This window comes from Saccharothrix carnea (genome assembly GCF_003014735.1).
Classification (GTDB): domain Bacteria; phylum Actinomycetota; class Actinomycetes; order Mycobacteriales; family Pseudonocardiaceae; genus Actinosynnema; species Actinosynnema carneum.
In genome coordinates, this window is record NZ_PYAX01000016.1 from 57,672 (window position 1) to 115,342 (window position 57,671).

Genomic DNA, 57,671 nt, shown 5'->3' on the forward strand with positions numbered 1-57,671 from the left:
TTGCGCCCGGGTGGCGTGAACCCGGCGGTGCCGGTCGTGCAACGCGAAGCAGACGGCAGCCAGACCGCCATCGACGCCCGGGCGGAGGCCGTCGCCGAGAACGCCCGGGAAGCCGCCGCCGAGCACGAGGGCGAGCAGCCGCCACCGGTCGACCCCGGCGAGAAGGCCCGCCTGCGCTCCCAGCAGCAGGGCGGGTTCGCCCAGCCGGACAAGGTGTCCGCACCGGCCGCGCAGGTCACCACGGCCGCCGCGCAGACCGGCAGCGAGGTGGCCGCGCCGGCGGAACCGGTGGTCGGCGCGAAGTCCGCGGACCAGCCGACCGGCGGTGACCACGGCCCGGCCGGCGAGGCGGCGGCCGCCGTCGCCGCCGGACAGGCGCAGGCCGCGGCGGCACAGGCACAGGCCGCCGCCCTGCCCGTGCCGGCCGAGCCACCGGTCCTGTCCCCGCCGCAGGTCGTGGAGCCGGTGGACGGCACGGGCGCGCCGCTACCGGTCGACCCGGCCGCGGACGTCGCCGTTGGTCTGGTCGCCGCACGCCTGGCGCACCTGCGGCACGGCGCGCAGGCACTGGCCGCCGACGCCACCGCCCATCGGGCACGCGCGCTCGGACTGCGCGGCTCACTGGCCGAAGCACGCGGCCGGATCGCCGAAGCGGCCGGGTCGATCGCGACGGTGCAGGGCCACGTCGCTTACCGACGCTCGGTCACCGACCAGGCAACCGCCGCGCTGGACACGTCGAAGCAGAAGGCCGACAAGGTGGCCGGCGAGGCACCCGGCATCGCCGCGCAGGCCGACACCGGACGGCAGCAGACCGGCCCCATGGCCACCGAGTCGGCAGACCTGGCCAACCGCGCCGCCGGCGCGTCCCCCGACGACGCCGAGGCAGCCGCCAAGTCCCGGCAGCAGTCCGGGCAGATCACCCGGGTCAGCGGGAGCCTCGGCACGATCGACGCCGCGGTCGGCCAGACCGGCGACCGGGCCAGGCAGCTCCAAGCCGACGCCGAACAGGCCAAGACCCGCAACGCGGCCGGCGAAGGCACCATCGCCGGCACCCGGGAACGCCTGGCCGCCACCGACGCCAAGCTCGCCGAACTGACCTCGACCAACACCGCCGCCCGCGGCACGGTCGAGGGCCTGGCCGACCGGCCCGACGAGATCGAGGCGGGTGCGCAGGCGCAGCGGGAGCGGGCGGAGTCCGTGCTGGCGAACTCCGTCGCGCTGGAGGGCCGCCTGCACGCCGCCCAGGACGGTTACCGCAGTGAGCTGACGGGGTTGCCCGGACCACCGCCGCGCCGTGGTGCCCGCCTGCTGGCCGCGTTCGCCGCCGGCCCCGGCGGGACCCCCGGCCGGGTGGCCCAACGCACCGCCGAACCCGGTGGGCGCGAACGGTTCCCGTCGTTCGACGAGGCCGCCGCCGTGATCTCCGGTGACCAGCAGTCCGCGCGGGAACGCGCCGAGGCGGCGGCTGCCGCGCAACACCGCAGGCAGCAGGAGTTGGCGACGATCAACGCGGAGTCGGGCGGCGACTTCGCCCGGCTCGGTACCGGGCAGAAGGCGTCGCTCGCGCTGCGGCTGACGTTCTCCAGGACGTTCGGTTCGCTCGCGGAGACCAACTGGCCGAAGTTCGGCCTGAGCATGCTGCGCGGCTTCGTCGACCCGCGGGTGTCGCTGGCGGGTGTCGTGCAGGGGCTGGGCACGATCCTCAGCGGCGGTGCGAACCTGCTCAGCGCCGAGCAGTGGCGCCGGGACCCGCTGGGCAACCTGTTGAAGTCGTCGGCCGACATCGCCACCGGCGTCACCGTGGTCCTCGGCTCCATCGCGGGCCTCGCCATCGCGGTGATCGCGATCTCGGCGGCGCTGATCCTGCTGTCGTGGGGCACGCTCGCCCCGGTGCTGCTGCCGGTCATCAGCATTTGCAGCACGGTCGCCGCGACGGTCGGCCCGTGGGCCATCACGGCGGCGGAGATCGCACTCGCCCTCAACGCGCTGGTGTTCATCAAGAACCTGGTCGACGCGGCGACCGCGTCCACCGCGACGGAGTTGCAGCAGGAGTCCGCGGCGATGGGCGAGGACGTCACCGCGATGGGCCTGATGGCCATGCAGATCGCGGGTGACCGGCTCGGGAAGGCGGTCGGCCCGCGGATCGGCGGTGCGCTGGAAGGCGTGCAGGGGCGCCTGGCGAACTCCGGCAACGCCGCCGCGGTGATGCTCGGCGAGAACATGGCGGGCATCAGCAAGGCGATGGCCCAGGGACAGGCACGCGCCGACGCCTGGGCAGGACGCGACGTACCAGGAGCGACGGGCACCCCACCCGAAACCACCGGCACCGGCACCGGCCCGGAAGGCCCAACCACCCCCGCCACCCCCGAGCCGGCCGCGCCACCCTCCGCCACCCCGGAGCCGGCCGCCCCTGCCTCCGCCATCCCTGAGCCGGCCGCGCCCAGCACACCGGAACCAGCCGCGCCCGCCGCCGGTCCCGAGCCGGCCCCACCCTCTGCCACGCCGGAGCCGGCCGCACCTACCACCGCGCCGGAGCCAGCCCCGCCACCCGCGGGTGCCACGCCGGAACCTGCGGCGCCTGCTACTGCCGCGCCGGAACCAGCCTCACCCTCCGCCGCGCCGGAGCCTGCCGCGCCCGCCGCCGGTCCGGAGCCTGCCGCCCCCGCCGCCGGTCCGGAGCCTGCCGCCCCCGCCGCCGCGCCGGAACCCCCGGCACCTGCCGCCGCGTCAGAGCCGGCAGCGGCGCCTGCCGCGTCCGAAGCCGTGCCGGCGAACGACAACGCCGTCCCGCCGTCAGGCTCGGATCCGGTCGAGCTGACCGAACTGCCACCCGAACTCCAAGGCGGCACCGCGGCCAACGACAACGGACCCTCCGGACCCCAAGCCCAAGAACAGGTGCTCGCCGCCACCGGCACGGACGGCGTCGTCCAAGTCGGCGAACAACCCCAGCTCACCGTCATCGAGGGCGGTGACCCCAACGCGCCCCGGGCGATGGGAGGCCACAACGAGGGCTCGGGCGGCTCCGGCCCGCCGCGCCGGCCGACGAGCACCACCGGCACCACCGAACCCGGCACGCCGGGCGGCACGCATGACGTCGGAAGCAGCGAACCCGGCCCCACGAGCCGCCCGCACGAGCCGGAGCCTGCCGTCGACACCGAGCCGCACACCACCGGCCACGGCGTGCCCGACCGACCGGTCGGCGACCTGGTCAAGCGGTCCGAGGGCTACCTCCGCAGCCACGGCGTCGACCCGCACGCCCTCAAGAAAGGCCAGGTCGAGGGGCCGGTCAAGTACTACGACATCTTCGAGGACCGCGACGGCAACCTGTGGGCGTTGCGCAAGACCGGCCGCTTCGGCTCCGGCAAGGAGAGCGCCATCTACCTCGGCCGCACCGCCGACCACGGGTTGCCCGCCACCCCGCGCGGTGCGAACGAGCCCGAGGTCGACGAGCCCTCGCCGCAGCACGACGAGCAGCTCCCGGAACCGGAGCCACCCGTCGCGGCGCACCCGCCGCCGTCCGCGGGCGAGCTCGAACAGGTGGCGCTGGACGACCTGCGCGGCCGCCAGGACACCGACTTCATGGAGACCTGGGAGCGGACGGGCGTCGACGGCCCGCACGAGATGTCCGACAACCTCGACGACCAGCTCGGGCCCAACCAGAAGCGCTTCTACGTCCACTTCACCGAGGAGTTCACCGGGTTGGACCGACACGTCTCGGTCAACTGGGACCCTGACACCGGCTTGTACGGCACCATCAAGTTCTCCAGCGAGGACCCGAGCCAGGGTGGCGGCCGACGAGGCGGGAGGCGACGTCGATGACCGAGCCGGCAAGACCGTACCGGTGGCGGGTGCGCCTGGGGGTGCGCAGCGCCGGTCCCACCGCGGACGACATCACCGCCTGGCTGGGTGTTCCGGCCGAGCACACGTCGTCGGTGGCCGCACGTCGGTGGCCGCACCTGTGGGAATGGGACTCCGGGCTGTCACCCGACGCCGAACTGGAGGAGCACCTCGTCGCGCTCCTCCACCGGTTCCACGACCGGGTGAACGCGGTCCGCGAACTCGCCCGGCGACCGGACTGCGAGGTCGCGATCGAGGCCGTGCTGCACTTCGACGCCCGGGACGAGGACGATTCCCTGCCGGCGATGTGGGTGCCGCCGGAGGTCGCGGCGTTCGCGGCGGCCTGCGGGATCGGCCTCGACATCGACGCCTACCTCGACCGCGGGACCTCGCCGCCGGCACCGCGGTCGGCCACCGACCGTTGAGCCGCCGCCGGCGAACCGGTTCGCCGGCGCCACCCACTGCGGGAGTATCCACAGTGGATGGTGCGGCAGTGGACCTGTGTCGACGGGGCGCGGAACCAGCGCCATGTCAGGAGGCGGGCTTCACAGCGGGAAGTCGCCGAGCGTCAGGCGGCGCAGGTTGTGGTAGGCGACGCGGCGACCGAGCGTGGCGCCGACCTCGTCGGAGAACCGGAAGTGGACGCCCGCGTAGACGCGGGAGTCGACGTTCTCCCGCGTGAGCGCCGTCCACGGTGTCCCGCGGCGGTACTCGCGGTGCACCACCTTGCCGTCGCCCCTGGTGTACGTGGCCGAGAACGTCACCGGGCTGCTCGGCCCGACGAAGCGCGAGAACACCTGCTCGGCGACCGCGGCGGTGACGGTGTGGCCGCTGGGGTACTCGGGGTGCGCCGGGGTCGGCAGGTTGGAGGCCCACGTGGGATCGGGGTCGGTCAGGGGATCGCCGTCGGTGTCCGCGGCACGGATGGCCGTGATCGGCCGCCAGTGCAGGTGGAAGTACTTGGCCTCGAACAGGGCGATGCCGGAGTCGACCACGGTGACGCCGAACGCCACCAGCAGCCGCACCTTGTCGGCGCGGGACCGGGTCGGGTCGCCGAGCACCGAGCGGAACACCGGCAGGTACTGCGCCAGGGGGTTCAGCCACGCCAGGTCGCTCTGCTCCTCGGTCCGCTCCGAGACCTGCCCGCCCAGCCGGCGCACCTCGGCCAGGTCCCGCCGGTACTCGTCCGTGCCCAGGGCCGGTGGTCGTGGCGGCCGGAACCGGTCGGCCCGCTGGATCAGGAACGGTCGCCCGCGGCTGTACCCGGCGCCGACCACCCGGGTCACCCCCGGCGTGAACCGGTAGACGCCGGGCGCCTCGGGCGGCGGCGTGAACGGCGCGTTCACCGACGCCGGGTCGAGGCGGTCGTCGGCGCGCGCCCTGACCACCGCCGCCGCAGCTTCCCGACCGGCGACGATCCCGACCTCCTTGGCCGCGCCACCGGGCAGTCCCGCCAGCGAGCCGGCCAGCGCGGTGTCGAGCCTCGCCGCCTGCTCGGGGACCAGCGCCTTCAGCACTCCGTGCACGGCGGTCGCCACGGCGGCGTCCTCGTACACCGCCGACTGCTCCCCGGACCGTTGCGGCACGGCCCGCCACGGTCCCAGTGCCGCACCGGCCGCCAGCCAGCTCATCGCCCAGATCCGTTCGACGTACCCGATCGCGGGCGACGCCGCCGTCGCCAGCATCTCGTCGAACCACCGGCCCACGAGATCCGGAGTGGAACCGGCCGCGGCGGGCCGGGGCAGCGCGGGGAGGAGCGCGACGCCCGTGACGCCGGCCGTGGCGATCAGCAGGCGTCGCCGGGAGATTCCCGCGGAGAGGGGGAACAAGGGTGATCCAGCGGATCCTGTCGTCATCGCCATGCCTTTCCGTGGGGCTGGGGGTCAGGGTCCGTTCGGAGGACGGAGACCTCCATCGGCCCGCACTCGACCCGGCCGTCGCGGCGCCCCGGGAATTCCAGGTCGCCGCCCGGCGGTGGACGGGCGGGGGTCATCGGTGCGGTGTTGATGAACGCGACGCGGGCAACGAAGCCACCTGGTCACCGTAGCGAGGTGGTCGTGTTTGTAAAGCGCCGCACCGGGCGGCGGTGGAAACCGGTGACGGGCCGCGGCCGGTGAACGCGCGGTCGCCGGGAAGCCGCCGTCATAAGTGTCGTGGCCTGCGATCATGTCCTGGCATCACCCCGGTGTTCCGGGGCCACCCAGGCGTCGCCGCCGGAGCGCGACGGGCTGATCGAATTATTGTGACCGAGGGTGCCCGGTGGTCGGCAGAGGGCTCATATTCGCAGGTGAACGGCCCTTCCTTGATCGGTGGAGCCGGTATTCCGGGTCATTTCGACTCCACCGGCGGGGTTCACTCGAACGGATGTGCCTCTGTTGCCGAGATTCCGCTTGAATGGCAGAGAACTCCGCGTCCGCGGTCGGTAGCCGTCTCAACGCCGGAGGGGGGATGCTCCTGCTCGTCCGCTGGAAATAACGAGGTCGAAGCGGTATTGGTGAACGTGGACGGGCGCGGCTCGTCCCGGCGACCCGAGGGATTTTCCCGGCCCGGCACAACCGGACATATCGGTTGATCGGACGTGCGGCGGACCCATTTCGGTCCGCTCCCGCATGCCTGCTCTTCGCGTTGCGCGCGAATCGCGTGGTGATCGCCCCGGCGCCAGGGGGAGTGGTGGCGCGACGAGGCGTGGTCCGCCGGTGAGCGGGGCGGTCCGGGTGAGGGCGACCTCGAACGACTTCGAGGTCGAGGAACACGGTTACCGAGGTCAGGGGGAATGGGGAATGGATGTCGCTGTGCTCGAGTCGCTCGAAGTCCTGCGCTGCGGTCTGGAGACCATGCTGCGCCGGCTCGAGTGGATCGACGGCGTCGAATGCCACCGCAGCGCGGAAGACCTGATCATCGCGTCGAAGGCGCGCGGTGACGAGTGGCACCCCGACATCATCATCGTCAGCTGCTGCACCTACGACGACATCGCCGAGCACGTCCGGGTGGACTTCCCGGCGAGTCGCATCCTCGAAGTGCTCGTCCGGGCCGACTCCGAGCACCTCGCCGTGGCCGCGCGGACGCAGGCTGACGGCTACCTCATGCTGTACGACGTCACGGAGGTGACGCTGGACGGCACGCTGCAGGCCATGACGCGCGGTGAGCTGCCCATGCCCGTACCGGTGGCCAACTACCTGCTCGGGCGCGCCCGGTCGGGTGACGTGCCGCCACCACGGCACCAGCCCTACTACAGCCCCCGCGAGCGCGACGTCATCGCCCTGCTCCTGGACGGGCTCAGCAACCGGCAGATCGCCGACCGGCTCGGCATTTCGTTGCACAGCGCCAAGCGACACGTCTCGGCGGTGCTCAACAAGGTGAACTCACCGAGCCGCGCGCACTTCGTCGCCCAGATGCTGCGTGAGGAGGGAGTACCGGCGCAGGGTCGCTGAGAGCTCACAGCACGGTGCGGGCGCGGAGGTGGGCGCGTTCGCCCTGGGGCCCGATCAGGATGAGCACCTCGACCGGGGCGTCGGGGTCGGCGCTGTCGAACCAGTGCGGCACGCGGGTGTCGAACTCGGCCACCTCGCCCTCGGCCAGCACCAGGTCCTGGTCACCGAGGAGCAGTCGGAGGCGGCCGTTGAGCACGTACATCCACTCGTAGCCCTCGTGTGACTTCTGCTCGGCGGTGACCCGGCGCGCCGGGATGATCACCTTGAACGCCTGCGGCCCGCCCGCCCGGCGGGTCAGCGGGATGAACGTCATGCCCTTGCGCCGCACCGGGCGCAGGTGGATGCGCGGGTCACCGGTCGGTGGCGCGCCGATCAGCTCGTCGATCTGCACGCCGTACGCCTCGGCGAGCGGCAGCAGCAGTTCGAGCGTGGGGCGGCGCCGGCCGGACTCCAGACGCGACAGCGTGGACACCGAGATACCCGTCTGGGTCGCCACGTCGGTGAGGGTCGCCTCGCGTTGCTTGCGGATCGCGCGCAGTCGGCCCCCGACCGCGGCCAGCACCTCGTCCGTGTTTGCCATTCCCGCAAGTTTAGTTCGTCTTCCGCAGACGGCAGCCGATGCTGTGCCCATGACGCAGAAGTTCGATGTCGCGGTGCTCGGCGGTGGTGTCGCCGGGCTGAGCGGTGCGGTGGCACTGGGCCGCGTTCGGCGCTCGGTGGTCGTGGTCGACGCCGGATCGCCGCGCAACGCGGCGGCAGACAGCGTGCACGGGTTCCTGTCCCGCGACGGGATGGGTCCGCTGGAGCTGATCGAGACCGGGCGCGCGGAGGTCAAGCGCTACGGCGGGCAGGTGCTGCCGGCGACGGCCGTCGCGGCGCGCCGCACCGACGCCGGGTTCGAGGTCGACCTGGACGACGGCCCGCCCGTCACGGCGCGGCGGTTGCTGGTGACCACTGGCATCTCCGACGAACTGCCCGACCTGCCCGGTCTGGCGCGGCGCTGGGGCCGGGACGTGGTGCACTGCCCGCACTGCCACGGCTGGGAGTTGCGCGACCAGCCCGTCGCGGTGGTGGCCACCCACACCGAGTGGGCCGTGCGCCAGGCGCTGATGTTCCGGCAGCTGACCCCGGAGCTGACGTTCTTCCAGCACACCGCACCGGCGTTGAGCGAGCAGCACGTGGCCCAGCTGACCGCCTGGGGCATCGAGGTGGTCACCGGGCCGGTGGACGCGCTGGAGATCGCCGACGACCGGATCACCGGCCTCCGGCTGGCGGACGGCACGGTGGCGCCCTGCTCGGTGGTGGTCGTGGCGCCGCGGCTGGTGGCCGACTCGACAGTGCTCACCGGCCTGGGTCTCGAACCGACGCCACACCCCTTGGGCATCGGCGAGTCGGTCAAGGCCGACGCGACGGGGCTGACGGACGTGCCCGGGGTGTGGGTCGCGGGCAACATCGCCGAGCTCAACGCGCAGCTGATGAGCTCCGCCGCGAGCGGTGCGGCGGCGGCCACCGCGATCAACGCCGACCTGATCGCCGAGGACACCCGGCTCACCATCAGGGTGTCGTCGGGGGAGTACTGGGACGAGCGGTACGGGGCGGGCAAGCACGTCTGGAGCGGCAACCCCAACCCGCACCTGGTCACCACCGCCACCGACCTCACGCCCGGCACCGCGCTGGACGTCGGCAGCGGCGAAGGCGCGGACGCGGTCTGGCTCGCCTCGCGCGGCTGGGACGTCACCGGCGTGGACATGTCGCAGGTCGCCCTGGACCGCGCCGCGAGCCACGCCGCCGAGTCCGATGTGGAGGTCACGTGGCAGCAGGCCGACATCACCCAGTGGGAGATCGCACCCGCGCGGTTCGACCTGATCTCCGTGCAGTACCTGCAGATGCCCAAGACCACGCGGGAAGCCCTGCTCCGCCGGCTGGCCGCGGCCGTCCGCCCGGGCGGGACGCTGCTCGTCGTCGGCCACCACCCGGCCGACCTGGAGGTGGCGTCGCTGCGCCGCCCGCGCCTGCCGCACCTGGTGTACACGGCCGAGGACATCGCCACCGTGCTGGACCCCTCGGCGTGGGACATCACCACATCGGCCGAACAGCGCCCGGCCACCGACCCGGACGGACAGCCGATCACGCTCACCGACGCGGTGCTGCGCGCCGTGCGACGCGCCGACTGACCGCGATGACGACGACGCAACGCCCAACGGACAGCGGGAGGACACCGACCATGACGGCGGAACAGGTCGACACGCTCGTCATCGGGGGCGGTCAGGCCGGGCTGGCGACGAGCTACTGGCTGACCAAGGCCGGCGTGGACCACCTCGTGGTCGACCGGCGGGACCGGCACGGCGGCGGCTGGCACGACCGGTGGGACGACTTCTGCCTGGTGCTGCCCAACTTCACGGTCCGGATGCCGGGGATGCCGTACGACGGCGACGACCCGGACGGCTTCATGGCGCGCGACGACGTGGTGAAGTACCTGTCCCGGTACGCCGCAGCCTTCGACGTCCCGGCCCGGTTCGACACCGAGGTGACCGGGCTGGCCGCCGGGGACGGCACCCTCGTCGCGCGCGCCGGGGGCACGACCTTCGAGGCGCGCAACGTGGTGCTGGCGACCGGACCGTTCCCGCGCCCGAAGATCCCGGCCGCGTCCGGGCAGCTCTCCGCGGACGTCACGCAGCTGCACTCCCGGGACTACCGCGGGCCGGGGCAGTTACCCGACGGCGGCGTGCTCGTGGTCGGCGCCGGCCAGTCCGGCGCGCAGATCGCCGAGGAACTGCACCGGGCGGGCCGCGAGGTCCACCTGGCGATCTCGAAGTGCGCCGCCGCTCCCCGCCGCTACCGGGGGCGCGACCTGGGCTGGTGGCTGCTCCGGGTGGTCGAGCACGGCGCGGAGGTCGGCGTCGAGGTGAAGGCGCCACCGCCGGCCGGCCGGTTCGCGGGCAACCCGATCCTGTCCGGCCGGGACGGCGGCCACGGCATCGACCTGCGGCAGCTCGCCCGTGACGGCGTCCGCCTGTACGGCAGGCTGGAGTCGGCGGACGGCACGGCGGTGCGGTTCAGCGACGACCTCCTGGACCGCCTGGTGTTCGCCGAGACCCAGTTCGACAAGCAGTACCGGCGGCTGTTCGACGCCTACATCGCGGCGGCCGGGATCGACGCGCCGCCCGACGACCGCACCCCGCCCGACGACTCGTTCGTCCCGCCCACCGGCACGGGGCTCGACCTCGCCGCCGAGGGGATCGGCTCGGTCGTGTGGGCGACCGGGTACCAGCTCGACTTCGGCTGGGTGGACCTGCCGGTGCTGGACGAGTGGGACTACCCGCGGCACACCCGGGGCGTGACCACCCACCCGGGGCTGTACGTGGTCGGGCTGCCCTGGCTGCACACCATGGCGTCGTCGGTGTTCGCCGGGATCGGCACCGACACCGCGCACGTCGTGGAACACATCGTCGGCCGGAACACCGCTCGGCACCCGGCCTGACCGCGGCGCGCCCTCCTGCCTCGCCGCGGCGGTCACCGCCACTCCACGTTTCGAGCACCATCTTCGACTAGGAGACCCGTGATGCACGACCCCCAGGATTCGGTGCGTGACGCGGACGCGCCGCGCGAGGCGCAGGAGTCGCCCGACCCACGCCGGTGGAAGGCGCTCGCGGCGATCTGCACGGCGCAGTTCATGCTGATGCTGGACCTCACCGTGATCAACGTCGCCCTGCCCGACCTCGGCGCCGACCTCGGCCTGAGCCGGGTGGCGTTCACCTGGGCGGTCAGCGTCTACGTGCTGTTCCTCGGCGGGCTGCTGCTGTTCGGCGGCAGGCTCGCCGACATCTTCGGCGCCCGCACCATGATGATGACCGGCCTGGTGGTGTTCACCCTGGCCTCGTTGTCCAGCGGCCTGGCGCAGGACGAGACCGTGCTGATCGCCGGGCGGCTCTGCCAGGGCATCGGCGCCGCCCTGCTGTCACCGGCCGCGTTGCGCGCCCTCACCGCCATCTTCCAGGGCGCCGAGCGCAACAAGGCGCTGGGCGTGTGGTCCTCCCTCGGCGGCATCGGCTTCGCGGTGGGGCTGCTCGTCGGCGGACTGCTCACCAGCGGACCGGGCTGGCGCTGGGTCTTCTTCATCAACATCCCGATCGGGATCGGCGTGCTGCTCGCGATCCGGGCCCTGGTGCCGGAACGCCGGGTCGCGGGCGCGGACCGGCACGTCGACGTGCTGGGCGCGGTGACCGTCACCGCCGCCACCGGCTCGTTCATCTACGGCATGATCAACGCCGGTGACCACGGCTGGTCGGACCTCGGCACCCTGGGGCCAGTCCTCGCCGCCGTCGTGCTGTACGGGATGTTCGCGGTCGTGGAGCGCAGGGTCCGCAACCCCTTGATCCGGCCGGGCGTGCTGGCCCGCCGCCCGGTCGCGGCCGGTGCGTTCCTCATGCTCGTCGCGGCCGGGGTGACCGGCGGGGACCTGTTCATCACCTCGCAGTACCTGCAACACCTCCGAGGGCAGAGCGCGCTGGACACCGGGCTGTTCTTCCTGATCCCGGCCCTGGCCACGGTCGTCGGTGCCGTCCTGGGCGGCAAGCTGGTCGGCACCGTGGGCGCCAAGGCCATCGCCTTCGCCGGACTGGCCCTGGTCGCGGTCGGCAACGGGCTGCTGATCGGCCTGACCGCGGACGGCAACGTCTACGCGCGGGCGCTTCCGGGCGCCGTGCTGTTCGCGATGGGCGCCGCACCGGTGTTCGTCGCCGCGACCACCACCGCGCTGCGCCACGTCGCCCAGCACGAGTCCGGGGTGGTGTCGGGCATGGTCTACACGTTCAACCCGACCGGGGCCGCGATCTTCGTCGCGGTGGGGTCGACCGTCGCCGCCGCGGGCCTCACCAACTCGCCCTCGGTCGTCGGTTTCACCGACGCCTACACGATGTTCGCCGTGGCCGCCGCCGTGGCCGCGCTGATCGCGCTGGCCCTCGTACCGGCCCGCGACCGCGCCTGACCGCCCGCTCGTCACGCCCTCGGTCGCCGCTGGATGCGCGACAGCCCGCGCTGCAACCGCCAGGTGAAGGCGCGCACGTCGACTCCGGCGGCGATCAGCTCGATCGCGGAGTACCTCGGCAGCTGGTCGAGGCGCAGGATCCAGCCGAGGCCCGCGCACAACCGGGCGTAGCGCTCGGTGACCTCGCCGGAATCCGGCGGTGTCCCGCCGTCCGGCCACGGTGAGAAGACGTAGGCGCCGGGGTGCCGTTCGACGCCGAGGATGGCGGCTTGTGCGGCGCAGTGCGCGAGATGGGCGCGCAGCAACGTGATCGTGTGCGCGTCGAGCTCGACGCGCCGCTGCTGGTCGAGGGTGAGCAAGCCGGTGTCGAGGTCGATGTCGTCCCAGCGCAGGGCGCACAACTCGTCGGCCTCGGCGCCGACGGTCGTGGCGAGCCAGACGAACATGCCCCAACCCGGGTCGTTCGACGCCTCCATGACGATCGTCGCGGCCTGGACCGGCGTTGTGGTCGACATGAGGGCAGCGTAGGCAGCGCTTCTCTTGCTGTGCAGCCGCATGAGTGCGCGGCGACCCGCGCCGTGGTGCGCACTTTGGTGCGGTAGATCGTCCGCACCCGCGGGGCTTGTCCACACCGGTCCGGTTCGCGACCGTTCTCGGCATGCGACAGCCCACGTCGAACCGCCAGGCGGACCGCCCGGCCTCGGACGTCATCGTGCTCACCGGGGCGACGTCCACCCAGGGCATCGCCAAGGGAGAGGGCACCACCTTCTACTGCGGCGACCTGTTCCGCGGCACGATCTACCGGGGTGACGTCGAGCGCGGGACCGTCGAGGTGTTCATCGACGTCCCGGACGGTCGGCTGGCCATGGGCATGTGGGCCGACCTCGACCACGGGTGGCTGTTCGTCGGCGGCGGCCTCGGCTGGGCGTACGTGTACGACCTCGACACCGGCGCGACCGTGGCCACCTACCAGCTCGGCGAGGTGGACGACCTGGCCTCGACCCTGGTCAACAAGGTCTTCGTGACCCGGCGGGGCGCGTACTTCAGCGACTCGTCGAGCCCGGTGCTGCACTTCGTGCCGATCAGCCCGGACGGCGGGCTCGGGCAGGCCGAGACCCTGCCGATCACCGGACCGGCAGCCGAGATCAGCGGCGAGTTCAACCTGAACGGGATCGTCGCGCCGGACGACGGCGAGCCGTTGATCATCTCGCACACGGCCAACGGCAAGCTCTACACCGTCGACCCGACGACCGGTGCCAGCCGGACGGTCGACGGTGTCGACGTGCCCAAGGCGGACGGGCTCGTGCTGGACGGACGGCAGCTGTGGGTGGTGCAGAACTGGGTCAACCAGGTGTCGCGGGTCCGGTTGAGCGACGACCTGACGTCCGGGACGGTCGAAGGTGTCATCACCCACGACGCGTTCCAGTTCCCGACGACCGCCGTCCCGTTCGGCGACCGGCTGGCCATCGTCAACGCCAAGGCAGACACCGGCGTCCCGCCGACCGCCGACGTCTACGAGGTCGTGATCGTCGACCGGTGACCGACGTACGCGAGAGGCGGCCATGAGCGCACAGCCGGGTCGGACCGCCGGCCCCGCCAAGACACACCTCCGGTCGCTGACCGGGATGCGGTTCTTCGCGGCGGCCGGTGTCTTCCTGTTCCACGGCGGCGCCGCCGTGCACGTGTTCGCCTCCGGCACCGCCCACCAGACCTACGGCGCGGCCTTCGGCCAGGCGGGCTGGTCCGCGGTCAGCTTCTTCTTCGTGCTCAGCGGTTTCGTGCTGACCTGGTCGGCCAGGCCGAACGACACCAAGGGCGCTTTCTGGCTGCGCCGGGTCGCGAAGGTCTGGCCCAACCACGTCGTCACGTTCGTCGCCGCCGCGCTGCTGATCACCCTGGTGGCCGGGCGGACGCTGAACGCGGCCGACGCGGTGCCGAACCTGTTCCTGGTGCACTCCTGGATACCCCGACCGAGCGCCGCGATGAGCGTCAACACCGTGTCGTGGTCGCTGGCCTGCGAAGCGCTGTTCTACCTCTGCTTCCCGCTGCTGCTGCCCCTGATCCGGCGAATCCGCCCGGAACGGCTGTGGGCGTGGGCGCTGGGTGTCGTGGGGCTGACGTTCCTCATCGCGCTGGCGGCGTACGCGCTGCCCGCCGAGCCGGCGTGGCCCGTGGCCACCGGGTCGTTGTGGCGCAACTGGTTCGTCTACCTGCTGCCCGTCTCGCGGCTGCCCGAGTTCGTGCTGGGCATCCTGCTCGCGCGCATCGTGCTGACCGGCCGCAAGCTACCGCTCGGGTTCGGCGGCTCGGTCGCGCTGACCGTCGTCGCGTACGCGGTGGCGTCGCTGTTCCCCGGTGCGACGGTCACCATGGTGGCGGTGACCGTGCTGCCGCTCGGCCTGGTCATCGCCGCCGGGGCCGCTGCGGAATCGGAGGGCAGGCCGACGTTGTTGTCCGGGCGGACGATGGTGTGGCTGGGCGAGGTGTCCTTCGCCTTCTACATGTGCCACCTCCTGGTGCTCCGCTACGGCCTGCTCTGGCTCGCGCCGGGCACGCACCCCACCCCGGTCGCGCTCGGCCTGCTCACGCTCGCGTTCGTCGGCACGACCGCGCTCGCGTGGCTGATGTTCGTGCTGGTCGAGCGACCGATCACCAGGCGGGTGAGTTCCCACCTGCGCCGCCGCGCTGCCCGCACCGCGGGCGACGGACCCGCCCGTGCCGGTGCGACCGACCCGTCGCCCGCGGCTCCGTGAACGCGCCACCGGCGGCACCGCACCGATCCTGCGTGGTGCGGCACCGACCGCGCGTGGAGCGGGTGGCTGGAGGGCTCATGCGGCTTGGACCTGCAAGGGCAGGGTGGCCAGAGCCCGGAGGTGGTTGTTGAAGCGCGGGCGCGGTGGGCCGACCAGCTCGAGCGAGCGCACCTGCCGGACCAGCGCGCTGAGCAGGCACTCCGCCTCCAGCCGGGCGATCGCCGCGCCGACGCAGGCGTGGATGCCCGTCCCGAAGGCCAGGTGGGCCGAGGCCCGCCGCCGGATGTCGAAGCGGTCGGGGGCGGCCCAGTGCCGGGGGTCGCGGTTGGCGGCACCCAGGAAGCACAGCACCTTCTCGTCGGCCGGGATCACCGCGTCGGCCAGCCGCACCTCGCGAGTGGTGGTGCGGAAGAACAGGGAGATCGGCGGGTAGTACCGCAGGGCCTCCTCGAACGCCGGACGGACCAGCGCCGGGTCGTCCCGCAACGCCGCCCACTCGCCGTGGCAGGTGGCGAACAGGTACAACGTCCAGGCGATCGCCTCGATGGTGGAGTCCAGGCCCGCCGAGATCACCGCGCGCACCAGCATGCCCGCCTCGTCCTCGGTGGCCTCACCGCGGTCGACGGCGGCGTAGAAGGCCGCGCCCAGCCCGCCGGGCGCCAGCGCACCGCGCTGACACTGCTCGGTGAACCACTCGTGCAGCGGCATGCCCAACGCCATCGCCTCCTGCGAGAGCCGGTTGCGCGGGCCGAACAGGTTGAACGCCATGTCCCCGTACCGGAGCAGCTTCTCGCCGCCGCCCGGGTCGAGCCCGACCGCGCCGGGGAACACCCGCAGCAAGTACGCCCGCGCCAGGTCGGCGACCCCGTCGAACCGCCCGCGCGCCACGACCGCGCCCACCAGCTCGTCGGCCTGCCGCTCGAACTCCGGCCGCAGGCCTTCCAGCGTGCGCGGCGACATCACCCGCGCGGTGATCCGCCGGGGCCGGGTGTGCGCCGGCGGATCGGCCTCCACCAGCAGGCTCGGTGGCCGCCACGGCTCCTCGCGCCGGAAGTTGGCGAGCCCCACCCCCGCGGCGGATCCGAACCGACCGTGGTCGCGCAACACCTCGTGCACTTCGGCGTAACGGCCGACCGCCCACACGCCGTAACGCTCCAGGAAGACCACCGGACCGGCGTCCCGAATGCGTTCGTGGAATGAGTCGGGGTCGCGCTGGAAATCCTCGGAGAACGGATCGACGTCCAGGACCGGAATACCGGTCGGCACGGCATGCCCCATACTCGCAGTGTCGGCTGCCCGCCGGACGCTGTCAACCGCGTGAGCTTTGCCGATGGGGCGAACTTTCGTGCGCACCATCGTCCGCACCTTCAGGGCTTGCCCGCCCCCGGCGGACTCGGAATGTTTGTCCCTGAGTCCGGTGTCGCGACCAGAAAAATGGGAACGACGATTCCGTCGATAGTCGTGGATGCTTTTTCCTCTCTCCCGGTGAGGCGCAACTGATGACAGCCGAGCGAACCGCCCCGGTCGAGCTCGCCCGCGAGGTGCGGGCCGACTTCCCGATCCTCGCGACCGACCTGGACGGCAAGCGGCCCGTGTACCTGGACAACGCGGCGACGACGCACGTGCCGCGCCAGGTGCTCGACGCCGTGCACGCCTACTACAGCAACGACAACAGCAACGTCGGCCGTGGTGTGCACGCGCTCGGCATGCGGGCGACGGAGCGGTACCTGCGGGCACGCGAGCGCATCCGCGCCTTCCTGAACGCCGCCGCCGCGGAGGAGGTCGTGATCACCAAGAGCACGACCGAGGCGGTGAACCTGGTGGCGCAGGGCTTCGGCAGCCAGGTCGTGTCGGCCGGTGACGAAGTCCTGATCAGCGGGCTGGAGCACCACTCCAACCTGCTCCCGTGGCGGCGGCTGTGCGAGCGGACCGGTGCCGTGCTCAAGGTCGCGGCCGTGGACGAGCACGGCGAGCCGTCGCCGGACTCCTTCCGCGAGGCGATCACCGGACGGACGCGGCTGGTCGCGGTCGCCCACGTCTCCAACGTCCAGGGCACGGTGAGCCCCGTGCGCGAGATCGCCGCGGAGGCGCACGGTCGCGGCATCGTCGTGGTCGTGGACGGCGCCCAGGCCGTCGCGCACCGCAGCGTGGACGTGCGAGACCTCGACGCCGACTTCTACTGCTTCTCGGCGCACAAGATGTACGGCCCGCAGGGGATCGGCGTGCTGTACGGCAAGGCCGAGCACCTCGCGCGGCTGGAACCGGTGCTCGTCGGTGGCGGCATGGCGCCCCTCGCCTCGTACGACGGCCCGTCCCTGATCGCGCCGCCGCCGATGCGGTTCGAGGCGGGCTCGCCCAACGTCGCCGGCATGGTGGGCCTCGCGGCGGCGATGGACTACCTCGACGACCTCGGCCGGGACGCGGTCGGCGAGCACGACGCGGCGCTGGCCGCACGGGCGGTCGAAGGGCTCCGCGCCCTCGACGGCGTCACCGTGTACGGGGCACAGGCGCCGCGGGGCGGCATCGTCTCCTTCAACGTGGACGGCGTGCACCCGCACGACGTCGGCAGCCACCTGGACGCGTTCGGCATCGCCACCCGCACCGGCGTGCACTGCGCCTCTCCTTTCGTCGACAGCCTCGGGCTCGTCGGGTCCGTGCGCGCGTCGTTCGGTCTCTACAACACGGTGGCCGAGGTCGAGCTGCTCATCGATTCGGTGCGGACCGCGGAAAAGGGCTTCTGGTCGAACAACCACCCGAACGAACGATTCCTCAAGTCCTGACCCGGTGATTTCCGCGTGGGTCCGGCGGGATCGGAGAGAAAGGACGTGGTGTGGCCGGGATGCCCGTCGACCGGCGGCGGATCGAGGATTGGCTGATCGCCCGGATCGCGAGCCTGCAGGGGATCGATCCCGCGCAGGTCGAGGTGGACGAGTCGTTCATCGCCAACGGCCTCAGCTCGACGTCGAGCGTCGCGCTGATCGGCGATCTCGGGAAAGCACTCGGCGTCCCGCTGCCGGAAACGCTGACTTGGGAATACCCCACCATCGCCGCGTTGGCCGAGCACGTCGCCCGAACAGGCGCGAGTCCGCACGACGACTGACGACCAGACAGGAGCGCGTGTCGCATGGAGCCCATCGCGATCATCGGCGTGGGGTGCCGGTTCCCCGGTGCCGACGGCCCTGACGAGTTCTGGGACCTCCTGGTCAACGGGGTGGACGCGATCAGCGAGGTGCCGCCCGACCGGTGGAACGTCGACGAGCTCTACGACGACGACCCCGCCACCCCCGGGAAGATGATCACCCGGTGGGGCGGTTTCGTGCGCGACGTCGACCGCTTCGACCGCGAGTTCTTCGGCATCTCACCGCGCGAGGCGAGCGCCATCGACCCGCAGCAGCGGCTGCTGCTGGAGGTCGCCTGGGAGGCGCTGGAGGACGCGGGCCAGGTGCCCACGGCGCTCGCCGGCACCGACACCGGCGTGTTCATCGGCATCAGCAGCTACGACTACGCCCTGTTGCAGGCACCCCGCCTGGACGCCATCGACGCGTACTGGGGCACGGGCGTCGCCCTCAGCGTGGCGGCCAACCGGATCTCGTACCTGCTCGACCTGCGCGGCCCGAGCCTCGCCGTCGACACGGCCTGCTCGTCGTCCTTGGTGGCCCTGCACAACGCCTGCCAGAGCCTGTGGAACGGGCAGTCGCACCTCGCCATCGCCGGCGGCGTGAATTTGATCCTGTCGCCCGCCTTCGGGATCAACTTCACCAAGGCGGGCGTCATGGCCCCGGACGGGCGCTGCAAGACCTTCGACGCCTCCGCGGACGGCTACGTCCGCGGTGAGGGCGCCGGAATCGTGGTGCTCAAGCCCTTGGAGCGCGCGCTCGCCGACCACGACCCGATTCGAGCGGTGATCCGTGGCGGCGCGGTCGGGCAGGACGGGCGCACGAACGGGCTGATGGCGCCGAACGGGCGGTCGCAGGAAGACCTGCTGCGCGTCGCGCACCGGCACGCGGGCGTCGCGGCGGCCGACATCGACTACGTCGAGGCGCACGGCACCGGAACGCTCCTCGGCGACATGATGGAGGCCCAGGCGCTGGGGCGCGTGGTCGGGCGCGACCGCCCGGCGGGGCGGCCGTGCGTCATCGGGTCGGTCAAGTCGAACATCGGCCACCTGGAGGCCGCGGCCGGTGTCGCGGGCGTGATCAAGACGGTGCTGATGCTGGAGCACCGCGAGATCCCCGCGAGCCTGCACGTCGAGAACCCCAACCCGCGGATCGGCTTCGAGTCGCTGCGGCTGCGGGTCGCGCGCGCCCACGAGCCGTGGCCGCGGCACGACGGTCCGGTCCGGGCGGGGGTCAGCTCGTTCGGCTTCGGCGGTACCGGCGCGCACCTCGTGCTGGAAGAGGCGCCACCCGACCGTTCCAGCGGCCGTCGCGGTCGGTCGAACGCGGGCAGGGCCGTGCTGCTGCCCCTCTCCGCCCGGAGCCCCGAAGCGCTGCGGCAGGCCGCGGAACGGCACCTGCGCGTGCTCACCGACGAGAACGACCTGGCAGACCTGGCCTACACCGCCGGCAACCGACGCGCGCACCACCACCACCGCTTGGCGCTCGTCGCCGACACCCGTGACGGTGCGGCGGACCGGCTGCGGGCCTTCCTGGCGGGCGAACCCAACCCCGGCGTGGTCTCCGGCGACGGCGGTCGGCGCCGGCAGCGGCGGTTGGCGTTCGTCTGCTCCGGGCAGGGACCGGTCTGGTGGCCGCTCGACCCGGCGCTGCGCGAGGAGCCCATGTTCCTCGCCGTGGTGGAGGAGTGCGACCGCCTGGTGCGGGCCGAGGCCGGTTGGTCGCTGCTGGAGCAGCTCTGGGCCGACGAGCGGACCTCACGCCTCGCCGAGCCCGACTTCTGCCAACCGGCGCTGTTCGCCGTCCAGGTCGCGTTGGCGAACCTGTGGCGGTCGTGGGGCGTCGTGCCGGACGCCGTGGTGGGCCACAGCATGGGCGAGGTGGCGGCGGCGCACCTGTCGGGCGCGCTCACCCTGGAGGACGCCGTGCGCGTCATCTGCCGGCGTGGCCGGGCGATCCGCACCGTCTCGGGGCAGGGCCGGATGGCCGTGGTCGAGCTCTCCGCGGCCGACGTCCAGGACGAGCTGTACGGCATGGGCACCCGCGTCTCGGTGGCCGCGCTCAACGCGCCGACGTCCACGGTGATCTCCGGTGACGTGGACGCCGTCGAGGAGGTCACCGCCCGGCTCCAGGCGAGGGGCGTCTTCTGCCGCATCCTGCAGTCGGTCGACTTCGCCTCGCACAGCCCCCAGATGGAACCCCTCAAGGACGAGCTCGCCGACTCCCTGGCCGGTCTGCGGCCCGCGCCACCGCGACTGCCGATGTACTCGACGGTGACGGGCAAGGTGGTCGACGGCGACGTTCTCGACGGCGCGTACTGGGCCGAGAACACCCGGACCCCGGTGCTCTTCGCCGCGGCGGTGGACGGCCTCCTCGACGACGGCCACGACGTGTTCGTGGAACTGTCGCCCCACCCCGGGCTGCTGCCGGTGATCGCGCAGAACGCCCAGGCCCGGGAGACCACGCTCGTGCCGTCGCTGCGCCGCGACGAACCACCGGCCGACGTCCTGCTCAAGTCGCTCGCCACGCTCTACACCACCGGCTTCGAGCCCGCCTGGACCGCGTTGCAGCCCGAGCCGCGGCGCCCGGTGCGGCTGCCGCGCTACCCGTGGCAGCGCGAGCGCTGCTGGCTGCCCGCACTGGATGCGGCGCCGCGCGTGCCCGGCCGGACCGACGGCCACCCCCTGCTCGGGCACCACCTCCAGCTCGCCGACGCGGCCGGGAGCCACGTCTGGGAGAGCGATGTCGACGTGGCGGGGCAGGTGGTCCTGGACGACCACCGCGTCCAGGGTGTCGCCGCGCTCCCCGGAGCCGCGTGGCTGGAGATGGCGCGGACGGCGGCGGTACAGGTGTTCGGCGGCGGTTCCAGCGTGCTCACGTCGGTCGAGTTCCACCGCATGCTCGCGTTGGACGACGACGACACGGCCACGATCCAGCTACGTCTATCCACTGTGGACGGCGGTGGCGGAACCGTGCGGGCGTACGCACGTCCGGCGGACGGCACCGGTCGCCCACCGGAGTGGACGTTGCACATGACCGGCACCATCGCGCCCGAAGCGCCGACCGCGGCGGACCTGGCGGAGCTGGACCTGGACGCTGTGCGCACGCGCTGCCCGGACCGGGTCGAGCCGGCCGACGTCTACCGCGCCCTGGAAGCGCGGGGACTGGAGTACGGCCCGGCGTTCCAGGCGGTCGACCAGCTGTGGCGCGGTGAGCGGGAGGCGCTCGCCGCCGTGGTCGCGCCGGTCGGGGTGGCGGCCGAGACCGGTTCCTACGGCATCCACCCGGCGTTGCTCGACGCCGCTCTCCAAGTCCTGGTCGCCGCCTTCCGGCGTGATGACGACGACCAGCGGCCCCATGCCCCGCTCGCGGTGGACCGGGTGGTCGCGCGGCCCGCGGGAGTGGGCGAGCGGGACCGCCTGTGGGTCCACGCCCGCGTCCGGTCGACCAGCGACACCGGCCTGGTCGGGGACGTCCGGCTGACCGGCGACGACGGCACGACCGTCGCCGTCCTGGAGGGCGTCCACATCAGACGGCTCGACAGCGACGCGTGGCTGCCCGCGGCGACGGCGCTCGACCGCGCGCTCTACGAAGTCCGCTGGCAACGCCAGGAACGCGGCGCCACCCCTCCGGCGAACCACTCCGGTGGCTGGCTGCTCTTCGCCGACGATCGCGGTGTGGGGACGGCGCTGGCCGAACGCCTCACCGAGGACGGTGGGCGGGCCCTCCTGGTGACCGCCGGTGACGGCTACGACGACTCCGATCCCGAACGGCTGGTGATCCGGCCCGACGTCGGCGACGAGGTGCGCCGGGCGGTCCGCGAGGCGCGGGAGCGGATGGGATCGCTGAAGGGCGTCGTGCACCTCTGGACGCTCTCGGACGCAGGCACGCCGGACCCGGACGATCCCCGGCCGGACGTCCTCCGCGCCGCACAACAGCGCGGTGTCGTCACCGTGCTGCACCTGGTCCACGCGCTCACCGAAGGCGCGCCGACAGACGCGGGCACCAGACTGTGGCTCCTGACCGGCGGCGTGCACGGCGTCAACGGCCCGCCGTCCCCGGTGTCCGTGGCCCACGCACCCCTCTGGGGCCTGGGCCGGGTGGCCGCGCTCGAACACCCCGAGCTGCGGCCCACGCTGGTCGACCTCGACCCCTCCCCGGACCCGGCGACCGCGCGGTGGATCGCCGACGAGCTGCGGGCGGACGACGCGGAGACCCAGGTCGCGGTCCGGGACGGCGTGCGTCACGTGGCGCGGCTGGTCCGCCGGTCCTCTCCGCGCACCGCACCCGCCGAGGTCGTGCGCCCGGACGCGACCTACCTCGTCACCGGCGGCCTCGGCGCGCTGGGGCTGCTCGTGGCCCGCCGGCTGGTCGAGCGAGGTGCGCGCCACCTCGTGCTCGTCGGCCGGGGCAACGCCGACGACGGTGTCGAGCAGGAGTTGCGGGTGCTGCGCGGTGCCGGTGCCACGGTCCGCGTGGCGCGTGCCGACGTGAGCGACGACCGGGCTCTGGCCGGGGTCCTCGCCGACGCGGCGGCGTCCATGCCGCCCGTCCGGGGCGTCGTGCACGCCGCCGGGATCCTCGACGACGCCACCCTCCGCACCCTCGACGCGGCGCGGCTGCTGGCCGTCCTCGAACCGAAGGTCGCCGGCGCGTGGAACCTGCACCACCTGACGGCCGACCTGCCGCTGGACTTCTTCGTGCTGTTCTCCTCGCTGGCCGGGGTGCTCGGGTCGCCGGGGCAGGGCAACTACGCGGCGGCCAACGCGTTCCTCGACGCGCTGGCCTCGGTGCGGGCCGCGCAGGGACGGCCGGCGCTGAGCATCGCCTGGGGACCGTGGGAGGGCACTGGACTGTCGGTGCGGCCCGAGGGCGTCGGCCGGTTCGTGGAACGCGCCGGGGTGCGGGGCATCGCGCCGTCCACCGGCGCCGGTTGGCTGGGGCCGCTGTTCGGCGTCGAGGCCGCGCAGGTCGCCGTGGCGCTGGTCGACTGGCAGCGCTGGGCGGCGGCCGGTGCGGCGTCCCCGCTCACCTCCGAGCTGGTGGCCGCCGCCGGGCCCGCGTCGACCGGAACGGGCTCGCGCACCCTCACCGTGGACGACCTGTTCGCCGCCGACCCGGCCGACCGTCCGGCGCTGCTCGAGTCCTACCTGCGCGGTGCGATCGCGCGTGTGCTCGACCTGAAGCCGGAGCACCTCGACGCCGACCAGCCGCTCACCGACGTCGGGGTGGACTCCCTGGTCGCGGTCGGCATGAAGAACCAGGTCGAAGTGGAACTCGGCCTGTCGCTGCCGCTGGCCGCCGCGCTGGAAGGCGCCGGCGTGCGGCAGCTCGCCGCGCAGATGCTGGCCGGTGCGACCACCGGCACCGCGCCACCGCGGGACGACGGCCCGGACGCCGGGTCCTGGGAAGAGTTCGGGATTCTTTGACGTGCCCTGGAGGCAGAGCAATGGGAACCGTGCAGGAGCTGGTCGCGGACCTCTCACGACGGGGTGTGGTCCTCTGGGACGACGGGGACGAACTCCGCGTTCGCGCACCCAAGGACGCCCTCACCGAGGAACTGCGCACAGCGCTGAAGGAACACAAGGACGAGATCCTCGCGACGCTCCGCGAGCGTGCCGCCGACCGGCCCGCGGCGATCCCGACGATCGACCCGGACCCCGTGCGGCTGCACGAGCCGTTCCCGCTCACGGACATGCAGCAGGCCATCTGGGCCGGTGGACGTGACGCGTTCGAGATCGGCAACCTGTCGGGCAACGGCTACATGGAGGTCGACTCGGTCGGCCTCGACCTGGACCGGTTCACGGCCGCCTGGCGCCACCTGATCCAGCGGCACGCCATGCTGCGCGCCGTCGTGCTCCCGGACGGGCGCAACCGGATCCTGCCCGAGGTGCCGGAGTACGAGGTCGAGGTGCTCGACCTGCGCGGCAGTCCGGACGACGAGGTGACCGCGCGGCTGGACGAGTTCCGCCTGGAGATGCCGCGAGAGGTGTTCCCACCGGACACCTGGCCGCTGTTCCGGATGCGCGCGACCCTGCTGGACGGCGACCGCACCCGCCTGCACCTCGGCTCCAGCCTGCTCATCGCGGACTCGCTGAGCCTGTTGCAGATCTGGCGCGAGCTCTCGGTGCTCAACAGCGGCGGTGAGCTGCCGCCGCTGGAGCTGTCGACCCGGGACTACGTCGTCGCCAAGACGGCGTTGAAGGGATCGGCCGTGCACGAACGGGCGCTGGACTACTGGCGGCGACGGCTGCCGACGCTCCCGCCGCCGCCCGAGCTGCCGATCCAGCTCGCCCGCACCGACGAGCCCATGGTGTCCAGGGCGCTGACCGCCCGGATCCTCGAACCCGAGTCCTGGGCCCGGTTCAAGGCACGGGTGCAGGAGGCGGGCCTGATGCCCGGCGCCGCGCTGCTGACCGCGTTCTGCGACGTCGCCGCGCTCTGGAGCAAGACCGAGGAGTTCAGCATCAACGCGCCGTTCTGGGACCGGTTGCCGGTGCACGAGGAGGTCGGCCGGATCGTCGGCAGCTTCGCCCTGCCCAACCACCTCCGCGTGCAGACCTCGCCCGGCGCGACGTTCCTCGAACGCGCCCAGCGCCTGCAGCGGCAGCTCATCGAGGACCTGGAGCACTGCCGCTACGTCAGCGGCGTGCAGGTGATGCGCGAGCTGGCCAAGGCCTACGGCGGCACGCCCCGCCGCAACACCTACGTCGTGTTCAACAGCGTCGAGATGAGCAGCGTCGACATCTCGGGCCTCGGCGAGCTCGGCTACACCGTCAGCCAGACACCGCAGGTGTACCTGGAAGTGCGCAGCGCGGTGCGCAAGGGCGGGCTCGAGTTCACCTGGGACGTCCTGGAATCGGTGTTCCCGCCCGGCCTCGCTCGGGACATGCTGGACGCCTTCGTGCGGCACGTGCGCCGGCTCGCCGAGGTGCCGGGCAGCTGGGATGAGCGCGGCCGCAAGCACATCGTGCCCTCCGAGCACCGGGTGCGGCAGGCCGAAGCGAACTCCACCGCGGCGCCGGTGCCCGCCGGACTCCTGCACGACGCGTTCGTGGCGCAGGCGGAGGCCCAACCGGACCAGCCGGCGGTGGTGTCCACGGGCCGGACGATCAGTTACCGGGAACTCGACCGGCACACCACCCGCCTCGGCCGCTGGCTGCGCGAACAGGGCGCCCGGCCCAACGCGCTGGTGGGCGTGGTGATGGACAAGGGCTGGGCGCAGGTGCCCGCCGTGCTCGGCGTGCTCAAGTCGGGGGCGGCGTACCTGCCGCTGGACGCGTCGCTGCCGCGCGAGCGGCTGCACCGCATCCTGAAGGCGGCCGAGGTCGACCTGGTGCTCACCCAGGAGGGCGTCGACAAGCGCCTTGAGTGGCCGGAGGGCGTGCGGCGGCTGCGCGTCGACACCCAGCTGCTGGAGGACGTCTCCGAAGAGCCGCTCGACCCGGTGCAGCGCGAGGAAGACCTGGCGTACGTCATCTACACCTCCGGCTCGACGGGCGTGCCGAAGGGCGTGATGATCTCGCACCGGAGCGCGCTCAACACGATCGTCGACATCAACCGGCGGTTCGACATCGGCCCCGACGACGGCGTGTTCGGCCTGTCGTCGTTGAGCTTCGACCTCTCGGTCTACGACGTGTTCGGCACGCTCGCGGCCGGTGCGCGGCTCGTGCTGCCCGACGATTCCGGGCTGCGCGACCCGGCGCACTGGATCGACGTGGTGCGGCAGGGGCGCGTCACGGTGTGGAACTCGGTGCCCGGTTTCCTGGGGCTGCTGGTCCAGTACGCGGAAGGCGTCCGGATGGAGGTTCCCGCCTCGCTCCGGGTGGCGCTGCTCAGCGGCGACTGGATCCCCGTCACGCTGCCCGACCGGCTGCGCCGGCTGGTGCCCGGCGTGCGGGTGATCAGCCTCGGCGGCGCGACCGAGGCGTCGATCTGGTCGATCACGCACGAGATCCACGACGTCGACCCGTCGTGGGCGAGCATCCCCTACGGCAAGCCGCTGGCCAACCAGCAGGTCCACGTGCTCGACCGCGAGCTCGACGTGCGACCGATCTGGGTGCCGGGTGGCCTCTACATCGGCGGCCTCGGCGTGGCCGATGGCTACTGGCGCGACGAGGAGACGACGAACGCCGCGTTCATCACCCATCCGCGGACCGGTGAGCGCCTGTACCGGACCGGTGACATCGGCCGCCGTCTTCCGGACGGCAGCATCGAAATACTGGGCAGGGAGGATTTCCAAGTGAAGATCGGCGGCTACCGGATCGAGCTCGGCGAGATCGAGAGCACCATCCGGGAACACCACGCGGTGCGGGAAGCGGTCGTCCTGGCGGTCGACGAGGAGGGCGGCGGCAAGCGGCTGGTGGCCTACGTGGTCGCGGCGGACGGTGAGGCACCCGGTACGGGTGAGCTGCGGACGTTCATCCGCGACAAGCTGCCCGAGTACATGGTGCCCAAGACCGTGGTCCTGCGCGACACGCTGCCGCTCACGGCCAACGGCAAGATCGACCGCGAGGCACTGGCCAAGGCCGACGTACCCGAGTCGGACGCCGCCCGCGGACCGGTCGCACCGCGCACACCGCTGGAGGTGCGGCTGGCGCAGCACTGGTGCGACGTGCTCGGGCTGGACGAAGTGGGCGTCCACGACAGCTTCTTCGAGCTCAGCGACGACTCGCTGCAGGCGGTCAACCTGGTGTCGAAGATCTCCGACACGGTCGGGAAGCAGCTCGGCGTGCGCTTCCTGTTCGCCCACCCGACCATCGCCGAGCTGTCGGCGTCGCTCGACGGTGGGGGCGCCGACGCCCAAGACGGGACAACCGACGGGAAAGTGAGCGGTGCCATGGGAAACGGTGAGGTCAAATCGGGCAGCGTCCGCACCGAGCGGCGCGATCTGCTGACCCTGTACTCGGCGGGCCAGCTCCCGCGGGTGGACGGTGTCGGCGTGCTGGCCACGCCGGCGGGCCTGTTCGAGCGGGCCGGGATCAACCCCGGTGACGTGGCGCACCGGCTCATGGCGCTGGACCTGCCCCACCTGTGCGGCATCATCGAGACCAACCTGGGCCGCATCGCCACGATCATGGTCCCGCGCCTGGACACCGCGGAGCTGTACCTGAACCGGGACCGGCTGGTCGAGACGATCGTCGGCGGCATCGAGATGGGCGCCCGGCTCGGCGCGAAGAACATCTCCCTGAGCGGACTGCTCGTGACGGCCACGGACTACGCCCGCGGCGTCGCGGCGGCCATCAAGGACCGCACGGACCTCCCTCCGGTCACCAGCGGCCACGAGACGACGGCCGCGGCCGTGCTGCTGAACGTGGAGAACCTGCTGCGCCTGACCGGGCGGACCATGGAGAACGAGGTGCTGGGCATCCTCGGCGTCGGCTCGGTCGGCAAGGCGTCCATGCACCTGCTGCTCAAGCACCTGCCGCACCCGCGCAAGCTCATCCTGTGCGACCCCTACGCCGCGACGAGCGACAGCCCGCGCGGTCCGGCGGCGGGGCTGTCCGGCCGGCTGAAGAAGGCCGCCGACGAGGCGGTCAACGTGCTCGGCTTCCAGGGTGAGATCCAGGTCATCGGCGGCACCTCGAAGCTGCCGGAGGAGTTCTACGAGGCGACGTTGATCAGCGCGGACACCAACGCGCCCGACATCGTCGACGTGGCCGAGCTCCGGCCGGGCACCATGCTGGTCGACGACTCGATCCCGCCGTGCTACGACCGGGACGACGCGATGGCCCGCATCGAGGAGAAGGGCGACCTGCTGTTCGCCCAGGGCGACGTGATCGAGTGCGCCACGCCGATGCAGAAGGTGTTCGGCTGGCCGCCGCTGATGTACGAGCTGGCGGGCGAAGAGGGTGTCGACTGGTTCGCGGCCAACACGCCCGACGCGTTCAGCACCACGCAGATCACCAGCTCCGTGCTGTCCAACGTGCTCGTCGCCCAGGAGGGCGTCTCGCCGGCGACCGGACCGGCCGAGCCGGGGCGGGCCGCCGGGCACATCGAGGTCCTGCGCGAGAACGGCTACGTGGGCGGGCCGCCGCAGTGCGACGGCGTGATGATCCCCGAGGAGGCGATCGCCCGCTTCGTGGCGCAGCACGGCGCGGTCGGCGCGCAGGTCGTCGAGGCGACGTCCTAGCCCTGGCGATGCGGGAGTCACAGGAGCGGACCGGTCAGGCTCGCGAGCCGGGTCGGCAGACCCACCTCGCGAGCCGGCCGGACCACCGGAAGTGGGTGCAGCACCCGCGGCCGAACCCGGAGGCCGGGCTGAGCCTGGTCTGCCTGCCCTACTCGGGCGGGCGGGCATCGGTCTACAAAGGACTCGCGGCGTTGCTGCCCGACGACGTCGAGGTGTGCGCCGTCGAGCTGCCGGGCCACGGCCGCCGGTTCGCCGAGGCGCCGATGACCAGCCTGCGGCCGTTGGTCGAACAGCTCGCCGACGTCGTCGCCGAGCAGGTCCGCCGGCCGTACGTGCTGCTGGGGTACAGCGTCGGCGCGCTGATCGGCTTCGAGACCGCGCGCGAGCTGGCCCGGCGAGGCAGGCCCGGGCCGAGGGCGCTGTTCGTCGCCGCGGCCAGGGCGCCCCACCTGCGGTCGCCCCGTCGTCCGCTGCACGAACTGTCCCGGGCCGAGCTGGTCGGAGGGCTCCACGAGCTGGCCGGTCAGCACAACGCGATGCTCGACAACGAGGAACTGGTCGACGTGATGCTGCCCGTGCTGCGCGCGGACCTCGGCTTGGACGAGACCTACGTCCGTGAGCCGGGACCACCGCTCGACTGCCCGATCGCGGCCTTCGGCGGCAGCGAGGACCGGACTGTGCCGCGGCCCGACCTGGAGGCCTGGCGCGAGCACACCACCGGTGGGTTCTCGGTCACCACGCTGCCCGGTGGCCACTTCTTCCTCGACGCGGCGCCGGAGCTGTTCGCCGAGGCCCTGACCGACGCGATGAAGCGCCTGGAAAGGGGTGTGCCGTGAGCTCGGGCCCGGTGACGGCGCCGGACGACCGGATGGCGTCGCTGCGCGCGGGACTGGAGGAGGACATCAAGCCGCTCGGCGACCGCTACACCGACGACCAGCTGCCGCTGGACCTGCTGCCGGAGATCGTGAAGACGTTGCGCGGGCACGGCTACCCGATGGACGACCCGTCGGACGAGGTGACCCGTGCCCTGGCCAGCGAGGAACTGGCCCGGGTGTTCCCCTCGCTCGAGGGCTGCCTGATGATCTCGTACGCCTGCGCCCGCTACATCACCGCGGCGGGCCCGCCGGACCTGCGGGAACGAGCGGTGCCCGGCCTGCTGGGCGGCGAGAAGATCGGGTGCCTGGCGTCCACCGAACCGGACCACGGGTCGAACAACGCGGCCATGCAGACCCGGGCGGTCCCGGACGGCGACGAGTACGTCATCAACGGGCGCAAGCGCTGGATCTCCAACGCCGACATCTCCGACTACGCGGTCGTGCTGTGCCGGGTCGTGGAGGACGACGGGAGGGAGGAGATCAGGCCGATCATCGTCGAGCGCGAGCGGTCGCCCTACCGGACCAGGGACCTGCCCAAGCTGGGGCTCACCGCGTTCGTGACGTCCGAGATGGTCTTCGAGGACTGCCGCGTGCCCCGGGAGAACTGCCTGGGTCCGGCGGGCTCGCTCAGGAACCTGCAGCTGGTCTTCAAGACGCTGCAGTGGGCGCGCTGCCGGATGGCGGTCGTCTCCCTCGGGATCGCGCGGGCCGCGCTGGAGGCATCGGTGGCCTACGCCCGGCGACGACGCCAGTTCGGCCGGTTGATCGGCGAGTTCCAGCTGATCCAGGACAAGATCTACCACATGGCCGCGGAGATCGACGCGTCCCGGCTGCTCATCCACCGCGCCCTCACCTCGATCGAGGAGAACCGGCGCGCCGACCGCGAGGCGTCCATGGCCAAGGCGTACGCCACCGAGGTGGCGGTGCGGGTGGCCTCGGAGGCGATCCAGATCCACGGCGCCAACGGCCTGTCGCCGGACTACCCGACCGAACGTTACTTCCGGGACGCCCGGGCGCTGACGATCGCCGAGGGCACGACCGAGATCCACAAGCTGGTGGTGGCCCGGTCCGTGCTGGGGCTGACCGCGTTCCAATGAGGGGGATGTGATGCGAGCTCCGTCCGGCAGGATCCGAACCGACCGGCTCCTGGAGGAAGAGGAAGCACTGCGTGACACCGTCCGCGAGTGGGCGGAGGAGAAGCTCCGGCCGCGGGTGAGGGAGATGGACCGGGACGCCCTCATCCCGCGCGACCTGGTCGACGAGCTGTTCGCGCTCGGCCTGATGGGCATCCAGATCCCGGAGCACCACGACGGCGGAGGCGGCTCGATCTTCATGAGCGCGTTGACCATCGCCGAGATCGCCAGGGTCGACCCGTCCGTGGCGGTCTGCGTCGACGTGCAGAACGTCCTGGTCAACACCGCGCTCATCCGCTGGGGCAGCCCGGAGTTGCAGGAGCGGTACCTGCCCCGGCTGGCGCGCGACCTCGTCGGCGCCTACGCGCTGACCGAACCCGAGTCCGGCAGCGACGCGTTCGCCCTGCGGGCGCGGGCACGTCGTGACGGCGACCACTACGTGCTGGACGGGCGGAAGGTGTGGACCACCAACGCGCGCGAAGCCGGCGTCTTCGTCGTGTTCGCCAACGCCGCGCCCGAGCACGGCGTGTACGGCATCACGGCGTTCGTGGTGCCGCGCGACGCACCGGGGCTGGTCGTCGGGTCCAACGAGGACAAGCTCGGCATCCGCGCCAGCTCCACCTGCGAAGTCGAGTTCACCGGCGTGCGCGTCCCGCGCGACCACGTGCTGGGCGAAGAGGGGGATGGTTACGACATCGCCTTCGACACGCTCAACATCGGCCGCATCGGCATCGGCGCGCAGATGGTGGGGCTGGCCCAGGGCGCCTTCGAGGCGGCCGTCGAGTACGCGCAGCAACGCAGGCAGTTCGGCCGGCCCATCGCCACGTTCCAAGGCGTGCAGCTGCCCCTGGCGCAGGTGGCCACGGAGATCGAGGCCGCCCGTCTGCTGGTGCACGACGCGGCACGCCTGGCCGACAGCGGCAGCCGCGGCCCCGAGCTGCTGTCGCGGTGCGCGATGGCGAAGTACTTCGCGTCGCAGGTGGCCGAACGGGCCGCGTCGCAGGCGCTGCAGACGTTCGGCGGCAACGGGTTCAGCACCGCGTACCCGGTCGAGAAGTTCTACCGGGACGCGATGATCGGCCAGATCTACGAGGGCACGTCGAACATCCTGCTGCGCACCATCGCCCAGCAGCTCCTCGTCACCGGGCGCTCCCGGACCGCGGAAGGAAGCCGGAAGTGAGCGTCCTCCCTCGGACCGCTTGGACCGGACAGGCCGGAGGGGTGCCCGAGGCCATCCGTCAGCGCGCCGAGACCACGCCCGACCGGACGGCGATGACGTTCGTCGACTACTCCACCGACCCGCGCGGACTCGCCCGGGAGCTGACCTACCGGGAGCTGGACGTGCGGGTCCGCGCTGTCGGCGCGCGACTGCGGCAGGTCGCCCGTCCCGGCGCGCGGGCCGCGATCCTGTGCCCGACCGGGGTGGACTTCATAGTCGGCTTCGTCGCCTGCCTCTACGCCGGGGTCGTCGCGGTACCGCTGTCCGCGCCGACCTCGTTCCGCCACAACGACCGCATCGCACCCGCGATGGACGACTCCGGTTGCGAGGTCGCCATCACACCGCGGGCGGTTCACGACACGGTGGCCGAGATCCCGCTGGCCACACCGGTGCGGATCGTCTGCCCCGACGACGTCGACCTCGACCCGACCGCGCCGTGGGACCCGGTGCGGCCCGAACCCGACGTCACGGCGTACCTCCAGTACACCTCGGGTTCGACGCGGCGGCCCGCGGGCGTGCGGGTGACGCACCGGAACATGGCCGCGGCGGCGAGCCAGCTCGTCACCCACCTGCGGGTGGACGAGCGGTCCACGATCGTGAGCTGGAGCCCGTTCTTCCACGACATGGGCCTGGTGTTCGCCGTGATCCTGCCGTTGACGCGCGGGTTCCCGGTCGTGCACCTGACGCCACTGGCGTTCGTGCGCGATCCGGGGCGCTGGCTTCGGCTGCTGAGTGATTGCGGGGCGACGCACGTGCTGTGCCCCAACTTCGGGTTCGACCTGTGCGTGGACCAGGTCACCGCCGAGGAACGCGCCGAGCTGGACCTGTCCCGGTTGGTCTACGCGGGCAACGGCGCCGAGCCGGTGCGGGCGCGCACGTTGGCCCGCTTCACCGAGGCCTTCACGTCGTCCGGTTTCCGGCCCGCCGCCCACACCCCGGTCTACGGCCTGGCGGAAGCGACGCTCATCGTGACCGCGGTCCCGCTCGACCAGGAACCACTCGTCCGCTCGTTCGACCGCGCCGGGTTGGCCGCCGGTCGGGTCCGGCGGGTCGACGACTCGCGAGGGGTGACGATGGTGGGCTGCGGACCCGCCATGGACCAGGAAGTCCGGATCGTGGACCCGCAGACCTCGCGCCGGGCGGGACCGGACGAGGTCGGGGAGATCTGGGTGCGCGGCGAGAACGTCTGCGCGGGCTACTGGGCCCAGGACACCGACGAGGTCTTCGACGCGGTGCTCGACGGCGAGGGTGGCTGGCTGCGCACCGGAGACCTCGGTTTCTTCCACGACGACCAGCTGTTCGTCGCGGGCCGGCGCAAGGACCTGATCATCATCGACGGCCGCAACCACCACCCGGTCGACATCGAGCTGACCGTGGAGGAGGAAGTACCGGCGGTGCGACCCGGCCACGTCGTCGCGTTCCCCGTCGACACCGGTCGGGAGGAGCGGGTCGTGATCGCCGCGGAGCTGCGGTCCGACGCGGACCCCGGTGAGGTGCGAACCGCGGTGCGACGTGCCGTCGCGGCCCAGCACGACGTCTTCGTCCACGACGTCGTCGTCCTGCGTCGCGGCACCATGCCCAAGACGTCGAGCGGCAAGCTGCAGCGCAGCACGTGCCGCGACCGGTACGAGCGCGGCACGTTGATCGTCATCGGTGTCAGTTCCGGCCCAACGGAGGGGGAACCGAGGTGAACGAGGAACTCAAGCGGATCATGGTGGACGACCTCAACCTGGACGAGGCGGCCTTGCGCCCGGAGACCAGCCTGGAGAACGCGGGCCTCGACTCGCTCACCATCGTGGAGCTGTCGGTGAACCTGTCCGAGCAGCTCGGGCTGCAGATCAGCGAGGAGGAACTCCAGCGTGCCGCCACGGTCGGCGAGATCGAGCAGCTGGTCGAGCAGCGCCGGCGGGAGGCGTGACTGGTGATCGAAAGAGCCGTGTCCCACCTCCGGGTGACTTGTCAACTTCAGGTTGACAAGCGCTCATTTGTCAACCTACGGTTGCCTCATGGATGAGCCAATCGCACTCGACACCCTGGTCGACCACGTGACCGGGCTTCACCCGGATGGCGACGCCCTCATGCACCTCTCCGACGCGGTGGCCGTGTCGGAACGGGTGGGGGACGTCGCGGACCAGTTGGTCGGCCACTTCGTGGACGCGGCGCGCCAGGCGGGCATGACCTGGGCCGAGATCGGCAAGACGATGGGCGTGACCCGGCAGGCCGTGCAGAAGCGCTTCGTGCCCACCGCCTCCGCCCTCGCCCCACTGGACGAGACGATCTTCGACCGGTTCACCCCCCGCGCCCGCGCGGTCGTCACCGCGAGCCAGGAGGAAGCACGCGCCGCCGGGCACGACTACCTCGGGACCGAGCACCTCGTCCTCGGCCTGCTGAGCCAGCCACAGGGCCTCGCGGCGAAGTACCTGTCCGAGAAGACCACACCGGACCGACTGCGCACCGCAATGGGCAAAGTCCTCGGCCCGCGCGTCGACAACGTCCCCGACCGGATCCCCTACACGCCACGGGGCAAGCGGGCGGTCGAGTTGAGTCTGCAGGAGGCCCAGCGACTCGGCCACGACCACGTGGGAACGGAGCACCTCCTGCTCGGCGTACTGGCCGAGCAGCACGGCGTGGGTGCCCAAGTCCTCCGCGACCTCGCCATCGAGCGCCGCGCGGTGGAGGAGTGGCTGGCCACCCGGTGACCCGGGGCGCGAACGCGGCCGGCGATCTCCGGCCGCGCCGCCCGGTCAGAGGTCGAACCACGCCTCGACGTCGCGCCTGTTGATCAGCACGAGGATCAAGGCCGCCAGGCCCACGCCGATCAGCGCGTAGACCGGGTCGGAGGTGAACACGGCCACCACACCGGCCACCAGGTTCACGGCCTGGAAGACGATGATCGTGGTGCGCACCCGGCGTGTGCGCCAGGAAATGCCCAGCGCGCAGACGGTCAGCACCGCCACCATGAGAAACGCCACCAACGCGCCGACAAGCCCGGGCAGCACGTCGGCGACCTCGTCCCGGCCGCGCCCGGCACCTTCCACGACCTCGGCCGTCAGCGCGATCGTCGCGACGAAATTGGAGACGGCCTGGAACCACAGGAGGCCGCGGACGACCTTGAGGCCGAGCGGCATGGACTCCTGGCGGTATTCGATTTCGTCGGTCATGGCCATCCCTTCTGCCTTCGCGGAGGGCGTCAAGCAGAACACGCTGTGATACAGCGCCAATACAGCTCGGAATTGCGGCGTTCCACCTCTGCGCACGGAACGCCCGGTGAGTTGATCCGGAAGTGGATGTCCGCGGTCGGATCATCCTCCGCTGACCTGATGCTGGCAGGAACCTGATCGTGTCACCCCCGACCGGCGGCAGCGGCCGATCGTGGTCAACCGGCTCGGGTGGAATATCGAGTCGAAATTACCCGATCAAGTGGAATATCCGGCTTTATGTGCGCACTTCTCACCGAACTCCGGACCCTCCGGTGATTACCCCTGATGGGGTATCCCGGGCCCGGGGTCGCAGCGGCTAGATTGGCCCGGCGGGTGTGCGGTTCGCGAGTTCCGGTGACGAGCGCGATCACGATTGCGGAGCGTGCCACACCTGTGTGATTGGGGGACTGGTGTCGGTTATTTCTCGTCTTCGTGTCGCGGTCGTCCTGGTAGTGGGTGTCCTGATCGGTTCCTGCGGCACGGCCACGCCCGCGGACCCCTCGCCCTCGCCGACCGCCGGGGCGGCGGCCGAGTTCCCGGTCACCATCGGCGACCTGACCTTGGCCGAACGTCCCACGCGGATCGTCGTGCTGGCGCCCACGGCCACGGAGATGCTGTTCGCGATGGGCGCGGGCGGTCAGGTCGTGGCGGTGGACGACAACTCCACCTACCCGGCCGAGGCACCCAGGTCGGACCTGTCGGGGTTCCAGCCCAACGCCGAGGCCATCGCCTCCCACGAACCCGACCTGGTCGTGATCTCCAACGACATCAACCAGGTCAAGGACCAGCTCGGCACGCTGAAGATCCCCGTCTACCTCGCCGGCCCGGCGCAGACGCTGGACGACACCTACACCCAGCTCGAAGACCTCGGCCGGCTCACCGGGCACGGCACCGAAGCCGCCGACGTCGTGCGGCGGATGAAGGACGACATCGGCAAGATCCTGGCGGGCACGCCGAAGCGCGCGGACAAGCCGACGTACTACTACGAGCTGGACCAATCGCTGTACTCGGTCACCGGTGACACGTTCGTAGGCTCGCTGTTCGACCAGGTCGGACTGGTCAACGTGGCCGACACCGTGGACCCGCAGCAGCTCAACGCCGGCTACCCGCAGCTGTCCGTGGAGTTCCTGATCGAAGCCGATCCGGACCTGATCTTCCTCGCCGACACCAAGTGCTGCGGCCAGAGCGCGGAGACCGTCAGGGCACGTCCGGGCTGGGGCGCGATCACGGCCGTGCGGGAGAACCGGATCGTGGCGCTGGACGACGACATCGCCTCGCGGTGGGGACCGCGCGTGGTCGAGCTGGTCCGGGTGATCGCGGACGCGGTGGGCAAAACCGGGTGAAGGACCGCGCACCGTGGTGAAACCCGCCGACCGCGACGCCCCTGCGCGGCAGGTACCGGTCCGCGTCCCGCTGCGGCCCGCGCGGTTGCGGCCGGTGTGGTTGGTGGTGGGCCTGCTCGCGGTGGTCGGCTCGCTGGTCGTCGGGGTGAGCGTCGGACCGGTCACCCTGCCGCTGACGGGCGTGGCGCGGGAACTGGTGAGCCTGCTCCCGTGGGTCGACCTGGACAGCGGGTTGTCCGAACGGCAACAGGCGCTGCTGCTGGAGCTGAGGCTGCCCCGGGTCGTGCTCGGGCTGCTGGTCGGCGGGCTGCTCGCGCTGGCCGGTGCCTGCTACCAGGGTGTGTTCCGCAACCCCCTGGCCGACCCGCACCTGCTGGGCGTGGCGGCGGGCGCAGGCCTGGGCGTCACGGCGGTGATCACGTTGCGCCGCAGCGGCGGTGGGGCCGCCACCGGCGCGTTGCCGTTCGCCACCCCGCTGGCCGCGTTCGTCGGCGCGATCACCGCCGTCGCCATGACCTACGCCCTCGCGTCACGGGGCGGCGACCGGGCGCCGTCCACCCTGATCCTGTCGGGTGTCGCGGTGTCGGCGTTCCTCGCGGCCGGCCAGACGTTCCTGATGCAACGCGACGCCGACGCCATCCGCGAGGTCTACTCGTGGCTGTTGGGCAGGCTCGGCACCGCGGGGTGGCGCGACGTCCTGCTGGTGCTGCCCTACGCGGTCGTGACCGCCGCGGTGGTGCTGCTGCACCGGCGGGACCTGGACGTGCTGTCGGTGGGTGACGCCGAGGCCTCCGCGCTCGGCCTCGACCCGCAGCGCACCCGCTACCTGCTGACCGCCGCGGCGTCGCTGGGCACGGCGGCGGCCGTCTCGGTGTCGGGGCTGATCGGTTTCGTCGGCATCATCGTGCCGCACACGGTCCGCCTGCTCGCGGGCGTCGGCTACCGCACCATCCTCCCGGTCTCCGCGCTGGTCGGCGGCGCGTTCCTGGTGCTGGCCGACCTGGTGGCCCGCACCGCCGCCGCGCCAGCCGAGGTGCCCATCGGGGTGGTCACCGCGTTCCTCGGCGCGCCGTTCTTCGTCCTCGTGCTGCGCACCAGCGCGGTGGCCCGCTCGTGACCGCCGCCGACCCGGTGATCGAGACCCGGGACCTGCGGGTGGAACTGGGCGGCAACCGCATCCTGGACGGGGTCGACCTGGTCGTGCACGCGGGGGAGTGGGTGACGGTCATCGGGCCGAACGGCGCCGGCAAGTCGACCTTCCTCGGCGCGGTCACCGGCCTGGTCCCGGCGACCGGTGACGCGTACCTGCTGGGCCGGGACGTGCGCCGGATGCGCCACCGCGAACGGGCCCGCCTCGTCGCCTCCGTCGCCCAGTCGCCGGTCGTGCCGCCGGGCGTCACGGTGCTCGACTACGTCCTGCTCGGGCGCACCGCGCACATCCCCCGGTTCGGCCGGGAGTCGGCCGCCGACCTCGACGTGGTGCACGACGTGCTGGTCCGGCTGGAGCTGCACGCCTTCACCGGCCGCGTGCTGACCACGTTGTCGGGCGGCGAGCTGCAGCGGGTCTTCCTGGCCCGCGCCCTGGCCCAGCAGGCACGGCTGCTGCTGCTCGACGAGCCGACCAGCGCCCTGGACATCGGCCACCAGCAGGAAGTCCTGGACCTGGTGGACGCGTTGCGCCGCGACCACGAGCTGACCGTGCTGACCACGATGCACGACCTGTCGATCACCGGCGCCTACGCCGACCGGGTCGTCCTGCTCGCCGGTGGCCGCGTGGTGGCCGACGGCACACCGCGCGAGGTGATCACCGAAGCCGCGCTCGCCACCCACTACCAGGCCCGGGTCCGGGTGATCGACACCGGGGACGGGCCGCTGGTGGTGCCCATCCGCGCCCGTTGACCCGCCGGACCGCACATCGGGGACACCGAGGAGGACTTCGTGGAACAACAGCCCTACACCGACTCCACGGAACTGCTCGCGGACCGCGCGCGGCTGGCCGGCCGCCTGGCCGACGACGGCTACCTCTACCTGCGCGACGTGCTGCCGGAGGCCGAGGTCGCGCGGGTGCGCCACCAGGTCCTGGCCCTCGCCGCCGAAGCCGGCTGGCTGCGCGAAGCGACGACAACGGGCACCTCGCAGCCGACCGGGGTGGACCTGCCCGCCGTCGACGTCGAGGCGGTGGCCCGGTGCCCCGGCCCTACCCGCCAGGCCGTCCAGAAGGCGATGTGGTGCCTGCGCGACCTGCACGCGCTGCTGCACTCCACCTCCCTGCTCACCGTGCTGGAAGCCCTCCTCGGTGAACCGGTCCTCGTCCACCCCCGCAAGGTGCTGCGGTTCGTCGCGCCCGAACGCTCGTCGGTCGTCAGCGGGTGGCACCAGGACTACCCGGGCGTGCAGGGCTCCCCGCGCACCCTCACCGCCTGGACACCGCTCGCCCCGGTCACCCCGGACACCGGCGGCCTGGCGATCGTGCCCCGGTCCCACCGCGACGGCGTGCTGCCCCTGCGGCTGTGCGCCGGGACGATCGTCGGCTGGGAGACCGACGTACCCGTCGATGTGGTCCACAGTGGACCGATGAATCCCGGCGACGTCCTGGTGTTCACCGCGCACACCGTGCACGGCGGCAGCCCCAACACCGGCGGCCTGCGGCTGTCCGCCGACTGCCGCTACCAGCCGCTGAGCGAACCGGTCTGCCGCGACTGCGTCGAACTCGACGACGGCGACTGGGACGACGTCTACCGCACCTGGCCGGGGCAGGGCCGCGACGACCCGCTGGCCCACTACTGGCGGGAACTGCCGCTCGACATCGTCGCCTACGACCCGCGCGCCGACGTGGCGCGGGAACGCGAAGCGATCGCCGCCGGCCGCCGCCACGACCCCGCCGCGGCACGCGCGTTGCAGGTCACCGCCGAGCACAGCGCGGACCCGGCGGTCGCGGCCGAGGCCGCCGCCCTGCTGCGCGCATTGGCCTGAAGACCACGACAACGATTTCAGGAGGACACCGTGGCGTTGAGCCCGCAGGCAGAACTCGTCTGGCAAGGTCGCATCCACCTGGGCGACGAGCCCGGCATCCACGGCAACGCCGCCTACAGCGGCCTGGGCGTGGAGTTACCCCTCACGCTGGACAAGACCGACCCCTCGGCGGCGGACACGACGACGCTGGTCGTGCGCACCCGCGACGTGCAGACCTTCCAGGGCTACCCGGGCCACCTGATCACGGTGACCGCCTACGTGCCCGACCCCGGCGACCCGAACCACAGCGTGCCCACCGTGCTGGCCGCCGAACGCCTCACCAGCGCCGACGACAACGTCAAAGAGGTCGAGGTCGACCTGTCCGGGCTCGCCTTCCCGGCGTTCCTCGGGGTGCGCGTCGCGGTGGACACCGAGGTGCCGCCGGGCCTGTACGACGACTTCCTGCTCGTGCGGCTGAGCAACTCCGCGGCGGACTTCGCGTTCGTCGCCACCTTCGGGTTCCGGGCATGACCGCGTCCAGCCCACCCCAGGAGCACTACACGTCGGACATCGTCGGCGCGCAGGTCGGCGTCCCCGGCGCCGGTCTGCACGCCTACTTCACCAAGGACCTGCTGCACCCGCCGATGGTCGCGGACACCGAGATGTGGGCCGACGGCGAGCAGTGGTGGCGCGGCTCGCGGGACCACACGCTGGACGTGGGCAGCCTGGCCAGGCTCGTCCCCGGTGAGCACGTCCTCGACATCGGGGGCGGCGTGGGCGGCCCGGCCCGGCTGCTGGCCGAGCACTACGGAGTGCGGGTCACCTCGGTCACGAACTCCGTCGCGCACGCCACCACCCACCGGCGGATCACCGAACGCCACCCGCAGTTCCGCGAGACCGTCCGCGTGCACGTCGCCGACTGCCAGCGCGAACTGCCGCCCGGGCCGTACGACGTGGCGATCAGCATCAACATGATCTACCAGGTGGCCGACCACCAGGCCGCGTTCACCCGCGTGTTCGAGGCGCTGCGGCCGGACGGCCGGTTCGTGGTGGACGACTGGATGCTCACGCCGCTGGCCGACGACCGCGACGTCGAACGGCTGTCGGCCCACTTCCGGTACCCGCACTTCACGCACACGGACCGGATCGAGCACGAACTGCTCGCGGCGGGGTTCCCGCCCGCCGAGGCGATCCTGGACCTCGGGCACATCGGCCGCGGTCCCATGGCCGAGCACTTCGAGCACCAGATGCGCAGCTACTTCGCGCCCAGGGTGCTCGCCGACTGGCCCGGTGACCCGCACGTCCTGCCCGGACGGCCCGCCTACGGGAAGTTGATGCTCGACCAGTTCATCGCGGCGGTGAACCTCACCCTCGAGCTGTACCGGGACCACCGCATGACCTACCGGCGGCTGCTGGTGCGCAAACCCCGCTGACCCGTCCCCGCGAGAGGATCCGGCATGGACGCGAAGACCGACACCGAACCGGTCGAGGACCTGGCCCGGGACGGTTTCTGCCTGGTGCCCGGGGTGCTCGGCCGAGCCGAGCTGGACGGGCTGGCGGAGCTGGCCCGGCGCAAGCTCGACGCCGAGCGGCCCGAGCACTTCGAGCGGTTCTCCCACCACGGCAGCCTCATCCCGGTGCGCTACGACGACCCGGAACTCGTCGCGGTCCTGCTGTCACCGGGCGTGCGGGAGGCGTTCCGCGGCCTGGGCATGACCGACCCGAAGTGGATCAACGGCTACGTGATCGCGAAACCGCCGCGGTCACCGGGCCTGTGGTGGCACCAGGACTGGTGGGCCTGGGGCACGCCCCGCACGTACACCGCCGAGCCGACCCAGCTGTTCTGCATGCTCTACCTGCAACCCACCACGCCCGAGAACGGTTGCCTGCGGGCGATCCCGGGCAGCCACCTCGCGCGCCACCCGCTGCACGACCTCCCGGAGCCGCACACCCTGGAGATCGAGGGCCAACCCGCCGACTCGCCGTCGCACCAGCGGTGGCCGGGCGAGGTCGACGTGCTCGCCCAGCCCGGCGACCTGGTGATCGGTGACGTCCGGGTCATCCACGCCACCCACCCGAACACCACCGACGCGTGGCGCACCGCGGTGGACCTGCTGCTGGTGCCGCACTTCTCCTCGCTGCCGGCGGAGTTCCGCGCGCACTACACCAACCAGTTCTGCCAACCGCCGGTCGGCTGGTGGGAGGACCCCGACCACCCGCTGGTCGGCACCCCGTTCGGCGAACTGCTGCCGACGTACGACGGCCCGGACCGGGACCGCATGATGGCCTACTCCCGCAAGCCGACGTGGCCGAACCCGTGACCGGCGAGGCGATCACCACGACCGGTCTCGGCCGGGTCTTCGGTGATCGCCACGCGGTGCGCGACCTCGACCTGCGGGTGCCGACCGGTCAGGTGATGGGGTTGCTCGGACCGAACGGCGCGGGCAAGACCACCACGATCCGGATGCTGACCACGCTGCTGGCACCCACCTCCGGCAGCGCCCGCGTCGCCGGGCTGGACGTGCGGCGGTACCCGGCCCGCGCCCGCAGGCACATCGGGTACGTGCCGCAGGAGAAGGGGGTCCGGCACCTGCTCACCGGCCGGGAGAGCGCGGAGATCGAGGCGGACCTGCACCACATCCCGCGCCGGGAACGGGACCGGCGGGTCACCGAGGTGCTGGACCTGCTCGGCCTGCTGCCCGACGCCGACCGGCTCGTGTCGGAGTACTCCGGCGGCCTGCAACGCCGGTTGGACCTCGCCTGCGGGCTGCTGCACCGACCCGACGTGCTGATCCTGGACGAACCGACCCTGGGGCTGGACGTGCCGTCCCGGCGGCAGGTCTGGGACCACGTCCGGCAGCTGCGCGACGGCGGCGGCACGGTGCTGCTGGCCACGAACTACCTCGACGAGGCGGACGCGCTGTGCGACCGCGTGACGATCCTGGACCGGGGCCGTGAAGTGGTCACCGGCACGCCGGCCGAGCTGAAGCGGAAGGTCGGGGCGGACGTGGTCGTGGTCCGGACCCGGCAGCCGGACCGGTTGGGCCGGGCGCTCGCCGGCCTGCCGTGGGTGCGGCAGGTGAAGGTGGTGGACGCCGACGTGTCGGTGTTCGTCGCGGACGCGCCCTCGGCGCTTCCCGCGGTCATGGCCGAGGCGCGGCGGCACGACGTGGCGGTGCTCCGGGCGACTTACGAGCGGCCGACGCTGGACGACGTGTTCGTGCACTTCACCGGTCATGTCGCGGCGGGCGCGCAGTGATGGGCACCCCGTGAGGAGCACGCCGTGACGGTCGCTTCCGGAGCGCGCCCGGCCCGTGCCACCCGGCTCGGCCAGTGGGCGCAGGAGCTGCGGGCGCTGCTGCGCCGGTGGTACCTCCAGTTGGTGCGGGAACGGGCGCACCTGGTCCTCACCCTGTGCCAGCCGGCGTTCTGGTTGGTGTTCTTCGGGCTCGGCGTCGGCGGGCTGGTCGACCACGCCACCGTCGGCACGGACGACTACACCGGGTTCATCCTGCCGGGGGTCATCGGGTCCACCGTCATCGGCTCGGCGATCAGCGGCGCCGTGCCTTTGTTGTGGGACAAGGAAACCGGTTACCTGCACAAGTTGCTCAGCATGCCGATCAACCGCGGTTCGGTCCTGCTGAGCAGGTTGCTGTTCCAGGTGGTGGTGACCGGCGTGCAGGTCGCGTTCATCCTGCTGGTCGCCGTCGTCCTCGGCGTGCGCGTCGCCACCGGTTTCCCGGGGCTGCTGCTGGTGTCGCTGGTGGCGGCGCTGCTCACGGTGGCGCTGACCGCGGTCTTCCTGGCGCTGGCCTACCACGGTCCCGGGCACAACACGTTCTTCACCGTCAGCGGCTTCGCCGCGCTGCCGTTGTTGTTGGCCAGCAACGCCTTCGTGCCGCTGGCCGCCATGCCCGGGTGGATGGCCGCCGTCGCCCGGTTGAACCCGTTGACCTACGCCAACGAGGCGTCCCGCCAACTGGTGCTCGGCGGCTGGCACCCGCGCCTCGTCGGCTACCTGGTGGGCCTGTCGCTGTTCGCCGCGGTGTGCGTCACAGCCGCCTCCCTGGCCTTCCGCAAGCAAGCAGGGGGAGCGCCGTGAATCCCGAACCGCCCGTCGTGACACCCGAACCGCACGTCGTGACACCCTCGCTGCACCTGGCCGCCGGCAGCCCGCTCCTGCTGTGGCGCCCCGACCGCCCGTGGCTCGCCATCTCGTCGGCCGTGCACGGCGGCGGCATCGGCGAACGCGAATGGGTCCTCAACGCCACCGTGGGCTCCGACTACCGCCGCGACGACCCTGGCGACCACGTGGCCGAACTGGCCGCCGCGTGTGGCCTGACCGGCACCGGCACCGGCCTGCTCACCGCCCTCGACGTGCGCCGGCAGGTGACCACGACCGACCGCGGCGTGACCGTCACCGCCACCACGCGGATCGGCGCCCACTGCACGTGGGCGGCCGGGGACGAGGAGCTGGCCTGGCTGCCGGGCACCATCAATGTCGTCGCCTGGCTCCCGCTCCGGCTGACGCCTGCCGCGCTCGTCAACGCCGTCGCCACGGTGGCCGAGGCGAAGGCGCAGGCACTGCGCGAAGCCGGCCTGCCCGGCACCGGCACCCCCACGGACGCCACGATCCTGCTCTGCCCGACCACGGACCCGTTCGACCGCTACGGCGGCCCTCGGTCCGTCTACGGCTCCAGGCTGGCGCGCGCCGTGCACGCCTGCGTCAGCGCGGGCCTGCGAACGTCCCCGATGTCCTGAGGCGGCCCGGGGGTCGGCCGCTCCGACGCCCCCGAGGGCTCTGGGGACGTGCGGCCGGTCGAGGCGGGCCTTGTTGTTTCTCCCGACGTTTCAGACGAATGATAACACCGTGTTCTTTGAAGCCGGAAGCATGATCACCCGATCGTGGAACCGGCACTCGGCAAAGGTGCAGGTCAGAGCGGTGGCTGGCGTAACGCGCCCTCGGTTGACCCGCGTCGACTGGGCCAAGCCTCAGAGAGGCGGTCCGGGCTGTGAGCCGGCTCATGGTTGAGGTTGACCTCGGGTCAGGGCGGAAGCTCGTCGCGGCGGCACGACGCCGACCGCACGCGGCAGACCCGAGGAGAGATCCACCATGGCCCGGACGACTCACGAGAACACCACGACCCTCGACGCCCGCCCGGAGCTGAGGAAGGCGATCGAGGAGATCGTCGAGGCCGGCTTCACCGGGATCACGCTGCGCGTGCACGACGAGCGGGGCGAGTGGGTCGGCAGCGCCGGAGCCGCCGAGCTCGGCGGGACCGCCAAGCCGCCGATCGACGGGCACGTCCGGATCGGCAGCAACACCAAGACCTTCACCGCGACGCTCGTGCTGCGACTCGTCGCCGAAGGCCGGATCGTGCTGGACGCCCCGATGTCGCGCTACCTGCCGGGCTTCGGCCTGGACGAGCGGATCACGGTGCGGATGTTGTTGCAGCACACCAGTGGCGTGTTCAACTTCAGCGGCGAGGTCTACGACGACGGGACGATCGTGCCCGGCATCCCGATCCCCTACGGACCCTCAGCCGCGGAGTGGGTGGACCTCCGGTTCCACACCTACCGGCCGGACGACCTGGTGCGCGAGGCGTCGGCCAGACCGGCGCGGTTCGAGCCGGGGACGGGCTGGAGCTACTCCAACACCAACTACGTGCTGGCCCGACTGCTGGTCGAAGAGGTCACCGGACGCCCGTTCGCCGAGCAGATGCGGCAGCGGATCCTGGCACCGCTCGGGTTGTCGGGCACGGTGGTGCCGGACGCCTCACCGGAGATCCCCGTGCCGCACGCCCACGCGTACTACCGGTACGAGGACGGCGGCGAGCGGAAGACGATCGACGTCACCCGCCAGAACCCGTCCTGGATCTCCACCGGCGGCGACATGATCTCGACCACCCGCGACCTCCACACGTTCATCTCGGCGCTGATGGGCGGCGAACTGCTGCCCGCACCGCTGCTGGCCGAGATGTGCGCACCGCACCCGACCGGCATCCCGGGCATGAACTACGGCCTCGGGGTGTTCGTGCTGACCACCGAAGGCGGCACGGTCATCTCGCACAACGGCGCCGCGGTCGGCCACGCGGCGCTGATGTACAGCACGCCTGACGGCCGCAAGACCCTGACCGCCGCCCTGAACTGCGTCGACGACGCCGACCTGGCCATCGCGACCGCGTTCCGCGGCGCCCAGGCCAGGCTCGTCGCGGAGGTGTTCGGGCCGGTGGCAGGCTGAGCGGATGACGACCGGGGTGACGATCGGGCAGGCGGCGGCGTTCGTCGGCGTCACGGTGAAGACCGTGCGGCACTACCACAAGCTCGGTCTGGTCGAGGAGCCGGAACGCGACAGCTCCGGCTACCGCCGGTACGGGTCGACCGAGTTGTCCCGGCTGGTCCAAGCCCGGACGCTGGCCGCCGCCGGGGTGCCGCTGGCCGGGATCGGGCCGCTGCTCGACGCCGACGCCGCGCGGTTCGCCGCCGCGATCGCCGACGTGGCACGGCAGCTCACCGAGCGGATCGAGGAGCTGGTCGAGCGGCGGGACACGCTGCACCGGCTCGCGGACGGTGACCGGGCGCTGCTGCCCGACCGCGCCGTGGCGCTGCTCCGGCGGATGTCCGACCTCGGCTTCCCCGCGGCCGAGGTGGCGGCCACCAGGGACGGCTGGGTGCTGGCCAAGGCCCTGGTCCCGGAGGGCTTCGACGACTACCTCACCGACGTCGACCACGCCCTGCACGACGCCCGGTTCGTCGCCCTGGTCAAACGCGGTGCCGAAGCCGCGGCCTGGGAGCCGGACGACCCGCGCGTCGACCGGCTGGCCACCGACATGGCCGAACACCTCCTCGCCAACCCCGCGCACCTGCGGATCGTGACCGGCCTGCGGGCCCGCACCGAGACCGCGACCCGGTACGAGCTGATCGCCCACCACGGCGAAGAACGGGGATCGGCCGCCGCCCGGGCACTCGCCCTGGTCGAGGCCAAGCTCCGCGCCGCGGGTGTCCGCCTGCCCGGACCGTGCGCCCGCTGACCCCGCCTCGGCGAGCCCCGCCATCGGTGGACGCGTTCCCAGCAGATGAGCGTTCGTCCGGACGGGCGCGCCGAGCAGGTACGGTCCGTCGCGCCAGCCCTGATACGGCCATCGGGGGAGTGTCTGCTCGGACGAGCAGGGAGGGGACGAGCCGTGCGCCGTCGTACGTGCAGGACCGCTGTTGCCGCGATCGCGTTGACCAGCCTCATGGTGGTGAGCGCCTGCGCGAAGGACTCCGGCGCGGGCACCACCGGGTCGTCCGCCTCCGCCGGTGCCGCTTGTGAGTTCGCGCCGGCGCCCAGCGCGCCCGCCGGTTCCGGCAGCAGCGCCACCGACCGGCCCGTCGACGGCGAGGAGATCGACGCGAGCGGGCTGAAGATCGGCTTGGCCTACGACATCGGTGGTCGTGGTGACGCGTCGTTCAACGACCTCGCCGCCGCCGGGTTCGACCGGGTGATCAAGGACACGGGGGTGGCGAAGGAGAACACCCGCGAGCTCTCCGCCGCCCCGAACGAGGACGAGTCGGTGAAGCAGTCCCGCCTGCGCCAGCTCGCGCGCGAGGGCTTCGACCCGATCGTCGCGGTCGGGTTCGCCTACACCGAGTCGCTGCGGGTCGTGGCGCCGGAGTTCCCGGACGTCCAGTTCGGCCTGGTGGACTCGGCGGTGGAGGGCGCGGCCAACGTCACGCCGCTGGTCTTCGCCGAGCAGGAGGGCGCGTTCCTGGCCGGTGTCGTGGCCGCGTACCAGAGCAAGAAGTGCCACGTCGGTTTCGTCGGCGGCGTCGACATCCCGCTGATCCACAAGTTCGAGGCCGGTTACGTCCAGGGCGCGAAGGCCGCCGCGCCGAACATCGTGGTCGAGAAGAAGTACATCACGCCGGCCACCGACTTCACCGGCTTCCAGGACCCCGCGAAGGGCCTGGAGACCGCGAAGGGCCTGATCGAGAAGGGCGCGGACGTCCTCTACCCGGCCGCGGGCGCGTCCGGCATCGGCGTGTTCTCCGCGGTGAAGCAGGCGGGTGTGCTGGCGATCGGCTGTGACGCCGACCAGTACCACCAGCCCGCGCTCGCGGACACCAAGGACGTCATCGTCGCGTCGAGCCTCAAGCGCGTCGACGTGGCGGTCCACGACTTCGTCCGGGCCGCCGCGAGCGACGACCTCGCGTCCCTGCCGAAGGTCTTCGACCTCAAGGTGAACGGTGTCGGCTACGCCACCTCGGGCGGTCGGATCGACGCCGAGTTGCAGGGCATCCTCGAAGGGTTCAAGGCCCAGATCATCGAGGGGAAGATCAAGGTCGCGGACAAGCGGTAGAACGCCGGTGCACCCTCGACGTCCTGCTTTGATATCTCCAGGCCCGGGTCGGACAACGACCGCCCCGGTGCTGCTCCACCCCTGTGACGAAGGACGTTGATGATTTCCGCACGCGCATACACCGCGATCTCGGCCACGGACCCGCTCGTCCCCGGTGTGGTCGAACGACGTGCAGTCGGTCCGAAGGACGTGCTCGTCGAGATCGCCTGGGCCGGGATCTGCCACTCCGACATCCACACCGTCCGGGGCGACTGGGGTCCGGTGACCTACCCGCTCACGGTCGGCCACGAGATCGCCGGGACCGTCGTCCAGGTCGGGGCGGAGGTCACCGGGCACGCGGTCGGCGACCGGGTCGGAGTGGGGTGCATGGTCGACTCCTGCCGCGAGTGCGCGAACTGCCGTTCGGGCCGGGAGCAGTACTGCCTGCGCGGGTTCACCGACACCTTCAACGCGATCGACCGCGACGGCCGCGTCACCCAGGGCGGCTACTCGACCCACATCGTCGTCGACGAGCACTTCGTGCTGCGCCTCCCGGACGCCATCCCGTTCCAGAAGGCCGCACCGCTGCTGTGCGCGGGCATCACCACCTACTCGCCGCTGCGGCACTGGAACGCCGGGCCCGGCAAGAAGGTCGCCGTCGTCGGCCTGGGCGGGCTCGGCCACATGGCCGTCAAGTTCGCGCACGCGATGGGCGCCGAGGTGACCGTGCTGTCCCAGAGCCCGCGCAAGCGCGAGGACGCGCTGCGGTTCGGCGCCGACCACTACCACGCGACCGGTGACCCGGCGACCTTCGAGCGACTGGCGAACACCTTCGACCTGATCGTCAACACCGTCAGCGCGCCGCTCGACTTCGACGCCTACCTCAAGCTGCTGGCCCTCGACGGCACGATCGTGAACGTCGGCGCGCCGCCCGAGCAGGTACCGGTGACCCTGTTCACGCTCTTCGCGAACCGCCGCTCGTTCGCCGGGTCGACGATCGGCGGTATCGCCGAGACGCGGGAGATGCTCGACTTCTGCGCCGAGCACGGCATCACCCCCGAGGTCGAGGTCATCCGCGCCGCGGACGTCAACAAGGCGTGGCAGCGCGTGCTCGACGCCGACGTCCGGTACCGGTTCGTCATCGACATCGCCACCCTCGCGGACTGACGGGTCTACTGCTGCGTTACAGGCCACCGGTCAGGGCGTGCCGCAGGTTCTCCCGCGCGGTGAGCGTCGTGGGGTGGTCCGGGCCCAGCACGCGGTCGCAGTCGGCGATCACCGCGTCGAACTCCGCCACGGCCCGCTCGTGCTGCCCGACGTCCCACAGCGCCGAAGCCAGGTTGCCCCGGCACGTCAGCGTTTCCGGGTGGTCGTGGCCGAGGTCGCGTTCCAGGGTGGCGCGGGCGGCCGTCAGCAGTTCGACGGCCTCGGTGTGGTCGCCGCCTCCACCGTGGACCAGCGCGTGGTTGCTCAACGCGGTGAGGGTCAACGGGTGGGTCTCGCCGAACCGGTGCCGCGCCCGCGCCAGGGTCTCCGCCGTGCACGCCGCCGCACGCCTCAGGTCGCCCGCGGCCAGCAAGGTCGTGGCCAGGTCGTTGCGCGCGGCGAACGCGAGCGGGTGGTCCGGCCCGAGCACCCGCTCGATGTGGGCGACGACCTCGCGGTGCCGCACGGCGGCGAGCGCCACCAGCCCGGCCTCCCGGTACGCGGCGGCCAGGTTGACCTCGGAGGTGAGGGTGTCCGGGTGGTCCTCGCCGAGCACCCGCACCTTGTCCCGCGCCAACTCCTCGAAGAGCCGGACCGCCTGCCGGACCCGACCCGCGTACAGCAGCGCCGTGGCGAGGTTGTTGCGAGCCGTCAGAGTGGACAGGTGGTCTTCGCCCAGGACGCGCACGCATTCCGCCACCGCCTCGCGGCCGGCGCGCACCGCGCCCGCGAGATCACCCGAGTGCCGCAGCCCGAGCACCAGGTTCACCCGCGCTTCCAGGGTCGACGAGTGGTCGTCACCCAGGACACGCCTGCACTCGGCGAGCGCCGTCTCGTACAGGGGGAGCGCGCGCTCCAGGTTCCGCGCGAACAGGTAGGTGTTGGCCAGGTTCGTGCGGGCGACGAGCGTGAACGGGTGGTCGGGGCCGAGCACCTCCAAGGCATCGGCGAGCACGGTCTCGTGGCCCGTGATCGCCGATTCGTGGTCGCCCGCCGCGAGCCGTGCCCGCGCCAGGTTGTTCCGCAGGATGACGGTGTCGATGTCACGCGCGCTGCCGAAGGTGCCGAGCGCACGGGTGAAGTAGGCGGTGGCGGTGGCCAGGTCACCCTGGTTCTGCAGGAACAGGCCGAGGGAGTTGAGCAGGGCGGCGGTCCACGCGGTGTCGTCAGACGGGACGCCGTGGTCCAGCAGCGCGCGGACGTGCGGGTGGACGGCGTCGTACACCTGCCAGTCCTTCGGCGTCTCGTGGTCGAGCGCGATCAGCACCCCGTACAGCGATGTGGTGACGGCATGACGAGCCGCGGTGATGTCCTCGGCCCGCCGGTGCGGGTCGCCCGGGTCCGGCGTGCGGGTGACGGCCTGGACCAACCTGTGCACGCCGACCGTGTGCGGGCCGAGCCGGATCATGCTGTACGCCGCGAGCCTGCCCAGCGCGTCCGCCACGTCCACGTCGTCGCCGAGGAAGGCCCGGTGGATGCCCTCCGGCGCGTACCAGGCCAGCTCGCGCAGCACCCGGCCCGCCGCGGGGGTGTCGGCCAACCGGTCCAGGGTGACCCGCCAGACCCGCGCCATCGTCCGCTGCGCGTCGGCGCCCTCACCGGTCGCGGTGAACACCCGGGCCGGGTACCTGGCCAGCAGGTCCAGGTAGGCGGTCGGGGTGATCCGGTTCTGGGCCAGGTAGGCGCCCGCCTGCCGCACCGCCAGCGGTAACCGGCCGAGTTCCGCGCACAGCCGACGCGCACCGTCGAGGTCGGCGTCGGGCCAGTCCGCGTGCACGGTGCCGGCCAGCAGCTCTTCCGCCTCGGCGGGCCGCAGCACGTCCAGCGCCACGGTGGGGACGCCCCGCCAACCGGTGCTGCGCCTGCTGGTGATCACCACGGTGCCGGTGCGCACCCGTGCCAGCAACGCGTCCGCGTCGGTGGGGGCGGTGAGGTTGTCCAGGACCACCAGCCAGTCCCGGTGCGCCGCCAGCCACCGCACCGCCGCCTCGACCCGCTGTTCGAGCGGCGCGGTGGCCGTGTCCGGCTCGACGCCGACGGCCAGCTCGGCGAGCCCGTTGTCGAGCGCGCTCGGCGAGTCCGCGGTGATCCACCACACCAGCTCGAACCGGTCGCGGTGCAGTTCGGCGAACCGCGCGGCCAGGGTGCTCTTGCCGACGCCGCCGAGGCCGTGCACCGCGACCACCGCGACCCGGCCGGACCCGGCGACCGCGGACTCCAGCCTGGCCAACTCGTCGTCCCGACCGACGAAAACCCCGGTGGGCACCGGGATCCGGCTCGCGGGAGGGAGCGTCGGCGACCCGTCGACCACCAGGTCACCGGCGACGTGGACGAGGTCCCGCCCGGCCTGCCACACCCCGGCATGCCCCGACGCGACGCCGAACTGGATCGCCCGGCCCTCATCCCCGCCGCCCACCGGCCACCACCCCGTCCACGCCACGAGCAGGCCCCACCGCGGCCGGCTGATCAAGCACACCAGAACCCACGCCCGGCCCGACGACAACGCACTAATGCGGGTCGGACCACGACCCGCACTGGCCAGGTCACCGGCTACTCGGACCACCGCGACTCACCTGTCCACCCCTACTCGTGGTGACCGGCGGTGCGCCGTTGTCGGTCGTCACTGCTCCGCACGGGCCGCGTCTCGCGGATCTGTGAAATATCGGTGGGCGCGCACGATCACACGCGTGGGTAGTCGAATGCGACGCACCGTAGATTTCGCCTCCGGCTCTCACCGCATCGTGGTGTCAATTCACTCGCACGGCATAACCGCGGCAGGTTATCCACAGGCCTCTTTCGAGCGACTTCCCACGGTCGGAACGCGCTGCTAGCGTCGCATTCGTCGTCCTCCGAATAAGCGCCGCAGTAATGACTGACCGCGGCGCTCATTCCGCTGTGGTCGGGTGTCGGCGTGAATTTCCTCAGGATTCGGATTGGTGGTGCTCGTGACTCTCGCGCAACCGGTGGAATCGGTTCCCGACGCGTCCGAGACCAGGCTGAGCCTCGGCCCGGCCGCCGCCCGCAACCTCGCCACCACGACCAAGTCCGTGCCGCAGATGCGGGCCATCTCCTCGCGGTGGCTGCTCAAGGTGCTGCCCTGGGTCGAGGCCGAGGGCGGCACGTTCCGGGTCAACCGGCGGCTCAGCTACGAGGTCGGCGACGGCCGGGTGACGTTCACCGACACCGGCTCCGGGCCGGCCGTCATCCCGGCCGAGCTGGGCGAGCTGCCGTTGCTGCGCGGGTTCGACGAGCCGGACGTGCTGGCCGCCCTGGCCGCCCGGTTCGAGCGGCGCGACTACGAACCGGGCGACGTGGTGGTCGCGTCCGGCGGTCTGTCGGACGAGGCGTTCCTGATCGTGCACGGCAGGCTGGACCAGGTCGGCACCGGCGAGTACGGCGACCGGACCACGCTCGGCGTGCTGGCCGATGGCGACCACTTCGGCGACGACAGCCTCACCGACCCGCTCAGCACCTGGGACCTCACGGTCAAAGCCGTCACCCGGTGCACCGCGCTGGTGCTGCCGCAGCGGGGGTTCGACGAGGTGTTGGCGCAGTCGGAGGCGCTGCGCGAGCGGCTCCGGTGGTTCCAGGCGAACCGCGGCGCCCAGCGCAACGAGCACGGCGAGGCGGACGTCGCGGTGGCCTCGGGCCACGAGGGCGAACCGGACCTGCCGAGCACGTTCGTGGATTACGACCCGGCGCCGCGCGAGTACGAGCTGGAGGTCGCGCAGACGATCCTGCGGGTCCACCGGAGGGTCGCCGACCTCTACGACGAGCCGATGGACCAGACCGAGCAGCAGCTGCGGCTGACGATCGAGGCGTTGCGCGAGCGCCAGGAGCACGAACTGGTCAACAACCCGCGCATCGGGCTGCTGCACAACGCCGACCTCAAACAGCGCATCCGCACCCGCGGCGGCCCGCCCACCCCGGACGACCTGGACCACCTGCTCTCGCTGGTGTGGAAGGAACCGGGCTGCCTGCTGGCGCACCCGCGCACCATCGCGGCGATCGCGCGCGAGTGGAACCACCGGGGTCTGCACCCCGGCCCGGTCGAGATCAACGGCCACCACGTGCCCGCGTGGCGGGGCGTGCCGCTCCTGCCGTGCAACAAGATCCCGATCAGCGGGCACCACACCAGCTCGGTGCTGCTGCTGCGCACGGGCCTGGACAACCAGGGCGTGATCGGCCTGCACCAGACCGGCCTGCCGGACGAGTACCGGCCGGGGCTGACCGTGAAGGACATGGGCACCGACGCCAAGGCGATCACCTCCTACCTGGTCAGCGCCTACTTCTCCGCCGCCGTGCTGGTGCCGGACGCGCTCGCGGTCCTGGAGCAGGTCGAGATCGGGCGGGAGGAGGCATGACCGCCGTCGAACCGGCCGAGTCCGTCGAGCGGGCCGAGCACCGCCTGAGCCTGGGCACCGAGGCCGCCCGGGTGCTGGCGACCACGACCAAGACCCGGCCGCAGACGCAGGCGATCACGCCGCGGTGGCTGCTGCGCCGCTTGCCGTGGGTGGAGGCGGCGGGCGGTACGTACCGGGTCAACCGGCGCCGCACCTACGAGGCCGGCCACGAACGGGTCGCGTGCACGGCGCTGAGCGGGCGGTTCCGGGTCGTGCCCGAGACGCTGGCCGAGCTGCCGCCGCTGCGCGACTGCGACGACGAGGACGTGCTGAGCGCCCTGGCGGACCGGTTCGAGCAGCGCCGGTACGAGCCGGGTGCCATCGTCGCCGGCGCGGGCGAGGCGACCGACCACCTGGTCGTGGTGGCACACGGCCGGGTGTCGCAGCTGGCCGCGGGCGAGTACGGCGACCCGGTCGTGGTCGACGTCCTGGCGGACGGCGAGTGCCTGGGCACCGAGGTCCTGACCGGCGCGCCGGGCACCGCGCGGTACACCGCGAAAGCCCTCACCCCCGTCATCGCGCTCACCTTGTCGTGGCAGGCGGTGGCCGACCTGCTCGACGCCTCGCCGAGCCTGCGCGCGCACGTCGAGCGCAACCGCGACCGTCCGCTGCCGCCGCGCAACAAGAAGGGCGAGGCGGAGATCGCGGTGGCGTCGGGTCACACGGGCGAGCCGGAGCTGCCGAGCACGTTCGTCGACTACGACCCGGCGCCACGCGAGTACGGGTTGGAGGTCGCGCAGACGGTGCTGCGCGTGCACACCAGGGTGGCCGACCTCTACAACGAGCCGATGGACCAGACCGAGCAGCAGCTGCGGCTGACCATCGAGGCGTTGCGGGAGCGGCAGGAGCACGACCTGGTCAACGACCCGCGCATCGGGCTGCTGCACAACGTCCACCCGAGCCAGCGCATCCACGCCCGCAGCGGCCCACCCACCCCCGACGATCTGGACAACCTGCTGAGCCGGCGGCGCAAGACGCGCCTGTTCCTGGCCCACCCGCGCACGATCGCGGCGATCGGCCGCGAGTGCACCCGCCAAGGGCTCGACCCCGGCACGGTCGAGGTGGACGGCGGTGTCCGCCACCTGTCGTGGCGCGGGGTCCCGGTGCTGCCGTGCGACAAGATCCCGATCAGCCGCCGCGGCACCAGTGCCGTCCTCGCGCTGCGCACCGGCGAGGCCGACGAAGGCGTCATCGGCCTGCACCAGACGGGGCTGCCGAACGAAGTCGAACCGGGGCTGACCGTGCAGCCCATGGGCACCGACGCGAAAGCGATCACCTCCTACCTCGTCACGGCCTACTACTCGGTCGCCGTACTCGTCCCGGACGCCTTGGGCGTGCTCGACGACGTCGAAATCCTCCGCTGAGAACCGCTCCGGGCACGCGCACCCACCGCCACCCGGAAGAACACCCCCTAAGGAGAACCACATATGACGACCACCGCCGCATCCTCCGTCCTGCGCACCGACTACCAGCGGTCCATCGCGGACTACTGGAACAACGAGCAGGACCCGGTGAACATCAAGCTGGGGGAGGTCGACGGGATCTACCACCACCACTACGGGCTCGGTGCGTACGACAAGTCGGTGCTGTCCGGTCCCGAGGAGACCCGCGACGAGCGCGTGATCGCCGAGCTGCACCGGTTGGAGAGCGCCCAGGCCGACGTCCTGCTCGACTACCTCGGCCCGATCCGGCCGGAGGACCGGCTGCTGGACGGCGGTTCCGGTCGCGGCGGCACCAGCCTGATGGCCAACCAGCGGTTCGGGTGCCGGGTGGACGGCGTGACGATCTCGCAGAAGCAGGTCGACTTCGCCAACGCCCAGGCCGCCCGGTGGGGCGTGGCGGACAAGGTGCGGTTCCACTTCAAGAACATGCTCGACACGGGGTTCGAGACCGGTGACTTCTCGGCCGTCTGGACCAACGAGACGACGATGTACGTCGACCTCTTCGACCTGTTCGGCGAGTTCTCCCGGCTCCTGCGCCACGGCGGCCGGTACGTGTGCATCACCGGTTGCTACAACGACGTGACCGGTGGGCGCTCCAAGGCCGTGAGCCAGATCGACGAGCGCTACACGTGCAGCGTCCACGCGCGCAGCGAGTACTTCAAGGCCCTCACCGCGAACAACCTCGTGCCGATCGAGGTGGTCGACCTGACGCCGCAGACCATCCCGTACTGGGAGCTGCGCGAGCAGTCGTCGGTGGCGACGGGCGTCGAGAAGTCGTTCCTGACGGCGTACCGGGAGGGCAGCTTCCACTACCTGCTGATCGTCGCGGACCGGGTGCGATGACCACCGCGCCGCCCCCAGTGCCGACCGGACGGATCCCACGCGGCCCGTCCCTGCCACCAGGCCTGCTCCCCACCGGCACGGAACCCGCCGCCCCAACACCCGCTGCCTCGGTACCTACCGCTCCGAGCAAGACGGCCACCCCGGTGTCGGGCGCCGCAACGGCAGCCGTGCCGGGCACACCAAGCGGAGTGTCCAAGTCGGTGTCGGGCGCTCGGAGCGTGGGAGCCGGGCCGGTGACGGGCGCGCCGAGCGGGGCGGCCCGGCCGGTGTCGGGCAGGTCGAGCGGAGCAGCCGCAGCAGTGCCGGGCAGGTCGAGCGGAGCGGGTGGACCAGCGCGGGGCGGACCATCCGGCGCGAGCCTGTCCGCCCTGCCGGAGCCGGGCACGGCCGGACCTGGCGGCGCGGCCCCATCCCTACCGTCCGATCTGCGCCCGCCGGGGGTCGGCACCTCCCGTCCTGCCGGCGCCGCCCCCTCCGCACCACCGGATCTGCGCGAACCGGGAGTCGGTGCTTCCAGGCCGGCCGGCGCGGTTCCGAGTGTGCCGTCAGGGCTTGGCACGTCCGCGGCCCGGCTGGCGGCCCAGTTCGCGGCGGGGCTCGTCGAGGCCGCCGAGACCGCCGACCGGGCACCGGTTTCCCCTACCTCCAGTCCCGGCTACGTGGAGCGGGAGTGGGGTGATGGGACGGCGTCACCGGTCTACGTGCCCATGGTGGAGCGGATCGACGACGCGCTCGCCGACGAGGTCGACGACCGGCTGGTGCGGTGGGGTGAGGAGTGCGGCTTCCGGGGCGAAGAGCTCGACCAGCTCCGCAAGGCCGGCTTCGGGCGGTTGGCGATGCTCACCCACACCGACACCGAAGACCCCGAGCAACTGCTGATCGCGGCACGGCTCAACGCCGCGTGGTGGGCCGCCGACGACCTGTACGCCGACAACACCGACATGGGCGCCACCCCCGCCGAACTGCCGCCGCGCCTGGCGCTGGCGATGGTGGCGATGGACCCGGTCGCGCCCGCCGGCGAGTTCGACGAGCCGCTGGAGGAGGCGTTGCGCGCCGAGCCGGTGCTGGTGGCGCTGCGGTCCGCCGTCGAGCACCTGGAACGCGCCGGCACCCCGGCCCAGGTGCAGCGGATCTGCTACTCCACGTTCACCATGTTCGTCAGCTGGAACACCTACGCGGCCTGGCGGTACACCGGCGAGTACCCGCCCGCCTGGAAGTACCTCGCCACCCGGCAGCACGACACCTTCGCCACGTCGATGACGCTGGTGGACCCAGTCGGCGGCTACGAAGTGCCCGCCAACCTCTACTACGACCCTCGCGTGCGCCGCGCCATCACCCAGGCCGGGACGGCGTCCGTGCTGGTCAACGACCTGCTGTCGGTGGCGAAGGACGCCGCCGACGTCAACCCCGTCGTCAACATGGTCCTGCAGATCGCGGCGGACCGGAACTGCTCGATCGAGGAGGCGACCGAGGCCACCGTGGCACTGCACAACAAGTTCGTCCACGACTTCGAGGAGTTGCACGAGAGCCTGAGCGCCGTGCCGTCGCCGGAACTCCAGCGGTTCCTGCGCGGCCTGCGCGCCTGGATGGGCGGCGGTTTCGAGTGGCACAACACCAACCCGCGCTACCGGACCGCCCGCTCCTGACCTGGAGTGCTAGGGGGTGTATCGAAAGTGGATCAAGGTACTCGTTCTGGCCCTGGCATGTGTCATGCGATGCTCGCGTCATGACTGATCAACGCGAGGTTGCCATCGTCCGCTGGCCAGGTCAGACCCCTTCCGCCCAGGATGGACTGGCAGATCTGCTGGCGGCCTACCATCTGCAGACGCAGGCCGAGAAGGGTGAGGCCGTCGCCGGTGTGGGTGGGTTGCCGGACCGCTACCGGGTAGAGATCGCGGATCCGCAAGCCGTGTTCGAAGACGATGTCGTGCTGCTGGCGTTGAGCGGGGACACCGCGGTGGGCTGCCTGGTGGTGACCGCCTCTGTCGACGGACAGTCCGAGGTCAAGAGGCTCTGGACGGACCCGGCGTTCCGGGGGCAAGGCATCGCGTCCAGCCTGGTCAGCGCCGCGCTTGTGCATGCTGCGGAAAGCGGCGTCAGCGCGGTGCGGCTGTCGGTGTGGAAGTGGCGGGCAGGCGCGATCGCCCTGTACGAGCGCCTCGGATTCACCGTCACCGAGTCGTGGGACGAGCGGGACCAGCTGGTCTGCATGGAACGAGCCGTGTGAGTGGTCACAGCCATTCATTGATGGCCGCGACGAGGACGGTCGCCTCGTAGCGGACCGCAAGCTTGTCATAGCGCGTCGCCACAGCGCGGTGCTTCTGGCGCTGCTCGCCGGCCAGGTGCAGCTTGGTGGTCCGGCCGCCGCGCGAGCGTCCAAGCCCGTGATCGTCGGGCTCGGCGGCAATGCCTCCGGGCGGCTGCTTCTGCAGGTCCCCTTTTTCCGCGCCCCGGCGGCATGCTGGTGAGCGCGCACAA

Annotated in this window: 43 protein-coding genes (1 of these 43 only partly in view); 37 read left to right on the forward strand and 6 right to left on the reverse strand. The window is 72.1% G+C overall.

Annotated features, from left to right (window positions below):
* Positions 1–3,819, forward strand: partial view of a hypothetical protein gene (locus tag B0I31_RS40930; protein ID WP_181320652.1) — the 3' portion only. It extends 180 nt beyond the left edge of the window; the window shows 3,819 of its 3,999 coding nt (coding positions 181–3,999); its start codon lies beyond the left edge, outside the window; its stop codon occupies positions 3,817–3,819.
* A complete protein-coding gene (locus B0I31_RS33365; RefSeq protein WP_106619390.1) occupies positions 3,816–4,262 on the forward strand; it encodes a DUF4279 domain-containing protein in 447 nt (148 codons plus the stop codon). Before B0I31_RS40930 ends, B0I31_RS33365 begins: the two co-directional genes overlap by 4 nt.
* Before the next feature lie 120 nt (positions 4,263–4,382).
* Here the strand turns inward: B0I31_RS33365 and B0I31_RS33370 are convergent, their stop codons facing one another.
* Complete coding sequence (locus tag B0I31_RS33370; protein ID WP_106619391.1) at positions 4,383–5,666, reverse strand: vanadium-dependent haloperoxidase; 1,284 nt, start codon at positions 5,664–5,666, stop codon at positions 4,383–4,385.
* Positions 5,667–6,629: 963 nt separating this feature from the next.
* Here B0I31_RS33370 and B0I31_RS33375 point away from each other — a divergent pair.
* Positions 6,630–7,268 carry a response regulator transcription factor gene (locus B0I31_RS33375; RefSeq protein ID WP_181320654.1) on the forward strand — a complete coding sequence of 213 codons (639 nt, stop codon included), beginning with the start codon at positions 6,630–6,632 and terminating at the stop codon, positions 7,266–7,268.
* Between the two features lie 4 nt (positions 7,269–7,272).
* Here B0I31_RS33375 and B0I31_RS33380 read toward each other — a convergent pair whose 3' ends face one another.
* Positions 7,273–7,848 carry a helix-turn-helix domain-containing protein gene (locus B0I31_RS33380; protein WP_106619393.1) on the reverse strand — a complete coding sequence of 192 codons (576 nt, stop codon included), beginning with the start codon at positions 7,846–7,848 and terminating at the stop codon, positions 7,273–7,275.
* Between the two features lie 49 nt (positions 7,849–7,897).
* Between B0I31_RS33380 and B0I31_RS33385 the strand changes: the two genes are divergently transcribed.
* The 3 genes from B0I31_RS33385 (at position 7,898) to B0I31_RS33395 (ending at position 12,255) form a co-directional block, all read left to right on the forward strand.
* Positions 7,898–9,442: a bifunctional NAD(P)/FAD-dependent oxidoreductase/class I SAM-dependent methyltransferase gene (locus tag B0I31_RS33385; RefSeq protein ID WP_106619394.1), complete on the forward strand. Its 1,545-nt coding sequence runs from the start codon at positions 7,898–7,900 to the stop codon at positions 9,440–9,442.
* 50 nt (positions 9,443–9,492) lie between these two features.
* Positions 9,493–10,749 carry a flavin-containing monooxygenase gene (locus B0I31_RS33390; protein ID WP_106619395.1) on the forward strand — a complete coding sequence of 419 codons (1,257 nt, stop codon included), beginning with the start codon at positions 9,493–9,495 and terminating at the stop codon, positions 10,747–10,749.
* An 81-nt stretch (positions 10,750–10,830) separates the two neighbouring features.
* Complete coding sequence (locus B0I31_RS33395) at positions 10,831–12,255, forward strand: MFS transporter (protein WP_106619396.1); 1,425 nt, start codon at positions 10,831–10,833, stop codon at positions 12,253–12,255.
* An 11-nt stretch (positions 12,256–12,266) separates the two neighbouring features.
* On the opposite strand, the gene B0I31_RS33400 is transcribed toward B0I31_RS33395, so the two are convergent.
* Complete coding sequence (locus B0I31_RS33400; protein ID WP_146174048.1) at positions 12,267–12,770, reverse strand: hypothetical protein; 504 nt, start codon at positions 12,768–12,770, stop codon at positions 12,267–12,269.
* Positions 12,771–12,913: 143 nt separating this feature from the next.
* Here B0I31_RS33400 and B0I31_RS33405 point away from each other — a divergent pair, with 143 nt between their 5' ends.
* Both B0I31_RS33405 and B0I31_RS33410 read left to right on the forward strand, forming a co-directional pair.
* Positions 12,914–13,795, forward strand: a complete 882-nt coding sequence (locus B0I31_RS33405) for an SMP-30/gluconolactonase/LRE family protein (RefSeq protein WP_106619456.1) — start codon at positions 12,914–12,916, stop codon at positions 13,793–13,795.
* A 22-nt stretch (positions 13,796–13,817) separates the two neighbouring features.
* Entirely contained in the window at positions 13,818–15,008 is a 1,191-nt protein-coding gene (locus B0I31_RS33410; protein ID WP_106619398.1) for an acyltransferase family protein, read from the forward strand.
* 75 nt (positions 15,009–15,083) lie between these two features.
* On the opposite strand, the gene B0I31_RS33415 is transcribed toward B0I31_RS33410, so the two are convergent.
* Positions 15,084–16,286 (reverse strand): cytochrome P450, encoded by a 1,203-nt coding sequence (locus tag B0I31_RS33415; RefSeq protein ID WP_181320656.1) that lies wholly within the window; start codon positions 16,284–16,286, stop codon positions 15,084–15,086.
* Positions 16,287–16,507: 221 nt separating this feature from the next.
* Here B0I31_RS33415 and B0I31_RS33420 point away from each other — a divergent pair, with 221 nt between their 5' ends.
* From B0I31_RS33420 to B0I31_RS33465, 10 genes are all read left to right on the forward strand, one after another.
* Positions 16,508–17,788, forward strand: a complete 1,281-nt coding sequence (locus B0I31_RS33420; protein ID WP_106619400.1) for an aminotransferase class V-fold PLP-dependent enzyme — start codon at positions 16,508–16,510, stop codon at positions 17,786–17,788.
* Between the two features lie 59 nt (positions 17,789–17,847).
* Positions 17,848–18,108: an acyl carrier protein gene (locus B0I31_RS33425; protein ID WP_245950622.1), complete on the forward strand. Its 261-nt coding sequence runs from the start codon at positions 17,848–17,850 to the stop codon at positions 18,106–18,108.
* Positions 18,109–18,132: 24 nt separating this feature from the next.
* On the forward strand, positions 18,133–23,553 hold the full coding sequence (locus B0I31_RS42780; RefSeq protein WP_106619402.1) for a type I polyketide synthase: 5,421 nt from the start codon (positions 18,133–18,135) through the stop codon (positions 23,551–23,553).
* 20 nt (positions 23,554–23,573) lie between these two features.
* Positions 23,574–28,256: a non-ribosomal peptide synthetase gene (locus B0I31_RS33435; RefSeq protein WP_106619403.1), complete on the forward strand. Its 4,683-nt coding sequence runs from the start codon at positions 23,574–23,576 to the stop codon at positions 28,254–28,256.
* A gap of 8 nt (positions 28,257–28,264) precedes the next feature.
* Positions 28,265–29,092, forward strand: a complete 828-nt coding sequence (locus B0I31_RS33440) for a thioesterase II family protein (RefSeq protein WP_106619404.1) — start codon at positions 28,265–28,267, stop codon at positions 29,090–29,092.
* Complete coding sequence (locus tag B0I31_RS33445; protein ID WP_106619405.1) at positions 29,089–30,228, forward strand: acyl-CoA dehydrogenase family protein; 1,140 nt, start codon at positions 29,089–29,091, stop codon at positions 30,226–30,228. The genes B0I31_RS33440 and B0I31_RS33445 overlap by 4 nt, the downstream gene beginning before the upstream one ends.
* A 10-nt stretch (positions 30,229–30,238) precedes the next feature.
* A complete protein-coding gene (locus B0I31_RS33450) occupies positions 30,239–31,444 on the forward strand; it encodes an acyl-CoA dehydrogenase family protein (RefSeq protein WP_106619457.1) in 1,206 nt (401 codons plus the stop codon).
* Positions 31,441–33,174: a fatty acyl-AMP ligase gene (locus B0I31_RS33455; protein WP_146174049.1), complete on the forward strand. Its 1,734-nt coding sequence runs from the start codon at positions 31,441–31,443 to the stop codon at positions 33,172–33,174. The genes B0I31_RS33450 and B0I31_RS33455 overlap by 4 nt, the downstream gene beginning before the upstream one ends.
* On the forward strand, positions 33,171–33,401 hold the full coding sequence (locus B0I31_RS33460) for an acyl carrier protein (RefSeq protein ID WP_106619407.1): 231 nt from the start codon (positions 33,171–33,173) through the stop codon (positions 33,399–33,401). Before B0I31_RS33455 ends, B0I31_RS33460 begins: the two co-directional genes overlap by 4 nt.
* 88 nt (positions 33,402–33,489) lie before the next feature.
* Positions 33,490–34,182, forward strand: coding sequence for a Clp protease N-terminal domain-containing protein (locus B0I31_RS33465; protein ID WP_106619408.1), 693 nt, complete (start codon positions 33,490–33,492; stop codon positions 34,180–34,182).
* 45 nt (positions 34,183–34,227) lie between these two features.
* Here the strand turns inward: B0I31_RS33465 and B0I31_RS33470 are convergent, their stop codons facing one another.
* The gene (locus tag B0I31_RS33470; protein ID WP_146174050.1) at positions 34,228–34,677 is read right to left on the reverse strand and encodes a hypothetical protein; all 450 of its coding nucleotides are present in this window, start codon (positions 34,675–34,677) and stop codon (positions 34,228–34,230) included.
* Between the two features lie 458 nt (positions 34,678–35,135).
* Between B0I31_RS33470 and B0I31_RS33475 the strand changes: the two genes are divergently transcribed.
* From B0I31_RS33475 to B0I31_RS33540, 14 genes are all read left to right on the forward strand, one after another.
* Entirely contained in the window at positions 35,136–36,026 is an 891-nt protein-coding gene (locus B0I31_RS33475) for an ABC transporter substrate-binding protein (RefSeq protein WP_245950613.1), read from the forward strand.
* 13 nt (positions 36,027–36,039) lie between these two features.
* The gene (locus B0I31_RS33480; protein WP_342751526.1) at positions 36,040–37,143 is read left to right on the forward strand and encodes a FecCD family ABC transporter permease; all 1,104 of its coding nucleotides are present in this window, start codon (positions 36,040–36,042) and stop codon (positions 37,141–37,143) included.
* Positions 37,140–37,925: an ABC transporter ATP-binding protein gene (locus B0I31_RS33485; RefSeq protein WP_245950614.1), complete on the forward strand. Its 786-nt coding sequence runs from the start codon at positions 37,140–37,142 to the stop codon at positions 37,923–37,925. Before B0I31_RS33480 ends, B0I31_RS33485 begins: the two co-directional genes overlap by 4 nt.
* Before the next feature lie 39 nt (positions 37,926–37,964).
* Entirely contained in the window at positions 37,965–38,999 is a 1,035-nt protein-coding gene (locus B0I31_RS33490; RefSeq protein ID WP_181320660.1) for a phytanoyl-CoA dioxygenase family protein, read from the forward strand.
* Between the two features lie 30 nt (positions 39,000–39,029).
* A complete protein-coding gene (locus B0I31_RS33495) occupies positions 39,030–39,509 on the forward strand; it encodes a hypothetical protein (protein ID WP_219910923.1) in 480 nt (159 codons plus the stop codon).
* Positions 39,506–40,411 carry an SAM-dependent methyltransferase gene (locus B0I31_RS33500; protein ID WP_106619411.1) on the forward strand — a complete coding sequence of 302 codons (906 nt, stop codon included), beginning with the start codon at positions 39,506–39,508 and terminating at the stop codon, positions 40,409–40,411. The genes B0I31_RS33495 and B0I31_RS33500 overlap by 4 nt, the downstream gene beginning before the upstream one ends.
* A gap of 24 nt (positions 40,412–40,435) precedes the next feature.
* On the forward strand, positions 40,436–41,299 hold the full coding sequence (locus B0I31_RS33505) for a phytanoyl-CoA dioxygenase family protein (RefSeq protein ID WP_106619412.1): 864 nt from the start codon (positions 40,436–40,438) through the stop codon (positions 41,297–41,299).
* On the forward strand, positions 41,284–42,237 hold the full coding sequence (locus B0I31_RS33510) for an ATP-binding cassette domain-containing protein (protein ID WP_181320662.1): 954 nt from the start codon (positions 41,284–41,286) through the stop codon (positions 42,235–42,237). Before B0I31_RS33505 ends, B0I31_RS33510 begins: the two co-directional genes overlap by 16 nt.
* Positions 42,238–42,261: 24 nt before the next feature.
* The gene (locus tag B0I31_RS33515) at positions 42,262–43,080 is read left to right on the forward strand and encodes an ABC transporter permease (RefSeq protein ID WP_106619413.1); all 819 of its coding nucleotides are present in this window, start codon (positions 42,262–42,264) and stop codon (positions 43,078–43,080) included.
* The gene (locus B0I31_RS33520) at positions 43,077–43,739 is read left to right on the forward strand and encodes an adenosylcobinamide amidohydrolase (protein ID WP_245950615.1); all 663 of its coding nucleotides are present in this window, start codon (positions 43,077–43,079) and stop codon (positions 43,737–43,739) included. The genes B0I31_RS33515 and B0I31_RS33520 overlap by 4 nt, the downstream gene beginning before the upstream one ends.
* A gap of 352 nt (positions 43,740–44,091) precedes the next feature.
* Positions 44,092–45,219 carry a serine hydrolase domain-containing protein gene (locus B0I31_RS33525; protein WP_106619414.1) on the forward strand — a complete coding sequence of 376 codons (1,128 nt, stop codon included), beginning with the start codon at positions 44,092–44,094 and terminating at the stop codon, positions 45,217–45,219.
* Between the two features lie 4 nt (positions 45,220–45,223).
* Positions 45,224–46,009, forward strand: a complete 786-nt coding sequence (locus tag B0I31_RS33530) for a MerR family transcriptional regulator (protein WP_106619415.1) — start codon at positions 45,224–45,226, stop codon at positions 46,007–46,009.
* A 207-nt stretch (positions 46,010–46,216) separates the two neighbouring features.
* Positions 46,217–47,320: a BMP family lipoprotein gene (locus B0I31_RS33535; protein WP_245950625.1), complete on the forward strand. Its 1,104-nt coding sequence runs from the start codon at positions 46,217–46,219 to the stop codon at positions 47,318–47,320.
* 99 nt (positions 47,321–47,419) lie between these two features.
* Positions 47,420–48,466: an NAD(P)-dependent alcohol dehydrogenase gene (locus B0I31_RS33540; protein WP_106619417.1), complete on the forward strand. Its 1,047-nt coding sequence runs from the start codon at positions 47,420–47,422 to the stop codon at positions 48,464–48,466.
* 16 nt (positions 48,467–48,482) lie between these two features.
* Here the strand turns inward: B0I31_RS33540 and fxsT are convergent, their stop codons facing one another.
* On the reverse strand, positions 48,483–50,921 hold the full coding sequence (gene fxsT / locus B0I31_RS33545; RefSeq protein WP_181320664.1) for an FxSxx-COOH system tetratricopeptide repeat protein: 2,439 nt from the start codon (positions 50,919–50,921) through the stop codon (positions 48,483–48,485).
* Between the two features lie 529 nt (positions 50,922–51,450).
* Here fxsT and B0I31_RS33550 point away from each other — a divergent pair.
* The 5 genes from B0I31_RS33550 to B0I31_RS33570 all read left to right on the forward strand — a co-directional run bounded on the left by B0I31_RS33550 (position 51,451) and on the right by B0I31_RS33570 (position 57,420).
* Positions 51,451–52,869 carry a family 2B encapsulin nanocompartment shell protein gene (locus tag B0I31_RS33550; RefSeq protein WP_245950616.1) on the forward strand — a complete coding sequence of 473 codons (1,419 nt, stop codon included), beginning with the start codon at positions 51,451–51,453 and terminating at the stop codon, positions 52,867–52,869.
* Complete coding sequence (locus B0I31_RS33555) at positions 52,866–54,272, forward strand: family 2B encapsulin nanocompartment shell protein (protein WP_106619419.1); 1,407 nt, start codon at positions 52,866–52,868, stop codon at positions 54,270–54,272. The genes B0I31_RS33550 and B0I31_RS33555 overlap by 4 nt, the downstream gene beginning before the upstream one ends.
* A gap of 63 nt (positions 54,273–54,335) precedes the next feature.
* Positions 54,336–55,193: a geranyl diphosphate 2-C-methyltransferase gene (locus B0I31_RS33560; RefSeq protein ID WP_106619420.1), complete on the forward strand. Its 858-nt coding sequence runs from the start codon at positions 54,336–54,338 to the stop codon at positions 55,191–55,193.
* 539 nt (positions 55,194–55,732) lie between these two features.
* A complete protein-coding gene (locus B0I31_RS33565; protein WP_106619421.1) occupies positions 55,733–56,839 on the forward strand; it encodes a family 2 encapsulin nanocompartment cargo protein terpene cyclase in 1,107 nt (368 codons plus the stop codon).
* Positions 56,840–56,919: 80 nt separating this feature from the next.
* On the forward strand, positions 56,920–57,420 hold the full coding sequence (locus B0I31_RS33570) for a GNAT family N-acetyltransferase (RefSeq protein ID WP_106619422.1): 501 nt from the start codon (positions 56,920–56,922) through the stop codon (positions 57,418–57,420).
* Positions 57,421–57,671: the final 251 nt, after the last annotated feature.

Excerpts from the sequence above, each read along its gene's own strand:
- B0I31_RS33365 (WP_106619390.1), top strand. The coding sequence starts at position 3,816 with ATGACCGAGCCGGCAAGACCGTACCGGTGGCGGGTGCGCCTGGGGGTG.
- B0I31_RS33380 (WP_106619393.1), bottom strand. The coding sequence starts at position 7,848 with ATGGCAAACACGGACGAGGTGCTGGCCGCGGTCGGGGGCCGACTGCGC.
- B0I31_RS33385 (WP_106619394.1), top strand. The coding sequence starts at position 7,898 with ATGACGCAGAAGTTCGATGTCGCGGTGCTCGGCGGTGGTGTCGCCGGG.
- B0I31_RS33390 (WP_106619395.1), top strand. The coding sequence starts at position 9,493 with ATGACGGCGGAACAGGTCGACACGCTCGTCATCGGGGGCGGTCAGGCC.
- B0I31_RS33395 (WP_106619396.1), top strand. The coding sequence starts at position 10,831 with ATGCACGACCCCCAGGATTCGGTGCGTGACGCGGACGCGCCGCGCGAG.
- B0I31_RS33400 (WP_146174048.1), bottom strand. The coding sequence starts at position 12,770 with ATGTCGACCACAACGCCGGTCCAGGCCGCGACGATCGTCATGGAGGCG.
- B0I31_RS33405 (WP_106619456.1), top strand. The coding sequence starts at position 12,914 with ATGCGACAGCCCACGTCGAACCGCCAGGCGGACCGCCCGGCCTCGGAC.
- B0I31_RS33410 (WP_106619398.1), top strand. The coding sequence starts at position 13,818 with ATGAGCGCACAGCCGGGTCGGACCGCCGGCCCCGCCAAGACACACCTC.
- B0I31_RS33415 (WP_181320656.1), bottom strand. The coding sequence starts at position 16,286 with ATGGGGCATGCCGTGCCGACCGGTATTCCGGTCCTGGACGTCGATCCG.
- B0I31_RS33420 (WP_106619400.1), top strand. The coding sequence starts at position 16,508 with ATGACAGCCGAGCGAACCGCCCCGGTCGAGCTCGCCCGCGAGGTGCGG.
- B0I31_RS33425 (WP_245950622.1), top strand. The coding sequence starts at position 17,848 with ATGCCCGTCGACCGGCGGCGGATCGAGGATTGGCTGATCGCCCGGATC.
- B0I31_RS42780 (WP_106619402.1), top strand. The coding sequence starts at position 18,133 with ATGGAGCCCATCGCGATCATCGGCGTGGGGTGCCGGTTCCCCGGTGCC.
- B0I31_RS33435 (WP_106619403.1), top strand. The coding sequence starts at position 23,574 with ATGGGAACCGTGCAGGAGCTGGTCGCGGACCTCTCACGACGGGGTGTG.
- B0I31_RS33440 (WP_106619404.1), top strand. The coding sequence starts at position 28,265 with ATGCGGGAGTCACAGGAGCGGACCGGTCAGGCTCGCGAGCCGGGTCGG.
- B0I31_RS33450 (WP_106619457.1), top strand. The coding sequence starts at position 30,239 with ATGCGAGCTCCGTCCGGCAGGATCCGAACCGACCGGCTCCTGGAGGAA.
- B0I31_RS33465 (WP_106619408.1), top strand. The coding sequence starts at position 33,490 with ATGGATGAGCCAATCGCACTCGACACCCTGGTCGACCACGTGACCGGG.
- B0I31_RS33500 (WP_106619411.1), top strand. The coding sequence starts at position 39,506 with ATGACCGCGTCCAGCCCACCCCAGGAGCACTACACGTCGGACATCGTC.
- B0I31_RS33505 (WP_106619412.1), top strand. The coding sequence starts at position 40,436 with ATGGACGCGAAGACCGACACCGAACCGGTCGAGGACCTGGCCCGGGAC.
- B0I31_RS33525 (WP_106619414.1), top strand. The coding sequence starts at position 44,092 with ATGGCCCGGACGACTCACGAGAACACCACGACCCTCGACGCCCGCCCG.
- B0I31_RS33530 (WP_106619415.1), top strand. The coding sequence starts at position 45,224 with ATGACGACCGGGGTGACGATCGGGCAGGCGGCGGCGTTCGTCGGCGTC.
- B0I31_RS33535 (WP_245950625.1), top strand. The coding sequence starts at position 46,217 with ATGGTGGTGAGCGCCTGCGCGAAGGACTCCGGCGCGGGCACCACCGGG.
- B0I31_RS33540 (WP_106619417.1), top strand. The coding sequence starts at position 47,420 with ATGATTTCCGCACGCGCATACACCGCGATCTCGGCCACGGACCCGCTC.
- B0I31_RS33555 (WP_106619419.1), top strand. The coding sequence starts at position 52,866 with ATGACCGCCGTCGAACCGGCCGAGTCCGTCGAGCGGGCCGAGCACCGC.
- B0I31_RS33560 (WP_106619420.1), top strand. The coding sequence starts at position 54,336 with ATGACGACCACCGCCGCATCCTCCGTCCTGCGCACCGACTACCAGCGG.
- B0I31_RS33570 (WP_106619422.1), top strand. The coding sequence starts at position 56,920 with ATGACTGATCAACGCGAGGTTGCCATCGTCCGCTGGCCAGGTCAGACC.